51 protein-coding genes and 2 pseudogenes (1 of these 53 only partly in view) are annotated in these 56,361 nt (G+C 71.3%); 27 read left to right on the plus strand and 26 right to left on the minus strand.

Annotated features, from left to right (window positions below):
• Positions 1 to 22 precede the first annotated feature (22 nt).
• Genes O3W51_RS29705 through O3W51_RS29715 form a run of 3 tightly spaced genes read right to left on the minus strand, consistent with a single transcriptional unit; the run spans position 23 to position 2,300 of the window.
• Positions 23 to 457 (minus strand): RidA family protein, encoded by a 435-nt coding sequence (locus tag O3W51_RS29705; RefSeq protein WP_138352143.1) that lies wholly within the window; start codon positions 455 to 457, stop codon positions 23 to 25.
• On the minus strand, positions 454 to 1,215 hold the full coding sequence (locus O3W51_RS29710) for an IclR family transcriptional regulator (RefSeq protein ID WP_138352144.1): 762 nt from the start codon (positions 1,213 to 1,215) through the stop codon (positions 454 to 456). The genes O3W51_RS29705 and O3W51_RS29710 overlap by 4 nt, the downstream gene beginning before the upstream one ends.
• Positions 1,212 to 2,300, minus strand: a complete 1,089-nt coding sequence (locus O3W51_RS29715) for a sugar kinase (RefSeq protein ID WP_198357106.1) — start codon at positions 2,298 to 2,300, stop codon at positions 1,212 to 1,214. Before O3W51_RS29715 ends, O3W51_RS29710 begins: the two co-directional genes overlap by 4 nt.
• A 311-nt stretch (positions 2,301 to 2,611) precedes the next feature.
• Here O3W51_RS29715 and O3W51_RS29720 point away from each other — a divergent pair, with 311 nt between their 5' ends.
• On the plus strand, positions 2,612 to 3,889 hold the full coding sequence (locus O3W51_RS29720) for an amino acid deaminase (RefSeq protein ID WP_138352145.1): 1,278 nt from the start codon (positions 2,612 to 2,614) through the stop codon (positions 3,887 to 3,889).
• Between the two features lie 54 nt (positions 3,890 to 3,943).
• Entirely contained in the window at positions 3,944 to 5,563 is a 1,620-nt protein-coding gene (locus O3W51_RS29725; protein WP_198357035.1) for an N-acyl-D-amino-acid deacylase family protein, read from the plus strand.
• 9 nt (positions 5,564 to 5,572) lie between these two features.
• Here O3W51_RS29725 and O3W51_RS29730 read toward each other — a convergent pair whose 3' ends face one another.
• Together O3W51_RS29730 and O3W51_RS29735 are read right to left on the minus strand one after the other, a co-directional pair.
• Entirely contained in the window at positions 5,573 to 5,716 is a 144-nt protein-coding gene (locus O3W51_RS29730) for a hypothetical protein (RefSeq protein ID WP_198357036.1), read from the minus strand.
• A gap of 24 nt (positions 5,717 to 5,740) precedes the next feature.
• A complete protein-coding gene (locus O3W51_RS29735) occupies positions 5,741 to 5,875 on the minus strand; it encodes a hypothetical protein (RefSeq protein WP_269287763.1) in 135 nt (44 codons plus the stop codon).
• A gap of 89 nt (positions 5,876 to 5,964) precedes the next feature.
• Between O3W51_RS29735 and O3W51_RS29740 the strand changes: the two genes are divergently transcribed.
• Positions 5,965 to 7,179 (plus strand): pyridoxal phosphate-dependent aminotransferase, encoded by a 1,215-nt coding sequence (locus O3W51_RS29740; RefSeq protein ID WP_138352147.1) that lies wholly within the window; start codon positions 5,965 to 5,967, stop codon positions 7,177 to 7,179.
• A gap of 296 nt (positions 7,180 to 7,475) precedes the next feature.
• Here the strand turns inward: O3W51_RS29740 and O3W51_RS29745 are convergent, their stop codons facing one another.
• Positions 7,476 to 9,287: a phosphoenolpyruvate carboxykinase (GTP) gene (locus O3W51_RS29745; RefSeq protein ID WP_138352148.1), complete on the minus strand. Its 1,812-nt coding sequence runs from the start codon at positions 9,285 to 9,287 to the stop codon at positions 7,476 to 7,478.
• 273 nt (positions 9,288 to 9,560) lie between these two features.
• On the opposite strand from O3W51_RS29745, the gene trhA reads away from it, so the two are divergent.
• The 3 genes from trhA to O3W51_RS29760 all read left to right on the plus strand — a co-directional run bounded on the left by trhA (position 9,561) and on the right by O3W51_RS29760 (position 12,826).
• Positions 9,561 to 10,259, plus strand: coding sequence for a PAQR family membrane homeostasis protein TrhA (gene trhA / locus O3W51_RS29750; RefSeq protein ID WP_138352149.1), 699 nt, complete (start codon positions 9,561 to 9,563; stop codon positions 10,257 to 10,259).
• 282 nt (positions 10,260 to 10,541) lie between these two features.
• Entirely contained in the window at positions 10,542 to 12,170 is a 1,629-nt protein-coding gene (locus tag O3W51_RS29755; RefSeq protein WP_269287766.1) for a DHA2 family efflux MFS transporter permease subunit, read from the plus strand.
• Between the two features lie 5 nt (positions 12,171 to 12,175).
• Entirely contained in the window at positions 12,176 to 12,826 is a 651-nt protein-coding gene (locus O3W51_RS29760; RefSeq protein WP_232484662.1) for a TetR/AcrR family transcriptional regulator, read from the plus strand.
• A gap of 6 nt (positions 12,827 to 12,832) precedes the next feature.
• On the opposite strand, the gene O3W51_RS29765 is transcribed toward O3W51_RS29760, so the two are convergent.
• Both O3W51_RS29765 and O3W51_RS29770 read right to left on the minus strand, forming a co-directional pair.
• Complete coding sequence (locus O3W51_RS29765; RefSeq protein WP_138352152.1) at positions 12,833 to 14,869, minus strand: thioredoxin domain-containing protein; 2,037 nt, start codon at positions 14,867 to 14,869, stop codon at positions 12,833 to 12,835.
• 246 nt (positions 14,870 to 15,115) lie between these two features.
• Positions 15,116 to 15,544, minus strand: coding sequence for a hypothetical protein (locus O3W51_RS29770; protein ID WP_198357037.1), 429 nt, complete (start codon positions 15,542 to 15,544; stop codon positions 15,116 to 15,118).
• Between the two features lie 510 nt (positions 15,545 to 16,054).
• Between O3W51_RS29770 and O3W51_RS29775 the strand changes: the two genes are divergently transcribed.
• Positions 16,055 to 19,234 carry a tetratricopeptide repeat protein gene (locus O3W51_RS29775; RefSeq protein WP_417791499.1) on the plus strand — a complete coding sequence of 1,060 codons (3,180 nt, stop codon included), beginning with the start codon at positions 16,055 to 16,057 and terminating at the stop codon, positions 19,232 to 19,234.
• A gap of 99 nt (positions 19,235 to 19,333) precedes the next feature.
• Here the strand turns inward: O3W51_RS29775 and O3W51_RS29780 are convergent, their stop codons facing one another.
• Entirely contained in the window at positions 19,334 to 19,621 is a 288-nt protein-coding gene (locus O3W51_RS29780) for a hypothetical protein (RefSeq protein ID WP_203674270.1), read from the minus strand.
• Between the two features lie 6 nt (positions 19,622 to 19,627).
• Positions 19,628 to 20,500 carry a mycothiol conjugate amidase Mca gene (gene mca / locus O3W51_RS29785; RefSeq protein WP_138352156.1) on the minus strand — a complete coding sequence of 291 codons (873 nt, stop codon included), beginning with the start codon at positions 20,498 to 20,500 and terminating at the stop codon, positions 19,628 to 19,630.
• Positions 20,501 to 20,615: 115 nt separating this feature from the next.
• On the opposite strand from mca, the gene O3W51_RS29790 reads away from it, so the two are divergent.
• A complete protein-coding gene (locus O3W51_RS29790; RefSeq protein WP_269287767.1) occupies positions 20,616 to 21,026 on the plus strand; it encodes a DUF4307 domain-containing protein in 411 nt (136 codons plus the stop codon).
• Between the two features lie 132 nt (positions 21,027 to 21,158).
• Entirely contained in the window at positions 21,159 to 21,665 is a 507-nt protein-coding gene (gene greA / locus O3W51_RS29795; RefSeq protein WP_138352158.1) for a transcription elongation factor GreA, read from the plus strand.
• Between the two features lie 104 nt (positions 21,666 to 21,769).
• Here greA and O3W51_RS29800 read toward each other — a convergent pair whose 3' ends face one another.
• The 3 genes from O3W51_RS29800 to ilvA all read right to left on the minus strand — a co-directional run bounded on the left by O3W51_RS29800 (position 21,770) and on the right by ilvA (position 25,018).
• Positions 21,770 to 22,624, minus strand: coding sequence for an ABC transporter permease (locus O3W51_RS29800; RefSeq protein ID WP_138352159.1), 855 nt, complete (start codon positions 22,622 to 22,624; stop codon positions 21,770 to 21,772).
• Entirely contained in the window at positions 22,624 to 23,592 is a 969-nt protein-coding gene (locus tag O3W51_RS29805) for an ATP-binding cassette domain-containing protein (RefSeq protein ID WP_138352160.1), read from the minus strand. Before O3W51_RS29805 ends, O3W51_RS29800 begins: the two co-directional genes overlap by 1 nt.
• A 199-nt stretch (positions 23,593 to 23,791) precedes the next feature.
• Positions 23,792 to 25,018 carry a threonine ammonia-lyase gene (ilvA, locus tag O3W51_RS29810; RefSeq protein ID WP_138352161.1) on the minus strand — a complete coding sequence of 409 codons (1,227 nt, stop codon included), beginning with the start codon at positions 25,016 to 25,018 and terminating at the stop codon, positions 23,792 to 23,794.
• Between the two features lie 132 nt (positions 25,019 to 25,150).
• Between ilvA and O3W51_RS29815 the strand changes: the two genes are divergently transcribed.
• From O3W51_RS29815 to O3W51_RS29825, 3 genes and pseudogenes are all read left to right on the plus strand, one after another.
• The gene (locus tag O3W51_RS29815; protein WP_138352162.1) at positions 25,151 to 25,672 is read left to right on the plus strand and encodes a MarR family winged helix-turn-helix transcriptional regulator; all 522 of its coding nucleotides are present in this window, start codon (positions 25,151 to 25,153) and stop codon (positions 25,670 to 25,672) included.
• Between the two features lie 108 nt (positions 25,673 to 25,780).
• Positions 25,781 to 26,245 (plus strand): annotated as a pseudogene (locus O3W51_RS29820) (sigma factor-like helix-turn-helix DNA-binding protein); the annotation flags it as partial.
• A 176-nt stretch (positions 26,246 to 26,421) separates the two neighbouring features.
• Positions 26,422 to 26,667 (plus strand): hypothetical protein, encoded by a 246-nt coding sequence (locus O3W51_RS29825; protein WP_232484663.1) that lies wholly within the window; start codon positions 26,422 to 26,424, stop codon positions 26,665 to 26,667.
• An 81-nt stretch (positions 26,668 to 26,748) separates the two neighbouring features.
• On the opposite strand, the gene O3W51_RS29830 is transcribed toward O3W51_RS29825, so the two are convergent.
• A complete protein-coding gene (locus tag O3W51_RS29830) occupies positions 26,749 to 27,912 on the minus strand; it encodes a cystathionine gamma-synthase (RefSeq protein WP_138352165.1) in 1,164 nt (387 codons plus the stop codon).
• A gap of 111 nt (positions 27,913 to 28,023) precedes the next feature.
• Between O3W51_RS29830 and O3W51_RS29835 the strand changes: the two genes are divergently transcribed.
• From O3W51_RS29835 to O3W51_RS29865, 7 genes are all read left to right on the plus strand, one after another.
• Entirely contained in the window at positions 28,024 to 29,589 is a 1,566-nt protein-coding gene (locus O3W51_RS29835) for a M48 family metalloprotease (protein ID WP_138352166.1), read from the plus strand.
• Between the two features lie 4 nt (positions 29,590 to 29,593).
• Complete coding sequence (locus O3W51_RS29840; protein WP_138352167.1) at positions 29,594 to 30,652, plus strand: hypothetical protein; 1,059 nt, start codon at positions 29,594 to 29,596, stop codon at positions 30,650 to 30,652.
• A gap of 70 nt (positions 30,653 to 30,722) precedes the next feature.
• Entirely contained in the window at positions 30,723 to 31,418 is a 696-nt protein-coding gene (gene msrA, locus O3W51_RS29845) for a peptide-methionine (S)-S-oxide reductase MsrA (RefSeq protein ID WP_138352168.1), read from the plus strand.
• Positions 31,411 to 32,028 (plus strand): DUF3885 domain-containing protein, encoded by a 618-nt coding sequence (locus tag O3W51_RS29850; protein WP_232484664.1) that lies wholly within the window; start codon positions 31,411 to 31,413, stop codon positions 32,026 to 32,028. Before msrA ends, O3W51_RS29850 begins: the two co-directional genes overlap by 8 nt.
• Before the next feature lie 6 nt (positions 32,029 to 32,034).
• The gene (locus O3W51_RS29855; protein WP_138352169.1) at positions 32,035 to 32,424 is read left to right on the plus strand and encodes an Imm7 family immunity protein; all 390 of its coding nucleotides are present in this window, start codon (positions 32,035 to 32,037) and stop codon (positions 32,422 to 32,424) included.
• Between the two features lie 112 nt (positions 32,425 to 32,536).
• Positions 32,537 to 32,908 carry a hypothetical protein gene (locus O3W51_RS29860; protein ID WP_307811150.1) on the plus strand — a complete coding sequence of 124 codons (372 nt, stop codon included), beginning with the start codon at positions 32,537 to 32,539 and terminating at the stop codon, positions 32,906 to 32,908.
• Positions 32,909 to 32,940: 32 nt separating this feature from the next.
• Positions 32,941 to 34,146, plus strand: a complete 1,206-nt coding sequence (locus O3W51_RS29865) for a Shedu anti-phage system protein SduA domain-containing protein (protein ID WP_198357038.1) — start codon at positions 32,941 to 32,943, stop codon at positions 34,144 to 34,146.
• A 136-nt stretch (positions 34,147 to 34,282) separates the two neighbouring features.
• On the opposite strand, the gene O3W51_RS29870 is transcribed toward O3W51_RS29865, so the two are convergent.
• From O3W51_RS29870 to xylA, 3 genes are all read right to left on the minus strand, one after another.
• A complete protein-coding gene (locus tag O3W51_RS29870; RefSeq protein WP_198357039.1) occupies positions 34,283 to 34,969 on the minus strand; it encodes an ABC transporter ATP-binding protein in 687 nt (228 codons plus the stop codon).
• A 31-nt stretch (positions 34,970 to 35,000) separates the two neighbouring features.
• A complete protein-coding gene (locus O3W51_RS29875; RefSeq protein WP_198357040.1) occupies positions 35,001 to 36,434 on the minus strand; it encodes an ABC transporter permease in 1,434 nt (477 codons plus the stop codon).
• Between the two features lie 162 nt (positions 36,435 to 36,596).
• Positions 36,597 to 37,766: a xylose isomerase gene (gene xylA, locus O3W51_RS29880; protein ID WP_138352174.1), complete on the minus strand. Its 1,170-nt coding sequence runs from the start codon at positions 37,764 to 37,766 to the stop codon at positions 36,597 to 36,599.
• A 78-nt stretch (positions 37,767 to 37,844) separates the two neighbouring features.
• Here xylA and xylB point away from each other — a divergent pair, with 78 nt between their 5' ends.
• The gene (gene xylB / locus O3W51_RS29885) at positions 37,845 to 39,236 is read left to right on the plus strand and encodes a xylulokinase (protein ID WP_198357041.1); all 1,392 of its coding nucleotides are present in this window, start codon (positions 37,845 to 37,847) and stop codon (positions 39,234 to 39,236) included.
• A gap of 217 nt (positions 39,237 to 39,453) precedes the next feature.
• Positions 39,454 to 40,647 (plus strand): ROK family transcriptional regulator, encoded by a 1,194-nt coding sequence (locus O3W51_RS29890; RefSeq protein WP_138352176.1) that lies wholly within the window; start codon positions 39,454 to 39,456, stop codon positions 40,645 to 40,647.
• A gap of 229 nt (positions 40,648 to 40,876) precedes the next feature.
• On the opposite strand, the gene O3W51_RS29895 is transcribed toward O3W51_RS29890, so the two are convergent.
• Positions 40,877 to 42,151: a L,D-transpeptidase gene (locus tag O3W51_RS29895; protein WP_138352273.1), complete on the minus strand. Its 1,275-nt coding sequence runs from the start codon at positions 42,149 to 42,151 to the stop codon at positions 40,877 to 40,879.
• Between the two features lie 307 nt (positions 42,152 to 42,458).
• Positions 42,459 to 42,830 carry a hypothetical protein gene (locus tag O3W51_RS29900; protein ID WP_138352177.1) on the minus strand — a complete coding sequence of 124 codons (372 nt, stop codon included), beginning with the start codon at positions 42,828 to 42,830 and terminating at the stop codon, positions 42,459 to 42,461.
• Between the two features lie 101 nt (positions 42,831 to 42,931).
• Between O3W51_RS29900 and O3W51_RS29905 the strand changes: the two genes are divergently transcribed.
• Positions 42,932 to 43,228: a hypothetical protein gene (locus O3W51_RS29905; protein ID WP_232484665.1), complete on the plus strand. Its 297-nt coding sequence runs from the start codon at positions 42,932 to 42,934 to the stop codon at positions 43,226 to 43,228.
• 131 nt (positions 43,229 to 43,359) lie between these two features.
• On the opposite strand, the pseudogene hutH reads toward O3W51_RS29905, so the two are convergent.
• The 5 genes and pseudogenes from hutH to O3W51_RS29930 all read right to left on the minus strand — a co-directional run bounded on the left by hutH (position 43,360) and on the right by O3W51_RS29930 (position 49,405).
• Positions 43,360 to 44,912: pseudogene (hutH, locus tag O3W51_RS29910) on the minus strand (histidine ammonia-lyase).
• Positions 44,913 to 45,073: 161 nt separating this feature from the next.
• A complete protein-coding gene (locus tag O3W51_RS29915) occupies positions 45,074 to 46,228 on the minus strand; it encodes a GGDEF domain-containing protein (protein ID WP_138352180.1) in 1,155 nt (384 codons plus the stop codon).
• A 102-nt stretch (positions 46,229 to 46,330) separates the two neighbouring features.
• Complete coding sequence (locus O3W51_RS29920) at positions 46,331 to 47,134, minus strand: enoyl-CoA hydratase/isomerase family protein (protein ID WP_269287770.1); 804 nt, start codon at positions 47,132 to 47,134, stop codon at positions 46,331 to 46,333.
• Positions 47,135 to 47,182: 48 nt separating this feature from the next.
• Positions 47,183 to 48,352, minus strand: coding sequence for an adenylate/guanylate cyclase domain-containing protein (locus O3W51_RS29925; protein WP_269287771.1), 1,170 nt, complete (start codon positions 48,350 to 48,352; stop codon positions 47,183 to 47,185).
• A gap of 213 nt (positions 48,353 to 48,565) precedes the next feature.
• A complete protein-coding gene (locus O3W51_RS29930; protein WP_138352183.1) occupies positions 48,566 to 49,405 on the minus strand; it encodes a biotin--[acetyl-CoA-carboxylase] ligase in 840 nt (279 codons plus the stop codon).
• Positions 49,406 to 49,552: 147 nt separating this feature from the next.
• Here O3W51_RS29930 and O3W51_RS29935 point away from each other — a divergent pair, with 147 nt between their 5' ends.
• From O3W51_RS29935 to O3W51_RS29950, 4 genes are all read left to right on the plus strand, one after another.
• Positions 49,553 to 51,142, plus strand: a complete 1,590-nt coding sequence (locus tag O3W51_RS29935; RefSeq protein ID WP_138352184.1) for an acyl-CoA carboxylase subunit beta — start codon at positions 49,553 to 49,555, stop codon at positions 51,140 to 51,142.
• A gap of 14 nt (positions 51,143 to 51,156) precedes the next feature.
• On the plus strand, positions 51,157 to 51,360 hold the full coding sequence (locus tag O3W51_RS29940) for an acyl-CoA carboxylase subunit epsilon (protein ID WP_138352274.1): 204 nt from the start codon (positions 51,157 to 51,159) through the stop codon (positions 51,358 to 51,360).
• 114 nt (positions 51,361 to 51,474) lie between these two features.
• Positions 51,475 to 51,612: a morphogenic membrane protein MmpB gene (gene mmpB / locus O3W51_RS29945; RefSeq protein ID WP_187144992.1), complete on the plus strand. Its 138-nt coding sequence runs from the start codon at positions 51,475 to 51,477 to the stop codon at positions 51,610 to 51,612.
• Positions 51,613 to 51,672: 60 nt separating this feature from the next.
• Entirely contained in the window at positions 51,673 to 52,275 is a 603-nt protein-coding gene (locus tag O3W51_RS29950) for a nucleoside triphosphate pyrophosphatase (protein WP_138352185.1), read from the plus strand.
• A gap of 34 nt (positions 52,276 to 52,309) precedes the next feature.
• Here the strand turns inward: O3W51_RS29950 and O3W51_RS29955 are convergent, their stop codons facing one another.
• The gene (locus O3W51_RS29955; RefSeq protein WP_138352186.1) at positions 52,310 to 52,768 is read right to left on the minus strand and encodes a hypothetical protein; all 459 of its coding nucleotides are present in this window, start codon (positions 52,766 to 52,768) and stop codon (positions 52,310 to 52,312) included.
• A 374-nt stretch (positions 52,769 to 53,142) separates the two neighbouring features.
• On the opposite strand from O3W51_RS29955, the gene O3W51_RS29960 reads away from it, so the two are divergent.
• Positions 53,143 to 54,909: an acetyl/propionyl/methylcrotonyl-CoA carboxylase subunit alpha gene (locus tag O3W51_RS29960; RefSeq protein WP_164294915.1), complete on the plus strand. Its 1,767-nt coding sequence runs from the start codon at positions 53,143 to 53,145 to the stop codon at positions 54,907 to 54,909.
• 73 nt (positions 54,910 to 54,982) lie between these two features.
• Here O3W51_RS29960 and O3W51_RS29965 read toward each other — a convergent pair whose 3' ends face one another.
• Positions 54,983 to 56,361: the 3' portion of an MFS transporter gene (locus O3W51_RS29965; RefSeq protein ID WP_269287772.1), read on the minus strand. Its footprint extends 49 nt past the window's final position; the window shows 1,379 of its 1,428 coding nt (coding positions 50-1,428); its start codon lies beyond the right edge, outside the window; its stop codon occupies positions 54,983 to 54,985.

The following is a 56,361-nucleotide window of genomic DNA, read 5'->3' on the forward strand; positions in this document are numbered from 1 at the left end:
GTTCGGGGGTTCGGGGGGACCGTCAGCCGAGGACGGCCAGCGCGTCGATCTCGATCAGCAGGCCGGCGGGGAGGCCGACGTAGACGGTGGTGCGGGCCGACGGCGCTTCCTTGAGGCCGGCGAAGTACTCGTTGTAGATCTCGTTGAACTCGGCGAAGTGCGCGGTGTCGGTGAGGTAGACGCGCGTCATGATGACGTCCTCCCAGGAGGAGCCGCCCTCTTCGAGGATCGCCTTGACGTTGGCGAACGTCTGGAGGGTCTGTTCGCGGAGCGTCGGGCCGGCGGGGGTGGGGGCCTGGCCGTCAACGGCGGGCAGGAAGCCGACCTGGCCGGCGACCTGGAGCAGGTTCCCCTTGCGCACGCCGTGCGAGAACCGGGCGGGCGGGGTGGTGTGGGTCGCCGGGGTGATGGCGGTCTTCTGGAGGGGGGACCCGTGGGTCCGGGAGTTGTCGCTCATGGGGTGTCCTTCGAAACGGTGTTTCCTGAGTACTCCCGGCTGATGGCCTCCGCGGTACGGAGGATCAGCGGGCGCAGTTTGAGCAGTTCGTCGGCGGTGACGACGACGTTCGGCGCGGAGACGGACATCGCCGCGGCGATCCTGCCGTCCGCGCCCCGGATGGGGGCGCCGACGCAGTTGATGGATTCCTCGTGGCCGCCGAGGTCGGTGGCCCAGCCCTGGTCACGTACCCGCAGGAGCTCGGTGAGGAAGGCGGCCGCGTCGGGTGTCGACCTGGCCGTGTACTTGGGGTATTCGAGGCGCTCGGCGATGGAGCGGCGCTCGGCCTCGGGGAGGTCGGCCAGGAGCAGCTTGGCGACGGCTGCGACGGTGATCGCGACGGGCTTGCCGATCCGCGAGTACATCCGGACGGGGTAGCGGCTCTCGACCTTGTCGATGTAGACGACCTCGCCCTCCTCGTAGACCGCGAGGTGGATGGTGTGGCCGATCTTCTCGTTGAGCGTGAGGAGGTGCGGGTGGGCGATCTCCCGCACGTCCAGCGTCTCCATGGCCTGCTGGGCGAGGGCGAAGAGCCGGGCGCCGAGCCGGTACCGCTGGTCCTCCTGGCGGTAGACCATGCCGTGTTCGTGCAGGGTGCGCAGCAGCCGGAGCGCCGTGGACTTGTGGACGTCGAGGCGGGTGGCGACCTGTTCGAGGTTGGCGGGTCCCTCCGCGAGCAGCGGCAGGATGCGCAGGGCGCGGTCGACTGTTTGGCTCATCTGTCCTTCTCCGTCCGTCCGGCCCGATCCGTCTGTCCGGCCGGTTCCGACTGCCCGGCCCGATCGGACTGCCCGGCCGGCTCCGGCCGCCGGACAGGTTCCGACTGCCCCGCCGGTTCCGTCCCGCCGGCCCGATCCGTGCCGTCGGCCCGATCCGTCCATCCGGGGCCCAGCCGCAGTGTCCCCCACGCGTCCTCGCCGAGGGCGACAAGGGCGTCGGCGTGGGCGCGCGCGGGCGGGGTGCCGAGGTCGCCGGGGACGGTGAGGGCGGCGGCGGCCATGACGTGCCCGTGGCGCAGCCGGTCGGCGAGGGGCAGGCCGCGGAGGGTCGCGGAGAGGAACCCGGCGGCGAAGGCGTCGCCCGCGCCGACCGGTTCGACGACGTCGACGGCGAGGGCGGGGACGAAGGTCGCGGTGTCACCCGTGAAGGCGGTGGCGCCCGTGCTGCCCTGCTTGACGACGAGGACGGCGGGCTCCGGGAGCGCGGTGCGGATGGCGGCCGCGTCGGCCAGCCCCCAGGCGTCCTGCGCCTCGTCCTCGCCGACGAAGACGATGTCGCAGCCGCGGGCGAGTTCGGCGAGCAGCCAGGGGTCGTCGCCGGTGCCCCACAGGGCCGGGCGGAAGTTCACGTCGTACGAGACGAGGGGCCGGCCGGGCTCGCGGGTGACGAGGGAGCGCATCAGGGCACGGCACTCGGGCGACAGCGCGGCGGTGATGCCGGACAGGTGCAGGATGCGGCCGGACCAGGCGTCGCGGCGGTGCACGGTCTCCGGTGACATGGCGGCGGCCGCGGAACCGGCGCGGTAGTAGAGCACGGCGGTACGGTCCGCCAGCTGCTCCTTGAAGTAGATGCCGGTGGGGCGGTCGGCGTCGCGCTGGACGGCGGTGACGTCGACGCCGGTCGCGGCGACGGCGCGGATCAGATGGTCGCCGAAGCCGTCGCCACCGACCCGGCTGATCCAGCGGGCGCTGTGACCGGAGCGGGCGAGGGCGCAGGCGACGTTGGACTCGGCACCGCCGATCCCGCGGTGGAAGGCGGGGACTTCGGCGAGGCTGCCGGGCTGCGAGGGCACGAAGGTGACCATGGATTCGCCAAGGCACGCTACGTCGAACTGCGGGCCGCTCGGGACTGCGGTCACGGTCGCTCTCGCTCCTCATGGGGCTGTCGGGTGGGGCGGTCGGACGGTTGCTGTCCGGGCTGTCGGACAGTTGCTGTCCGGGCCGGCCGGCGGGTGCTGTTCGGTTCGGCGAGGACCGCTGTTCCGGCCCGGCCGGTGCTTCACACACCGTTGACCCGGTGCTTGCCGGGATGTTAGACAGCAGGAAGCAAGACATGCAATGCACGTTGCATATGTTGCAACGCGAAGGTCCGCGCAGAGATTCTCCAGGAGGTTCCATGGACGTCGCGAAGACGACCGAGCGGCTGCACGAGGAGCGGGTCGGCCACCGCTTCAAGGGTCTGCCGCCGGACGCCGCGGAGCGGACCCTCGGCGAGCTGGCGGCCGAGCGGCGCTCGCTCTTCGACGGCGGCTTCACCACCCCGGTGCTCACGCTGTCCGCCGAGTCCCTGGAACACAACCTCGCGCTGATGGAGAGCTACTCCGAGAAGTACGGCCTCGCCTTCGCCCCGCACGGCAAGACGTCCATGGCGCCGCAGCTCTTCGCCCGGCAACTCGCCTACGGTGCCTGGGGCATCACGGCCGCCGTCCCCACGCAGGTCCGGGTGTACCGCGCCTTCGGCGTCCAACGCATCTTCCTCGCCAACGAGTTGGTCGACGCCGTGGCGCTGCGCTGGCTCGCCGCCGAGCTCGCCGCCGACCCGGACTTCCGCTTCGCCTGCTATGTCGACTCCGTACGCGGCGTGGAACTGATGGACGCGGCACTGGCGGACGCCACCCGCCCCCTCGACGTCGTCGTGGAGCTGGGCGAGGAGGGCGGCCGGACCGGTGTACGCGGTGCCGCGGCCGCCACCGAGGTCGCCGAAGCGGTCGGCGCGGCCCGCCATCTGCGGCTCGTCGGGGTCGCCGGGTACGAGGGCGAGATCCCCGTCAAGACCCAGGAGACCGTACGGGACTGGCTGAACCGGCTCGTCGCCCTCACCCGGGACTTCGACGCCGCCGGACGCTTCGCGGACGCCGACGAGATCATCCTCAGCGCGGGCGGCAGCGGCTGGTTCGACACGGTCGCCGAGGTGTTCCAGCCGGTCGAGGCGACGGACTTCTCGAAGCCGCTGCTCAAGCTGCTGCGCTCCGGCGCCTACATCACCCATGACGACGGCCACTACCGCGAGATCACCCCGTTCCACGACCGCATCCCCCAGGAGGGCGCCCTCCAGCCGGCGTTCCGGCTCTGGGCGCAGGTCGTCTCCAAGCCGGAAGGCGCGCTCGCCTTCCTCAACGCCGGCAAGCGCGACGCCTCCTTCGACCTCGGGCTGCCGGAACCCCAGGTCGTCCGTGGCACCGACGGCGCGCTGCGGTCGGCCGCCGGGCTGACGGTGACGGCCCTCTCCGACCAGCACGCGTTCGTCGCCATCGCCCCCGGCGCCGGCCTGGAGATCGGCGAATGGGTCGGACTCGGCCTCTCCCACCCCTGCACGGCGTTCGACAAGTGGAAGCTGCTGCCGCTGGTCGAGGCGGACGGCACGGTCACGGACTACATCCGCACCTTCTTCTAGACCCTTGAACCCTTTCGCCCAGTCCAGCAGACCGAGCACAGGAAAGGCACCGGCATGGATCTCGTGTTCCGCGACGTGAGCGTCATCGACGGAAGCGGGGAGGCCGCCTACCGGGCCGACGTCGGCATCGACGCGGGCCGGATCTCCGTGATCCGGCCCGAGGACGCAGCGCGGTTCGGGGACATCCGGCTGACCGGAACCCGCGTCGTCGATGCCGGCGGCCTGGCCCTGGCCCCGGGATTCATCGACATGCACGCGCACAGCGACCTGGCCCTGCTGCGGGACCCCGACCACTCCGCGAAGGCGGCGCAGGGTGTGACGCTGGAGGTGCTGGGGCAGGACGGGCTGTCGTACGCGCCGGTCGACGACCGCACCCTCGCCGAGGTCCGCGCGCAGATCACTGGCTGGAACGGCGACGGCTCGGACATCGACTTCGACTGGCGCAGCGTCGGTGAGTACCTGGACCGGCTGGACCGGGGCATCGCGGTGAACGCCGCCTATCTCGTCCCGCAGGGCACCGTCCGGATGCTGGCGCTGGGCTGGGAGGACCGCCCGGCGACGGCGGCCGAGGTCACCACGATGAAGCGGCTGGTGGCGGAGGGGCTGGAACAGGGCGCCGTCGGGCTGTCGTCCGGGCTGACGTACACGCCCGGGATGTACGCGTCGGACGCCGAACTCACCGAACTGTGCCGGGTGGTGGCGGCGTACGACGGCTACTACTGCCCGCACCACCGCTCGTACGGGGCGGGCGCGCTCCAGGCGTACGAGGAGATGGTGGCACTGACCCGGGACGCCGGCTGCGCCCTGCACCTGGCGCACGCCACGATGAACTTCGGTGTGAACAAGGGAAAGGCGCCGGACCTGCTGGCGCTGCTGGACCGGGCCCTGGACGCCGGCTCCGACATCTCGCTCGACACCTACCCCTACCTCCCCGGCTGCACGACGCTCGCGGCGATGCTGCCGAGTTGGGCGACGGAGGGCGGCCCGGAGGCGACCCTCGCGCGGCTGCGGGACGACGTGACGGCGAAGAAGATCCGCCACGTCATGGAGGTCGACGGGGCGGACGGCTGCCATGGCGTGCCGATGGACTGGTCGACGATCGAGATCTCCGGGGTGAGCGATCCCGGACTCGCGGGCTGCGTCGGCAGGACCATCGCGCGCAGCGCGGCCGAACGCGGCGAGGAGCCGTTCGTGACGGCCCGGCGCCTGCTGATCAACGACCGGCTGGGATCGACGATCCTGCAGCACGTCGGCCACGAGGAGAACGTCCGGGCGATCATGCGGCACCGGGTCCACACCGGCGGCAGCGACGGCATCCTGATGGGCTACAAACCGCACCCTCGTGCGTACGGGACCTTCCCCGAATACCTGGGGAAGTACGTGCGCGAGCTCGGCATCCTGACCCTGGAGGAGTGCGTCGCCCACCTCACCTCCCGCCCCGCCGCCCGGCTGCGACTGCCCGACCGGGGCCTGGTCCGCGAGGGCTACCGCGCGGACCTGACGCTCTTCGACCCGGCGACGGTGGCCGCCGGCTCCACCTTCGACGCCCCCCGCGTCCTCCCGACGGGCATCCCGCACGTCCTCATCGACGGCCGCTTCGTCATCGAGGACGGGCGGCGCACGGATGTGCTGGCGGGCCGCTCGGTGCGGCGGGAGCCGGCGCGGGCGCGGTGACGGGCGCTTTCAGCGGGATCGGCCGGTCCGTTCCCGGCTGAGCCGGTGCAGGAGGACGCGGACGTCCTCGAAGTCGGCCGTGATCGCCAGGGCGCCCAGCGCCGACGCCCGCGAGCGCCCCGCGAGAGTGACCCGTCCGGTGAAGAAGACCACCGGCCCGGTGTACCTCCCGTCGGCTCAAACGAGCAGTCCGGCCAGTTGTTCCGCGACCCGTCTCTCACCGAGCAGATCGCGTCCGGTGGCGGACACCGGCTCGTCGTTGAGGAGGGAGTACGGCAGCGATGAGGAGTGCGGAGAGTAGGGCGACGCCACCGTGTCAGTGTGGCAGCGCGGGCTCCGGCCGTCCCGACGTGGCGAAAAACACCGGGCGGGCAGCCGTACGCGCCCGTAAGGTGACGGGCATGCAGCAGGTGATCCAGTCCACGAAGCTCGCGAATGTCTGTTACGAGATCCGGGGCCCGGTCCTCGAAGAGGCGATGCGGCTCGAGGCGGCGGGCCACCGCATCCTCAAGCTCAACACCGGCAATCCGGCGCCCTTCGGTTTCGAGTGCCCGCCCGAAATCCTTGAGGACATGCTGCGCACCCTGGGCGACGCGCACGGCTACGGCGACGCGAAGGGCCTGCTCTCGGCGCGCCGGGCGGTGATGCAGCACTACCAGACGAAGGGCATCCCGCTGGATGTCGACGACGTCTACCTCGGCAACGGCGTCTCCGAGCTCATCCAGATGTCGATGCAGGCGCTGCTCGACGACGGCGACGAAGTGCTGGTCCCGGCGCCCGACTATCCGCTGTGGACGGCTTCGGTCTCGCTGGCCGGCGGCACCGCGGTGCACTACCGCTGCGACGAGCAGGCCGACTGGATGCCGGACCTCGCCGACATCGAGCGCAAGGTCACCGACCGCACCAAGGCCCTCGTCATCATCAACCCGAACAACCCGACGGGTGCGGTGTACGACGACGAGATGCTGCGCGGCCTCACGGACATCGCCCGCCGCCACAAGCTGATCGTCTGCTCCGACGAGATCTACGACAAGATCCTGTACGACGGCGCCACCCACACCCCGACCTCGGCCATCGCCCCCGACCTGCTGACGCTGACGTTCAACGGGCTGTCGAAGGCGTACCGGGTGGCGGGGTACCGCAGCGGCTGGATGGCGGTGTGCGGTCCCAAGTCGCACGCCTCCAGCTACATCGAGGGTCTGACGATCCTGGCCAACATGCGGCTGTGCGCCAACATGCCGGCCCAGCACGCGATCGCCACCGCGCTCGGCGGCCACCAGTCGATCAACAGCCTCGTCCTGCCCGGCGGCCGGCTGCTCGCGCAGCGCGACGCCGCGCATGCCGCGCTCACCCAGATCCCGGGCGTCACCTGCGTCAAGCCGAAGGGGGCGCTCTACCTCTTCCCCCGGCTGGACCCGAACGTCTACAAGATCAAGGACGACCGGCAGATGGTCCTCGATCTGCTGCGCGCCGAGAAGATCATGGTCGTGCACGGCACCGGCTTCAACTGGCACGAGCCGGACCACTTCCGCATCGTGACCCTGCCGTACGCCGACGACCTGACGGAGGCGTGCGCGCGCATCGCCCGCTTCCTGGACGGCTACAGCCAGCCGTAACGCTCGCGCCGGCGGAGGTTGTGCCGGCCGCGGCCGGCACAACCTCCGGCTGCTCGCCTGCCCCGCCGGAAAACACCCGAGGGCCCGGTCACGACGTGAGTCGTGACCGGGCCCTCGGCGTGAGGGTTGGCATCGGTCCGTCCGGCAGACGGTCTTGGTCGGGGTGCCTACCGGTCGGGCGCGCCGCGCCACCGGGCAGCCTCCCGCATCGCACATGCGGGAGGGCCGCCCGAGTTCAGGTTTTCCGAGCCCGGCGGGACCCCCGTGAGAGGGGATCCGCGCCGGAGGCGGGGGGGTCAGCCGAGGCGGGCGACCAGTGCGCGGTACTCGTCCCACAGTTCCTTCGGCGTGTGGTCGCCGAAGGTCTCGAGGTGGGCGGGGATCAGGCCGGCCTCGTCGCGCCACACGTCGAGGTCGACGGAGAGCAGCAGGTCCAGGTCCTCCTGCGAGATGTCGAGCCCCTCGGTGTCGAGCGCGCCCGCGGCCGGGAGGATGCCGATGGGCGTCTCGACGCCCTCGCCCTCACCGTTGAGGCGCTCGACGATCCACTTCAGGACCCGGCTGTTCTCGCCGAAGCCCGGCCACACGAAGCGGCCGCCGGCGTCCTTGCGGAACCAGTTGACGTAGTAGATCTTCGGCAGCTTGGCGGCGTCGGCCTGCTGGCCGATCTTGATCCAGTGGCCGAAGTAGTCGCCCATGTTGTAGCCGCAGAACGGCAGCATCGCGAACGGGTCGCGGCGCAGCTCGCCGACCTTGCCCTCGGCGGCGGCGGTCTTCTCCGAGGCGATGTTGGAGCCGATGAAGACGCCGTGCTGCCAGTCGAAGGACTCCGTGACGAGCGGCACCGCGCTGGCGCGGCGGCCGCCGAAGAGGATCGCGGAGATCGGCACGCCCTTGGGGTCCTCCCACTCGGGCGCGATGGTCGGGCACTGCGAGGCCGGGACGGCGAACCGGGCGTTGGGGTGCGCGGCCGGGGTGCCGGACTCCGGCGTCCAGTCGTTGCCCTTCCAGTCGATGAGGTGGGCCGGCGGCTCGTCCGTCATGCCCTCCCACCAGACGTCGCCGTCGTCGGTCAGGGCGACGTTGGTGAAGACCGTGTTGGCGTACATGGTCTTCATGGCGTTGGCGTTGGTGTCGTCGCCGGTGCCGGGCGCGACGCCGAAGAAGCCGGCCTCGGGGTTGATCGCGTAGAGCTGGCCGTCCTCGCCGAAGCGCATCCAGGCGATGTCGTCACCGACGGTCTCGACGGTCCAGCCCGGGATGGTCGGCTGCAGCATCGCGAGGTTGGTCTTGCCGCAGGCGGAGGGGAACGCGGCCGCGATGTACTTGGCCTCGCCGGTCGGCGGGGTCAGCTTGAGGATCAGCATGTGCTCGGCGAGCCAGCCCTCGTCGCGGGCCATGACGGAGGCGATGCGCAGCGCGTAGCACTTCTTGCCGAGCAGGGCGTTGCCGCCGTAGCCGGAGCCATAGGACCAGATCTCGCGAGTCTCGGGGAAGTGCGAGATGTACTTGGTGGTGCTGCACGGCCACGGCACGTCGGCCTGGCCCTCGGCGAGCGGCGCGCCGACGGAGTGCACGGCCTTGACGAAGAAGCCGTCCTCGCCGAGGTCGTCCAGGACGGCCTTGCCCATGCGGGTCATGGTGCGCATGGCGACGGCGACGTACGCGGAGTCGGTGATCTCGACGCCGTTGGCGGAGAGCGGGGAGCCGACCGGGCCCATGCAGAACGGGACGACGTACATGGTGCGGCCGCGCATGGAGCCGCGGAACAGGCCCTGCTCGCCCGAGAAGATCTCGTGCATCTCCGCGGGGGCTTTCCAGCGGTTGGTGGGGCCGGCGTCCTGCTCACGCTCGGAGCAGATGAACGTACGGTCCTCGACCCGGGCCACGTCGGTGGGGTCGGAGGCGGCGTAGTAGGAGTTCGGGCGCTTGTTGGGGTCGAGCTGCTTGAAGGTGCCGTTCGCCACGAGGTCGTCACAGAGGCGCTGGTACTCGGCCTCCGAGCCGTCGCACCACACGATCTCGTCCGGCTGGGTGATTTCGGCGATCTCGCCGACCCAGGCGATCAGGTCCTTGTGATTGGTGGGAGCCGCAATTTCGCGCGCCACGATCGCTCCGTCCCGCCGAATTTGCACAGATTCGGCGTCAGATTTGAGGGTTTTGCGGACTCTAGTCCTGCTGTCCGCATGGTGGAACTACCTCGGCCCCTTGGGGGCTGCGACCCGGACGCCACGTGGCCGCTCATCCGGTGCCGACCTCACTCATATGAGTGTCGGGGGAGAAAACCCGATCTGTCCAGGGCGCGAAGGGTGAGCATCGCCACTTCCACCTGCCATACCTACGGTGCCGTAACCTACGGCCCCGTAGGTAGCATTGACGCTATGGACCTCGTCGAGGAGACTTCCGCTGTGTCTCAAGCCGTAGAAGAGCTCGACCCGCCCGTACCGCTGAAGCCCCTCCTCAGAGGGTGGATTCATGCCGCAATGTTCCCCGCGGTACTGATCGCGGGAGTGGTGCTGACCGCTTTCGCGGAGAGCACTCGGGGTCGCATCGCGTGCGCCGTGTTCACCGTCACCGCCTGCGCGTTGTTCGGCGTGAGCGGCCTCTACCACCGAGGCAACTGGGGCCCGCGAGGCGAGGCGATCCTGCGTCGCCTGGACCACTCCAACATCTTCCTGATCATCGCGGGCAGCTACACGCCCCTCGCGATCCTGCTGCTCCCGTCGAGCAAGGCGACCCCGCTGCTGTGGTTCGTCTGGGCGGGCGCGCTGGCCGGCATCGCCTTCCGCGTCTTCTGGGTCGGCGCGCCGCGCTGGCTCTACACCCCCTGCTACATCGCGCTCGGCTGGGCGGCGGTCTTCTTCCTCCCGGACTTCCTGCGCACCGGCGGTATCGCGGTGCTGGTCCTGGTGGTCGTCGGCGGTCTGCTGTACAGCGCGGGCGGCGTCATCTACGGCCTCAAGCGGCCCAATCCGTCACCTCGCTGGTTCGGCTTCCACGAGGTGTTCCACTCCCTGACGCTGGCGGCCTTCGTCATCCACTACGTCGGGATCTCGCTGGTCGCGTACCAGCACGCATAACCGGGGCGGGGTCCTGGACTCCGGCTCATGCCCCGCTCAAGGCACCGCCCAACGGCCCGCCCCAGACTCACGTCAGGCGCCCGCGACCGATCCGGTCGCGGGCGCCTTTGCGTACCCGGTTCTGCGCACCCGGTCCTGTGTACGGCTCTGCATACCCGGTCCTGCGTACGGCTCTGCGTACCCGGTGCACGGTGGCGCGCACATCTGAATATTGACAGGCCCCATCTTTTGCGAGTTACTGTCACTTGATAGCAACTCTTAAAGATTTGACGGAGGAGTGTCATGACCGCACAGCTCGACCCCAGGCGCTGGTGGGCGCTCGGCGCCATGGTCGCGAGCATGCTCGTGCTCGGCTTCGACATGACGATCCTGAACGTGGCGCTGCCGACGATGGCCGGCCAGCTCGGCGCCACCACCGGCGAGCAGCAGTGGCTGGCGGACGCCTATGTCGTCGTCTTCGCCGCCCTGATGCTCCCCGCCGGGCTGCTCGGCGACCGCTTCGGCCGCCGCCGGATGCTGGTGACGGGCCTCGGGATCTTCCTCGTCGGCTCGCTCGTCGGCTCGCTGGCCACCAGCGTCGAACCGGTCATCGCCGCCCGTGCGGTCATGGGCATCGGCGGCGCGCTGGTGATGCCGCTCGCCCTCGCCGTCCTGCCGTCGCTCTTCGCGCCCCAGGAGCGCACCAAGGCGGTCGGCATCGTGACCGCCGCCTCCGCGCTCGGGATGCCGCTCGGCCCGATCATCGGCGGCTTCCTGCTCAACCACTTCTGGTGGGGCTCGGTCTTCCTGATCAACGTCCCGATGGCCGCCCTCGGGATCATCGCCTGTGTCTTCCTGCTGCCCGAGACCCGCGACCCGGCGTCGCCCAGGGTCGACGCGGTCTCCACCGCGCTCACCGCGGCCGGTCTCGGCGCACTGATCTACGGGATCATCGAGGCGCCCGCCCGCGGCTGGTCCGACCCGGTCGTGGTGGGGATGCTCGCCGGGGCCGCCGTGCTGATCGCGACCCTCGTCCTGCGCGAACGCCGGATGGTCCGGCCCATGCTGGACATGACGCTGCTCGGCCACCGCCCGTTCCTGCTCAACATGCTCGCCGCGACCCTGGGCATGTTCATCTTCTCCGGGCTGATGTTCGTCCTCCCGCCGTATCTGACGGCGGTGCTCGGCAACGACGCCTTCGGCACCGGCCTGCGGCTGCTGCCGATGATGGGCGGCGTGATGTTCGCCGCCAAGGGCAGCGCGCCCCTCATCCAGCGGTTCGGCGCCCGCGCGGTGATCAGCGGCGGCCTGGTGGTGCTCGCCTTCGCGGCGTTCCTCGGCAGCCGCACCACCGTCGAAACCGGCTACGGCTTCACCGCCCTGTGGCTGTCCATCGTGGGATTCGGCTTCGGCTTCGCGGTGGTCCCCGCCATGACGGCGGCGCTCAGCGCACTGCCCGCGGACCGGGCGGGCAGCGGCTCGGGACTGCTGAGCACCGTACGGCAGGTGGGCGCCGCGATCGGGATCGCGCTGCTCGGCTCGCTGCTGGTCGGCGCCTACGCCGACCGGCTGCCCGCGGGGGCGCCGCACGCCGCCGCCGACTCCGTGGTCGCGGCCCACGTGGTGGCCGGCAGGCTCGGCGACACCCGCCTCGCGGCCGCGGCGGACGCCGCGTACGTGCACGGCATGACGACGGTCCTGCTGGTCTGCGGCCTCACCGCCCTCGTGGCGGCGCTGCTCACCGCGACACTGCTCCCCAGGACCGGTGCCGACGCCACCACCGGGTCCGGAACCGGAACGGACGGCGAGGCGCTTTCCGAGACGGGCGCCGAGACGGGTGCCGAGTCGAGTGCCGGGGCGGGCGCCAAGGCCGGAAACACATCCGGGGCCGTACCGCCGGTGGCCGCGCTGCCCGCCGATGCCGGACAATGACGGGCATGTCCGCACGTACGACGGCCGCCCCGACCACCGCCCCCTCCGGCGCTCCCGCCGGCACGCCGAAGATCGGCCTGCGGGAGCGGAAGAAGATCCAGACCCGCCAGGCGATCCGCAGGGCCGCGTACCGGCTCTTCGACGAGCAGGGCTACGACGCCACGCCCGTCGACCGGATCGCCGAAGCCGCCGACGTCTCCCCCAGCACCGTCTTCCGGTACTTCCCCACCAAGGAGGACATCGTCCTCACGGACGAGTACGACCCGCTGATCGAGGCCGCGATCCGGGCCCGGCCGGCCGACGAGTCCCCGCTCCGGGCGATCCGGCACGCCTTCCTGGAATCGCTGCGCGCCATCTGCGAGGACCCGCAGGAACGGGCGGACCTCAGCGCGCGGGCCCGGCTGCTGCGGGACGTGCCGGCCGTCCGCGCCCGCTCCATGGAGAGCATGTCGGCGACCGGCCGGATCCTCGCCGGCGTCCTCGCCGAGCGCACCGGCCGCCCGGTGGACGACCTGGAACTGCGGATCTTCACCGGGGCGGTGCTCGGCGCCTTCCAGGAGGCCACCATGCACTGGGGCGAGCACGACCAGCAGGGCGAACTCCTGGACGTCGTCGAACGCACCCTGGACGTGCTGGAGCGCGGCCTCACCCTCTAGGCGGTCTCACGCTCCGGGCGTGTTTCCCACCGACGCGGCCAGTGCGGCCGGATCGGTGGTCGGGGCGGCGCACACGAAGTGCCGGCAGACGTAGGCGGCCGGGCGGTCCCCGACGAGCGGGCGCTCGTGCAGCAGGGGGAACTCGTCGCTGCCGGGCGCGCCGGGCGCCACCACGGCGCCGGGGGCGGTGGCCAGCAGTGCCGTCCGGTGCAGGGCGGCGGTGGCCGGATCGTCGGGCGCTCCGACCACGGCGATCTCGCGGGGGCCGTCCAGGGCCGCCTCGGCGACGGCGAGCCCCCAGCCGATGAAGCGCGGCGCCCGCGGCGCCAGCGCCCCCACGACGCCCAGGGCGCGCTCCGCGGCCTCGCGGTGGGCGCTCGACCCGGTGTGGGCGGCATACGACAGCAGCGCCCCGGCGGCGGCCGTCCAGCCGGACGGGGTGGCGTTGTCGGTGGGGTCCTGGGGACGGCGGATGAGCGCCTCGGCGTCGTCGGCGGTGTCGTAGAGCGTTCCGTCGGGGGCGGTGAAGTGGTGCAGCACCGAGTCGAGGAACAGCCCGGCGAAGTCCAGCCAGACGCCCTCGGCGGTGACCGCGGCGAGCGCGAGGAAGCCCTCGGCGACATCCGCGTAGTCCTCCAGCACCCCGGAGTTGTCACCGGCGACGCCGTCGCGTGACGTGCGGGCGAGGCGGCCGGAGTTGTCCATGTGGACCCGCACCAGCACGTCGGCCGCGTCCAGGGCGGCCCTGACCAGGTCCGGGCGGTCGAAGTAGGCGCCGGTCTCGGCGAGCGCCGCGATGGCCAGGCCGTTCCAAGCGGCGACGACCTTGTCGTCACGGCCGGGCCGCGGCCGCTCCTCGCGCGCCGCCAGCAGCCGCTCGCGGACCGACGCGACACGGTCCGCGTCGCCGGGCGCACCGTCCGCCGCCAGTTGCAGTACGGAGGCGCCCTCCTCGAAGGTGCCCTCCGGCGTCACGCCGAAGTGCGCGGCGGCGAACGCCGCGTCCTGCTCGCCGAGCGCCTCGCGCAGCTCCGCGGGCGTCCAGGCGTAGAACGCCCCCTCGGCGTGCGTCCCGTCCGCGCGATCACTGTCGGCATCGAGGGCGGACGCGAACCCGCCTTCGTGCGTGCGCAGTTCGCGCACCATGAAGTCGGCGGTCTCCAGCGCGACGCGGCGCGCGAGCTCCGAGCCGGTGGAGCGCCACAGGTGCGCGTAGACGCGGCACAGCAGCGCGTTGTCGTAGAGCATCTTCTCGAAGTGCGGCACGGTCCAGGTGCGGTCGACCGCGTACCGGGCGAAGCCGCCGCCCAGTTGGTCGTAGATGCCGCCGCGGGCCATCGCCTCGCAGCTGTCGGCCGCCATCCGCAGGGCGTCCTCGGAGCCGGTGCGGGCGTGGTGGCGGAGCAGGAACTCCACGGCCATGGACGGCGGGAACTTCGGCGCCCCGCCGAAGCCGCCGTTGTCGGCGTCGTACTCCCGGACCAGACCGGCCAGCGCGGCGTCCAGCTCCTTCGCGCCGGGTGTCACCGACGCCCCGTAGGCGCTCTGCCGCTCGCCGAGGTCCTTGACGATCCGCGCGGCGACCTCGTCCACCTCGTCCCGGCGGTCCCGCCAGGCCGCGTGCACGCCTTCCAGCACCTGCTGGAACGAGGCCATGCCGTGGCGCGGCTCGGGCGGGAAGTAAGTGCCGAAGTAGAACGGCTCGGCGTCGGGGGTCAAAAACACCGTCATGGGCCAGCCGCCCTGCCCGGTCGCCGCCTGCACCGCCTCCATGTAGACGGCGTCGACGTCCGGCCGCTCCTCGCGGTCCACCTTCACCGGCACGAAGTGCTCGTTGAGGTACGCCGCGACCGTCTCGTCCTCGAACGACTCGTGCGCCATCACATGGCACCAGTGACAACTGCTGTAACCGACGCTGAGCAGCAGCGGTACCCCGCGCTCACGGGCCTCGGCGAACGCCTCCGCGCCCCACGGCCACCAGTCCACGGGGTTGTCGGCGTGCTGCAGGAGGTAGGGCGATGTCGCGGTGCCGAGTCGGTTCACGGCACCCACTCTGCCACGCGGGGCCACCGGTGGCGCGGCACGAAATCCCGGACCGTCCGACGCCTGGCGCGCCGGCCCTCACGCCAGGCCCTGTTGATCCGGAGCCCGTGAACAATACTTACGCAACCATGACGGATTCCTGCCCGGCTCCGTGCTCCTGACCACTCGCGGAATCCCTGCTTCCGCCGGCGGCGCACCCAACTGTGTGAGTGAAGAAACCTCAGTTCAGGCCGGGTTGAGGCGATGTCAGGGCCATAGGGCCACGGGAGGGCCGGTGCGCACGGCATCAGGCTCTGTGGCCACCGGCCCGTGCAGCGGTGCGCCCAGTCCGGCGCAGGCCGGCAGCGGGCAGGCCGACAGCGCCAGGAGCTGGCGGACCGCGCCCGGCAGCGGCCAGTTCTTGCGGGTCGCGTACCAGGCGAGCAGCGCCGACGCGAGCGCGGCGAAGACGAAGAGCGGCACGGCGGGACCGGCCGACCGGCGCGCCCCGAGCCACCCGGCGGCGACGACGGTCACCAGCAGGCCTGCCCCCAGCACCGCCTGCGCGCGCAGCCGGGCGCTCCACACACCGCCGTGCTCACGTGCCGCGGTGACCTGTTCGTCCAGGTCGGTGACGGTCAGCTCGCCCCACTCGCCGTCCCGGTGGTCGCGCAGGTAGAGCGTGGCGCCGTCCACGATGCCCGCGCCGGCCGGCGAGTCGCCGGGGGCCGGCGGGGAGCCCCCGGACTCGGCCAGCGACCACCGCCGACGCTCACAGAAGGCTGGTCAGCCATGGCGGGGTCCGCCCCTCTCGCTCGACACCTGCGCAGTCAAACACCGCCGCGGCCCCGGCCGGACGGTCGCGAACCCAAGTGAGCAGCGGTTGAGCAGGTTCTGAGCTGGGGAGAGACACCCGGCGCAGCACGGCTGCCGCCCGGCCCGGGTCACCGCTGACGGCTCGCCAACTCCCGCGCCCGCACACGGGAACAGGGTTGTCGGCCCGCCACCCGAGGTAAGGAGAGGTGGAGCGGCTGAGTGGATCGGCCGGGTATCCACCTCCTGCCCGGCTCCGCCCCGCGAGACCCACCGGAGGACGCCGGTGACGGGTGAGTGACCGCGAAGGGGAGCACCTTGAAAGAAGCGCCAGAGCCGGCGAAACCGTCCGGGAGGGACCGGGCGGAGGTCGAGAGCCGGCTGAAGCTGGCCGTGGTCGAGGAGGCACGCGGCAGTACGCCGGCGGACGCGGAGCGGCTGCTGCAGCGGGCGCTGGCCTCGCTGGACGAGATCATGGCGCAGGCCGCCGGGGAGTACGCGCTGTATCTGCGCGCCACCGGTGACGGGCCCGCCGGGCAGCCGGGGTTCGCCGGGCGGTTCCCGCGCGGGACGGTGACCACCGCCGCGATCACCGCGGGCGCGGTCGGGGTGACGGCGTTCGCGGTGGACGTCATCGGCCAGAACCTGTCGGCCGGGGCGTCCCTCACCACCGGGCTGGCCGCCGGGGCGGTCGGAGCGGTGGCCGTCGGACTCAGAGGCACGGCCACGCCCCTTCCCGACTCCCCCGCGGCGGCCGACGACCCGGCCCCGTACCGGCTGCGCTGGCTGGACGCGGTGGAGCAGCGCGGCATCCGGCCCTTCCTCGAACAGCACCGGAGCCGGGCGACGGCGGAGTCCGCCTCCTCCCGGGCCGCCTCCCCCGCCACGGCCAACGGCCGGCACCAGGTTCCGGCGCCGCGCCGCACCGACCGCAGCGCCGCAGCCAGGACCCGGGCCGTGCTGGAGCAGTCGTTCGGCCAACTGCCCTCCGCGGACGGCCCGTTCGCCGGGCGCCGCAAGCAGGTCGCGCAGATCGCGCAGTGGGTGCACCAGGCCCGGGTGTCCACGGAGAGCAAGCCGACCGTCGTCGTCCTGCACGGACCGGCCGGCGCCGGGGCGACCACCCTCGCGGTGCGCGCCGCCCGCCAGCTGCGCGACCAGTTCCGCGGCTCGTGCGTGGTGGACCTGCGCGGCGGGGCCCTGGACGAACGCCCGCTGCCGACCCGGGACGCGCTGCTGCACCTGCTCAACCGGCTCGGCGCGCCCCGCGAGCAGCTGCTGTTCCGGGAGCGCCCCAACCACGAGCAGCATCTGCGGCGGCTCGCCGACCAGTACCAGAAGCATCTGACGGGCACGCCGGTGACGATCGTGCTCGACGACGCCTCCGACGCCGAACAGGTGCGGATGCTGGTCCCCGAGCGGTCCGAGGCGCTGGTGCTGGTCACCGCCCGCGAGCCGCTCTCCCTGGACCTGCCCAACGCGTGGGTGCACAGCCTGCCCGTCGGCCCGCTCGGCGCCGCCGACACCCATGAGCTGCTGGGCGAGCTGGCCAGGACCGCGAAGGCGCCCGAGCCCACCTCGGTGGAGTCCGAGCGGCTGCGCGGCCTGTGCGACGGTCTGCCGATCGCGCTGCGGATAGCCGGCGCGGCGCTGCAGGAGCACGGCACGGCCGCCGGACTCGCCGCCGACCTGGAGGCCTACGGCCCGCAGGAGGCCGTCGAGCGGATCCTCGCGCTGCGCTACCACGACCAGCCCGAGCCGTCCCGGCGGCTGCTGCGCCGGCTCGCGCTCGCCGGGCGGGCCAGCTTCGGCGCGGCGGCCGCCGCCGCACTGCTGGCCACCGACGAGCAGGAGGCCGGCCGCCGGCTGGAGGAGCTGGCGCGGGCCGGACTGATCGAGCACATCCGCGGCAGCCGCTACCGGCCGCACGACCTCGTACGCCGCTTCGCGCACGCGCGGCTGCTCGACGAGGAGGACCCGGCCGAGCGCGCCGCCGCCCATGAGCGGCTGATCCGCAGCTACGCCGAGCTGGCCAACGCCGTGATCCGCCTCGTCGAGGGCAAGACGTCCACCCGGGCCGGGCGCTTCGGCGCACACGGCTTCGCCTCGCTCGAAATGGCGCTGCGCTGGCTCGACGACGAGTCGAGCTTCATCACCGCCGCGCTGCGGCACGCCGAGGGCGTGGACCGCACCGTCGTCCAGGCCCTGCTCGGCGCGCTGTGCGACTACTGCCTGCTGCGCGGCGACCTGTACCGGCTCGGGGAGATCAGCGAGCTGGCGCAGGCGTCCAAGGCCGCCCCGGACGAGGAGCAGAACATCCTGGTGCGGTCGGTGCAGTGGCGCACCGGCATCGCGGCCCGGCAGCTCGGCGAACTCGACAAGGCGCGTTCCACCCTCAGCTCCGTCGTCGACCTGTACTTCGAGGCGCAGCACCCGGCGGGCGCCGCCCGCGCGCTCGGCAGCCTCGGCATCACCCTGCACCACCAGGGCAGCCTGCGGGAGGCGGAGAGCAAGCTCCGCGAGGCCCTGGAGCTGCAGGCCGCACCGGAGCTCGGCGAGGACCGGGCGTGGACGCAGCACGCGCTGGCGGCCGTGCTGCGCGACATGGGCCAGCTCGGCAAGGCCCTGCCGCTGCTCCTGGAATCCCTCGAACTGCACCGGCAGAACGAGAGCGTCAGCGGGCAGGCCTGGGCCCACCTCCAGCTCGGGCAGGTCCATCTGCGGCTCGGCGCGGTCGACGAGGGCGAGGCCGAGCTGCGCAGCGCCGGCCAGTGCTACGCGCTGACCCGCGACCCGCGCGGCGCCGCGTGGACCCGCACCCAGCTCGCCCGCGCCACCCTCCAGCGCGGCAACGCCCAGGAGGCCGCCCGCGAACTGGACGAGGCACTCGTCCGCCACCGGGCCTGCGAGGACGCCCGCGGCGAGGCCTGGACGCTGTACTACCTGGGGCACGCGCTGGAGGAGTCCGGCAACGGCGACCAGGCGCTGCGCACCCTGGAGCGGGCCCGTTCCATGTTCAGCCGGATACGGGACGTGTACGGGCTGGCCTGCGCCCGCCACCACTCGGCCCGGGTCACCCGCGACCAGCGGGCCGTCCGCACCGGCAACCTCCGCAACAGCGGCTTCGCCCGCCAGCTGCTCCAGGACGCCCGGCAGGACTTCCGGCGGATCGGCGTCGAGCACGGCGAGGCCTGGTCCTGCCTGGAGCTCGCCGTGATCGACGCCGGGAACAACCGTTTCGTCGAGGCCCTCACGCTGCTGGACGAGGCCCGCGAGCTCTTCCACGGCCTCGGCGACCGGCGCGGCCAGGACTGGGCGGTGTTCCTCCGCTGCACCGTCCAGCCCCTGCTGTCCGACGACGGCGCCGGGCAGGCCGCCGACACGCTGCGCGCCCTGCTGGCCGCGCACTACCCGGGCCGGGACCCGGATCTGGAGGAGTACGCCGAGGCCTACACCGTCCTGCTGGAGCGCGGTACGGCCACCCACGGCGGCAGCTGGGAGGCGTGGCGGCTGGGCATGATGCCGCGGCGCTCCGCGCGCATGGTCATGGACCTGCTGCCGGCGGCGCCCTGAGGGCCGCAGGCAGGAGCGCCCGCCGGGCCGGTGTGCGGCCGGCCCGGCCGGCGCCCGGGCGCGTGACGAAGCCTGGTGGTCCTGGGACGCCTGGGCGCGTTACGAAGCCGGGTTGTCCTGGGAGGCCCGGGCGGCGGCCTGCGCCTCCCGGTGTGCCCGCAGACCCCGTGACGGCTTCGGGGCCGCCGCAGCGGGGTCCGGGGCCTCCTCGAAGTCGATCTTCTTGAACTGCTTGCCCATGTTCTTCATCAGCGCCCACAGCGACAGCGCGATCGCCGCGAAGATCACAAAGCCGATGAGACCGGGCGTCACCTTGTTGTTGTCCAGCTCCTGAGCGGCGAGCGGGACGTACTGGGTCAGTGCGTGGGAGGCAATCACGGTACCCATTGTGCGCTAGGCGGTGCGGATGCCCGCGAAGAGGTCGTCCTCGGGCAGTGAGGTGTCCACGAGCGACTTGGCGAGCTCGTAGTCCTCGGTCGGCCAGACCTCCTGCTGGATCTCCATGGGAACGTGGAACCAGGCGCCGTCCGGGTCGATCTGGGTGGCGTGCGCGAGCAGCGCCTTGTCACGGATCTCGAAGAAGTCGGCGCAGGGCACATGGGTGCTGATCTGCCGCTCGGGGCGGTCGAACTGCTTCCAGCGCTCCAGCCACTCCGCGTACGGCGACTCCAGGCCGCGGGAGAGCAGCGCCTCGTGCATGGCGACGGTGCGTGCCTTGTTGAAGCCCTGGTTGTAGTAGAGCTTCTGCGGCGTCCACGGCTCGCCGGCCTCGGGGTAGCGCTCCGGGTCGCCCGCCGCCTCGAAGGCGATCATGGAGATCTTGTGGGTCATGATGTGGTCGGGGTGCGGGTAGCCGCCGTTCTCGTCGTAGGTGGTGATCACCTGCGGCTTGAACTCACGGATCAGCTTCACCAGGGCGCCGGCTGCCTCCTCGACGTCCTGCACGGCGAAACAGCCGTCGGGCAGCGGGGGCAGCGGGTCGCCCTCGGGAAGGCCGGAGTCGACGAAGCCGAGCCAGGACTGCTTGACGCCCAGGATCTCGCGGGCCTCGTCCATCTCCTTGGCGCGGACCTCGTGGATGTGCTCCTCGATATAAGGGTCACCCTGGAGCTTGGGGTTGAGCACCGAGCCGCGTTCTCCGCCGGTGCAGGTGGCGACCAGTACGTCCACCCCCTCGGACACGTACTTGGCCATGGTGGCCGCGCCCTTGCTCGACTCGTCGTCAGGGTGGGCGTGGACGGCCATCAGTCGCAGCTGCTCAGTCAAGGCTGGATCCTCTAGTCATCGGTAGTAGCCCCCTCGTTCCATGTAAAGGGCGCCTCCTATAGTGACCGAAGCGAGGGGGCAATTAATTCCATGGCCCCCACCGGAAGGAACGATCATGGCTGCGGTGCGCGAGGGGCTGCCCGAAGGGCGCTACGGACGCGGCGCCGATGCGCGGGCCGACCGGCGACTGAAGATCATCGGCCTGGTGCTGGGCGTGCTGGCACTGGGCGGGGTCGGCTGGTTCGGCTGGCACTCGGTCGCGGGCACGGACGTGAGCGGCGAGGTCATCAAGTCCCGGGCCGTCTCGGACCAGGCCGTGGAAATCCATCTGGAGGTCCGTAAGGACGCCGGAACGGTCGCCGTGTGCACGCTGCGCTCGGTGGACAAGGACCACACTGAGGTGGGACGCATGGACGTGACCATGCGCGACCGCAAGAAGCAGGTCGATACCGTGGTCACCATGCGGACCACCCACCGCGGGGAGACCGCTGAGCTGCTCGGCTGCAAGCCGGCGGACCAGGGCTGACCTGCCACGACGACACACTGACGATTTCCCGCTCCCGTGTGGGTGCCGGAATTGTTAAGCTCCAGGTTTCGCCCGGCCACGCGATGGCAAGGCACTCGACGCAGTCCCACGCAGTACCTACGAGGAGCACCAGTGACCCAGACCAGCCAGACCAGCGAGAGCGTCACCTGGCTGACCCAGGAGGCGTACGACCAGCTGAAGGCCGAGCTGGAGTACCTGTCGGGTCCGGCACGCGCTCTGATCATCGCCAAGATCGAGGAAGCCCGCCAGGAGGGCGACCTAAAGGAGAACGCCGGCTACCACGCGGCGCGCGAGGATCAGGGCAAGCAGGAGCTGCGGGTCCGCCAGCTGACCCAGCTGCTGGAGCGTGCCAAGGTCGGCGAGGCGCCGGCCGACACCGGCGTGGTCGCGCCCGGCATGGTCGTGACGATCGCCTTCGACGGCGACCCGGACGACACCATGACCTTCCTGGTGGGCTCGCGTGAGTACGTGAGCGACACCCTGGAGACGTACTCGCCGCAGTCCCCGCTGGGCAAGGGCGTGAGCGGCAAGAAGGCCGGCGAGGACGCCGTCTACGAGCTGCCGAACGGCAAGAAGTCCTCCGTGAAGATCCTCTCGGTCAAGCCGCACCGCGGCTGACCTTCCGGGACACACCTTCCGGGACACCGCAGAACGGGCTCCCCGCCGTGGGTACGGCGGGGAGCCCGTTCTGCGTTACGGGTCAGGTCAGGCGGTCGTCCGGGTCAGGCGGTCGCGGAGCGGTACTTGCGCACCGCCAGGGTGCGGAACACCACGAGGATCAGGACGGACCAGAGCAGCGACGCCCACACGGCGTGCTGCATCGGCCAGGCGCTGGACTGCGAGACACCCGGGTTGCCGAACAGCTGCCGGCAGGCCTGCACCGTGGCGCTGAACGGGTTCCATTCGGCGATGTGGCGCAGCCAGGGCGTCATGTTGGTGGTGTCCGCGAACGCGTTGGAAATGAACGTCACGGGGAACAGCCAGATCAGACCGCCGGAGGTGGCCGCCTCCGGGGTGCGGACCGACAGGCCGATCAGCGCGCCGATCCAGGAGAAGGCGTAGCCCAGCAGGAGCAGCAGCCCGAAGGCGCCGAGCATCTTGGGGATGCCCTCGTGGACGCGCCATCCGACGATCAGGGCGACGACGGCCAGCACGACGACGGTCAGCATCGTCTGCACCAGGTCGGCGAGGGTGCGTCCGGTGAGGACCGCGCCGCGCGACATGGGCAGTGACCGGAAGCGGTCGATGAGGCCCTTGTTCATGTCGTCGGCGATGCCCGCGCCGGCGCCCGCCGTGGCGAAGGTGACGGTCTGGGCGAAGATGCCCGCCATCAGGAATTCCTTGTACGTGTTGGGGTCGGTGCTGCCGCCGACCTTCATGGAGCCGCCGAACACGTAGGTGAACAGCACCACGAACATGATCGGCTGGATCAGCCCGAAAATGATCATCTCCGGGATGCGGGTCATCCGGATCAGATTGCGCTTGGCGATGACCAGCGAGTCCCGGACGGACTGCATGACCCCGCCGCCGGACCGCGGGGCGAGCGTGGTCGTGGGCTTCGCGTCGATGACGGCCATCACTTGGCCTCCTCTTCCGGTGCGGCGACCTCGGCCTCGTGGCCGGTCAGCGAGAGGAACACATCGTCCAGGGTCGGGCGGCGCAGCCCGATGTCGTCGATCTCGATGCCCCGGGCGTCGAGATCGCGGATGACCTCGGCGAGCAGCTTGGCACCGCCGTCGACCGGGACGGTGATCCGGCGGGTGTGATCCTCGGTCTTGGTGTCGCCCTTGCCGAAGCCGCGCAGGACGCCCTCCGCCTCGGCGAGCCGCTCCCGCTCGTGGACGACGACCTCGACGCGTTCGCCGCCGGTCTGCGCCTTGAGCTGGTCGGAGGTGCCGCGGGCGATGACCTTGCCGTGGTCGATGACGCAGATGTCGTGCGCGAGCTGGTCGGCCTCTTCGAGGTACTGGGTGGTGAGCAGCAGGGTCGTGCCGCCGGCCACCAGGTCCTGGATGACCTCCCACATGACCTGCCGGTTGCGCGGGTCCAGGCCCGTCGTGGGCTCGTCCATGAACATCACGGGCGGCTTGACGACGAGCGCGGCGGCGAGGTCCAGCCGGCGGCGCATGCCGCCGGAGTACGTCTTGGTGGGCCGGTCGGCCGCGTCCGCGAGGTTGAAGCGGTCCAGCAGTTCGGCCGCGCGGAGCTTCGCGTCACGGCTCTTCATCTGGTAGAGCTGGCCGACCATCTGGAGGTTCTCACGGCCGGTCAGATACTCGTCGACCGCCGCGAACTGGCCGGACAGGCCGATGTGGCGGCGGACTTCGTTGGGGTGCTTGAGCACGTCGATACCGGCCACGACGGCGTTGCCGCTGTCCGGTTGCAGCAGGGTGGTGAGAACCCGTACGGCGGTGGTCTTGCCGGCGCCGTTCGGGCCCAGCAGTCCCAGAACCGTGCCTTCCGGGACGTCGAAATCCACTCCGTCCAATGCCCGTACGTCACCGAAGGTCTTGACCAGACCTTCGGCGTAGATCGCGCCTGGCATGTGACTACTCCCAATCCGGGGATAGGTCTCTGGTGTCGGTGTTCGCGAGGTTCGCGGGCGGCCGCGACCCGTTTCGGCCGGCGTCCGGGCCCGCACACACAGAGTCCAAACGCGACACATCGCGAGCATGGCGCATGCGATATATCGCGTCAAGACCAGGGCTCCCGAAATCTTCGGGCACCTCGGCCCGGAGCGGACGTCAGATGACCATGTAGCCGGCCCCCAGCAGAGCGGCCTCGACCGCCTCGCAGTGCTCCGGCCCCTTGGTCTCCAGGTGCAGTTCGACCTCCGCCTCCGTGAGTCCCAGCCGCGGGTCGGTCCGCACGTGGCTCACGTCCAGGACGTTAGCGTCCGCCTCTGACAACACCGCCAGTAGCGTCGCCAGCGCACCGGGACGGTCCGTCACCCGCAGCCGCAGGGACAGATAGCGGCCCGCCGCGGCCATCCCGTGCCGGAGGATCCGCTGCATCAGCAACGGGTCCACGTTCCCCCCGGACAGCACCGCCACCACCGGGCCCTCGAAGGAGTCCGGATCGGACAGCAGCGCCGCCACCGGGCTCGCCCCGGCCGGTTCCACGACCATCTTCGCCCGCTCCAGGCACAGCAGCAGCGCGCTGGAAAGAGCGTCCTCGGAAACGGTACGGACTTCGTCGACCAGTTCGCGAATGATTTTGAACGGGATGTCGCCGGGCCGGCCGACCATGATCCCGTCGGCCATCGTCGCCACCGCGCCCAGCGCCACCGGCTCGCCGGCCGCCAGCGAGGGCGGATACGCCGCCGCGCCCGCCGCCTGCACGCCGATCACCTTCACATCCGGACGCAGCGCCTTCACCGCCAGCGCGACACCCGCGGCGAACCCGCCGCCACCGATGCCGACCACGATCGTCCGCACCTCGGGGCACTGCTCCAGGATCTCCAGGCCCACCGTGCCCTGGCCCGCGATGATGTCCGGGTGGTCGAAGGGGTGGATGAAGACCGCGCCGGTCTCCTCCGCGTACGCCTTGGCGGCGCGCAGCGTCTCGTCCACCACCTGTCCGTGCATCCGCACCTCGGCCCCGTAGTCGCGGGTCGCCGCGATCTTCGGCAGCGGTGCGCCCACCGGCATGAAGACCGTGGACCGCACACCGAGCAGTGACGCGGCCAGCGCGACGCCCTGCGCATGGTTGCCGGCGCTCGCGGCGACGACCCCGGCGGATCGTTCCTCCTGCGTCAGGCCGGCGATCCGCACATACGCGCCGCGCACCTTGAACGAGCCGGTGCGCTGCAGGTTCTCGCACTTCAGATGCACCGGGGAGCCGACCAGACCGGTGAGGTACCGGCTGCCCTCCATCGGGGTCACCCTGGCCACCCCGGACAGCATCTTGTGGGCCCCGCGCACGTCGTCGAGCGTGATCGGGTGGGGTACTGCGGGCGCCGCTCTGTCCATGCGCCCAGTGTCCCAGTTCCGGTCCCGTGTCACCGCCGGAGCACGGTTTGTGCGGGATGGGTCTCATGGTGACCCTCTCCGCGTACTCTTCTCCCAACCTCCGCAGGACCGACAGAACGCGAGCTTCCGGCCATGCCCAATCCATCGGAGTCGCCCTCCTCTCCCCCCCTCGACGAGGAGGGGCCCACCGAACTCTTCGAGCGGCTCCAGCACCAGGTCGCTCTCTTCGCCCGGCGCGCGGAGCAGACCCGCCTCGGCGGTGTGGGCAAGGCCCGCAACTCCATGGACCGGGCCGCTTACCTGCTGCTCAACCGGCTCGACCGCGAAGGCCCGATGGGCGTGAAGGCGCTCGCGGAGGGCATGGGCATCGACTCCTCCACCGTCACCCGCCAGGTCGCGCCGCTCGTCGACACCGGCCTCGTCAAGCGCACCTCGCACCCCGAGGACGGCCGCGCCGTCGTGCTCGCCCTCTCGCCGCGCGGCCTCGGCCGGCTCGAAGAGGTCCGCAGCTCCCGGAAGCAGCTGATGGCCCAGGTCACCGAGGGCTGGAGCGAGAACGAGCGGGAGATGTTCTGCGATCTGCTCGGGCGTTTCAACCTGGCGCTGTCCGAGTGGCACGCGACGACGGTGCAGTCGGGACCGGCCGACGAGTAGGTCCCGACGCCCGGGCCGGCGCTCGAGCCGGTCCTGCCCGGCCGCCGCGCGCACCCCGCACCCGCAGAGCTCTTGACCTGAACCGCCTGCTTGACGTCCACTGGCGGCGTGGGCACGCGCCGGGCGGCAGCGGAGTACCAACGGGACGTCGAGTTTCAGGCGTTCACCGCAGGAGCGGCAGGACGGCTTCTGCACGCCGCCACCCTGCTCACCGGTGACCCGGCCGCGGCCGAGAAACTGCTGGGAACCGTCCTGGCGCACACGTACGCGAACTGGTTCCGGATGCGTTCCGAGGACCCGTACGACCAGGCCCGCACCGAGCTCGTACGGCGCTTCGCGTACCGGCCCTGGTGGCGCCGGCCGCACGGCGGGGCGCTGGACCGGCTCACCGCCCAGGAGCGGCTGGTGGTCGTTCTGCGGCTGTTCGAGGGCGTCGCCGAGGAACAGGCCGCCGCGCAGCTGGGACTGCCTGTGGAGCGCGTACGGGCCATCTGCAACCGTGCCACGGCCACCCTGCGCAGCCGCCCGGCGCCGGCTCCCGCCCGGTCGGTGACCGAGGCCCGTGCGGCGGCGGAGAAGGCCAGGAAACAGGCCGCGTCGGAGAACTCGCGCGAGAACCCGCCGGGGGGTCCGCCCGGGGGATCGGCGGGGGGTCCGCCCGGGGGATCGGCGGGGGGATCGGCGTCCTCGTCGGACACTCCGGCCGAGAGCTCTTCCGCGGCCGACGAGATCCAGGGAGCGGCGTCGTGATGCCCCCGGACCGCAAGGAGGAGGAGGTCCGCCGGGTCCTCGACACCCCGCACCCCTACGTCCCCGCCGACCTGGCGGAACGGGCCGCCGAGCGCGGCCGCCGCATCCTGCGGCGGCGCCGCTTCGTGCACCAGCTGCTGTGGCTGCTGCTCGTCGCGGCGATCGTGACGGGCGTGGTGTTCGCGGTGCTGGAGTGGCCCGACCCGCAGCCGCTCGACACCACGCCGCCGGTGGACACCTGGTAGCGGCTCGGCCGGCCACCAGGTGCCCTCACGACGGCTCGGGCACCAGGTGCCCACAGCGACGGATCAGCCGGTTCGGACGGATCAGCCGAGCGCCTGGGTCAGGTCCGCCAGCAGGTCGTCGACCGACTCGATGCCCACCGAGAGCCGTACGAGGTCCGCCGGGACCTCCAGCGCGGAGCCCACCACCGAGGCGTGCGTCATCCGGCCCGGGTGCTCGATCAGCGACTCGACGCCGCCCAGCGACTCACCCAGCGTGAACAGGCCCGCGCGGTTGCACACCGCGACGGCCGCCTCCTCGCCACCGTTCACCTGGAACGAGATCATGCCGCCGAACGCCTTCATCTGCTTCGCGGCGATCTCGTGCCCCGGGTGCTCGGCCAGCCCCGGGTACAGGACCCGCGACACCTTCGGGTGCGACTGGAGCATCTCGGCGATCCGGGTGGCGTTGGCGCTGTGCCGGTCCATGCGCACCGCCAGCGTCTTGATGCCGCGCATGACCAGCCAGGCGTCGAACGGCCCGGCGATCGCGCCCATCGCGTTCTGGTGGTAGGCCAGCTCGTCGCCGAGCGCCGCGTCACCGGTGATCAGCGCGCCGCCGACGACGTCGGAGTGCCCGCCCATGTACTTCGTCGTCGAGTGCAGGACGATATCCGCGCCGAGCGCGAGCGGCTGCTGCAGGTACGGGCTCGCGAACGTGTTGTCCACCACCAGCCGCACGCCGGTGCCGGCGCCGCGGGCGATCTCCGCCAGCGCCGCGATGTCCGTGATGCCGAGCAGCGGGTTCGACGGGGTCTCGACCCAGATCGCCTTGGTGTTCGGCCGCAGCTGCGCCCGCACGGCCGCCGGGTCGGACGTGTCGGCCACCGACCACTGGACGCCCCAGCGCTCGACGACCTTGGCGAACAGGCGGAACGTGCCGCCGTACGCGTCGTTCGGGATCACCACGTGGTCGCCGGGCGACAGGATGGTGCGCAGCAGGCAGTCCTCCGCCGCCAGCCCGGACGCGAAGGCCAGCCCGCGCCGGCCGCCTTCCAGTGCCGCGAGGTTCTCCTCCAGCGCGGTTCTGGTCGGGTTGGCGGAGCGGCTGTATTCGTAGCCGCCGCGCAGCCCGCCCACTCCGTCCTGCTTGTACGTCGACACCTGGTAGATCGGCGTCACCACGGCGCCGGTCTGGGCGTCCGCCGCCTGACCGGCGTGGATCGCGAGGGTTTCGAAATTCTGGTGCTGCTGGTCGTGGTCGCTCATTCCGCCGAGCGTAGTCGCCCGGGCCCGGTAACCGCCTGGTCCGGGTGCTGCCCCACGCCGTATGATCCCGCTTCGAGTTCGAACTCTTGTCCTGTGGGGGGACCTTCTTCAATGGGCGCAACCTTGCGCGCGCTGCGCGCTCTCGTGCTGCTCGCGGGCTTCTACGTCCTCAGTACCGGCCTGCTGGCCGTGCTGGCCGGAGTGTTCGGCGTGATCGTCTACGAGTCCTTCCAGGGGCACCTCGCCCTGCTCTTCCTCGGCAAGCTGCTCGTGGTGCCGCTGCTGCTGACCTTCCCGATCATTCGCGGAGTGTTCATGTTCCGCGGCGGCAAGGGCGACGAGGGCCCCCCGGGGCTGACCGTGGACGACACGCAGCAGCCGGAGCTGTGGGCCGAGGTGCGTGACCTCGCGCGGCAGGCCGGCACCCGCCCGCCCCGTGACATCACCCTCACCGGCCAGGTCAACGCGGGTGTCTCGGAGCGCGCCCATCTGCTGGGCCTGTTGCCCGGACGGCGCCGGCTGTTCCTCGGCGTACCGCTCATGACCGGGCTCGGCGTCCCCCACCTGCGCGCCGTCCTCGCCCATGAACTCGGCCACTACAGCAACCGCGACACCCGCCTCGCCGGCATCACCATGCGCGGCCGGGACAGCGTCGTCCGTACCATCGAGTCCTTCCACGTACAGGCCGCGGCGAACGACAGCGCCTCGCACGCGGTGCTGGCCAGGATCTACACCGGCTACGCCAAGCTCTACATGCGCGCCTCCCAGTCCGTCGGCCGCCGCCAGGAGCTCGCCGCCGACCGCGCCGCCGCACGCATCGTGGGCCGCGACGCGGCGGCCGGCGCACTGCGCGAGATCCCGGTCCTGGACGCCGCCTTCGACTTCTACGTCAGCCGCTACGCGACCCTCGGCTGGGACGTGGAACTGCTCCCGCCCACCGGCGAGTTCTACGGCGGGCTGCGGCATCTGCTGGCCGACCCGGACCGCCGCACCGAGCTGGCGGGACTGCGGGCGGAACTCCCCGAGCCGGAGCACTCCCCCTACGACTCGCACCCGCCCATCGCCGAACGCGTCCGCCTGCTCGAAGCGCTCCCCGACGACGGTGTGCGCGACGATCCCGACGCACCGTCCGCCCTCACCCTGCTGCGCGACCCGGACGGGGTACTGGCCGCCCTGGAGACCGCGACGCTCGCGGCCGGCGCGGCAAGGATGCGGCACGTCAGCTGGGAAGCCCTCGCGAGCCAGGCCGGGCTCGCCACCTTCCGGGCTGGCGCGCGGCCGCTCCAGCAGGCCGCGGCGGGGGCCGGTCACGCCGCGGAGCGCGGCCTCGCGAGCCTCGACGAGATCCTGGACGCCATCGACGCCGGCCGGCTGTGGGCCATCGCCGACCGGCTCCCCAAATCCCCCGAAGCCGCCGCCGTCACCGGCCGCGCGGCCCGCGAATTCGCGCGGCCCGCGCTGCGCTCGGGCCTGTCCATGCTGACCTGCGTCACCCTCGCCGACGCCGGCAAGGCCGACTGGACGCTCTCCTGGTCCACCCCCGCCCGCCTCACCCTCCCCGACGGTTACGACGAGGCCCTCCCCGAGGCCCTCGACGCCGCCGTCACCGACGACCCCGACACCGGGCCGCTGCGCGAGCTCCTGGCCGGCGCACTTCCCCTCATCCAGGAGCCCTGAGTCCATGGCAGTAGCCTTGCTTGTCTTCCTCGTGCTCGGGCTGAGCCCCAGGCTCCGCCGGCAGTACCACCGGTTCATGACCAGAAGGGCGGTCAGCCGGCCGCCCGAGCCCGGCCTGGTGCCGAAGGATCAGCAGGACACGACCCGCCCGGGCCCCGACCCGGTGCTGGACGTCGCCCTGGCCGCGGGGCGGGCCGGCGACTGGCAGCCCGCCGCCCAGCTGCTCGCCGACACCGGCGACGACTGGGATCTCCGCGCCTACCGGGCCGAGCGGCTGGGCAAGCTCGCCGCCTGGGACAACACCTCGTTGAAGGCCTGGCAGGCAGAACGGCCGGACGACCCCACCGCGGCACTCGTCGAGGCGCACGGACTGGTCGACCTGGCCTGGAAGAGGCGCGGGGGCCACTACGCGCGGTACACCAGCGCGCAGGAGTTCCAGGGGTTCTTCGACCTGCTGACCCGAGCACGGGCCGCGGCCTTCCGCGCCGTGCAGCTGGCGCCCGAGGACCCCTGCGCGAGAATGCCGGAACTCTGGGTCGGGATCGGTTTCGGATACTCCCACCACGATTTCCACCTGATGTGGACGGAGGTCGACAAGCGTGCCCCGCACCACTTCCTCGCCCACAGCTCGGTGCTGCAGTACCTGTGCGCGAAGTGGTGCGGTTCGGGAGAGCTGGCGAACCGCTTCGCCGCCGACGCCGCGGCCGGCGCTCCCCTCGGCAGCCTGCTCCAGGCTCTGCCGCTGATCAGCTGGTACGAGCACGGCGGCTTGCAGGGTGTGAAGCGCGCCGGATACCGGGCGCCCTACCTGCTCGCCCGGGTCGACGCCCTGCTGGCCGACGTGGCCGCCGCCCGCGCGGACCACCCCCAGCTGCCCGAGGCCCGGCACCTCCTCGCGTTCTTCCTGTATCAGCAGGGGCGCTTCCAGGAGTCCGCCGAGCAGTTCCGGCTGGTCGACGGCTGGATCGACGCCCTCCCCTGGCGCTACCAGGTGGATCCCGCGGAGTTCTTCGTCGCCACCCGGAACAAGGCGATCCGGAAGGCACTCCAGCGGGCGAAATGAACCCGCACGGAATCCCGCGGGCCGTCCATACGTTCTCTCAGAGCGAGCCGACCCCGGAGGAGTAACCCCCATGTTCCTGAACCGCCACAAGAACCACCTGCCCTCCGCCGACGAGGCCCTCAAGGGCCGCCCGGAGCCGGAATTCGACGTGCCCGCGCGGCACACCGTGCTGGGCAAGCAGCTGACCGGCCCGTACCCCGCCGATCTGGCGGTCGTGGACTTCGGGATGGGCTGTTTCTGGGGCGCCGAGCGCAAGTTCTGGCAGACCCCGGGCGTCTGGACCACCCTCGTCGGCTACCAGGGCGGCCACACCCCGAACCCCACCTACGACGAGGTCTGCAGCGGTCTCACCGCCCACACCGAGGCCGTCCGCGTCGTCTACGACCCCGCGCTGGTGTCCTTCGCCGAGCTGCTGAAGGTCTTCTGGGAGTCCCACAACCCCACCCAGGGCAACCGCCAGGGCAACGACTCCGGCACCCAGTACCGCTCCGCGGTCTACACCCACTCCCCGGACCAGCTCACCGGCGCCCAGGCCTCCCGCGACGCCTACCAGCAGATCCTCACCAAGGCCGGCTACGGCGACATCACCACCGAAATCCTCCCGGCCGGCCCCTTCTACCCCGCCGAGCCCTACCACCAGCAGTACCTCGACAAGAACCCCGACGGCTACTGCGGCATCGGCGGCACCGGCGTCAACCTGGACTCCCCCTCGGAGACGAACTGGGGCCGCTCCTGCCCGACCGGAATCGCCCCGGCAGATGGCTGACCCACTCCCGCCCGGCGCGGATGTCGGTTTCGACAGCGAAGCCCTGTCCGCGCTGTGGCGGGAAAGACGGCCGCTGGGCCCGCCGGTCGCGCACCGACTACGAAGCGTCTACAACGACCGGTGGGTGCGCTTCCACAGCCTCCCCGGGGGGAAGCGCTACCCGGAGAACGAGCACGAGTACACCACCGTCCTGGACCGGTACAACACGGTCCTGGACGGGTTGTTCGTCGGCAGAGACGTGTACGTGGTGACCACGGCCTGGTCGGTTCCTCCCGCCGAAGCGGAGCACCCCGCAACCCGCCGCGACGCGGACCACGGCGCCTCCCGCTGGACCACGCTCACGGACGCGGAGGACCCCGATCTCGATTCCGACGTCCACACCCACCTCTACGTCAGCCGACGACCATGGCAGAGCGGCTGCATCGACACGCTGCTCCGGCACGTGGCGGATGACGAACTGGCCGGCGTGCTCGTAACCGATACGGATCTCCGCCGGATCCACCACCCCTACGACGGCGGGGCCGACGTCATCCTGGCAACGCCCCAGGAGCGGGACGCCCTACGCGACGAGCACAGGAACTGGCTGTCCAGCCATCCCTCAGGCTGCTGAGACGACGTGTTCGAGTACCACGGCTGGATCACGCTCGTAGGGAGTCCCGACCCCGAGGACGAGACTCCCTGCGACGCGTTCCTCGGCCAGGTGCGGACACTCCTCGATCGCATGGACAGTCCCTACCTGGCCGACCTGCGCGCGATGAACGGTCGCTGGATGCTGCACATCGCCGGCCACCCCAACCGTTCCGGACTGCACGGCCCGGAGATCATCGACCTGTTCACGGAAGTCGGCCGCATCGCGCCCGGCTCCTACGGTCTGCTCCACACGTACGACGACGAAGACCCGCAGAACCCCAACGCCTTCCGAGTCCACCGCCTCGCCCGCGGCGCCCTCACCGAGCGACCGGACCCGTTCCTGTCCCCCGTCCGGCCCACCATCGAAGATCCGTGACCACGATCACGGCTGCGCTTGTCCCGCACCACCGCCAACGACCCTCGCGATCCGGACGACCAGCGGTACCTTGACCGCAACGTTGACGGGTACTGCGGGCCGGGAGGCACGGGTGTTTCCATCCCCATCGGAGTCGTCACGACCGACAGACGACCCTCCGTGCTCCGATCCGATCTTCGGCGGCCGCTGGATCCATGAGGCCAATCTGCGGCCGTTCTGCGAGTCGGTTGCGGAGTTCTCGGGCTACCGCTTCGACGACTCGGACTGGGGGGCTATCGAGGGCGCCCTCCCAGGCACGGACGTGGAGAGGCCCGGGGGCTGGTACGACTACCCGTTGGCGGGCCGAATACCGCTGACCCTGCTGGTCGCGGCCGACCCTGGTTCCTCCGTCGTCTTCGTGCGACTCGAAGGGGAAGCCGACGACCGCACGAAAGCACAGATCGACGCGGCACTCCACATCTTCAGCAGGTACAACGCAAGCTGATTCTGTCAGTGCCAGGCACCAGAATCGTGACTATGGATGTGAGATCTGACTTCGCGTTGAAGTTGCAACTGGAGCGCGTGGCCGAGCAAGCCATCGATCCTGACGTCAAGGACGCGCTTGCATCGGTCTTCAAGCATATGAGCAGCGGAAAGGTCCCCTGCAGAGGAGGCCAAGCACTCGTCACCGTACTGAAGAACGTGCGCTCGGCAGCGGCAGCGGCAGACGAGTGGCACATCGTGCGACTGATACAAGACTCTCTGGACTACGCGGAAGGTCGGATCCTCCGACCGGACTTCGAAGAGCGATACCGCCTCTTTCAACGGTCGACACAACCGCTGAGCTCGCACCAGGACTTCCTGGCACGAACGATAGCCGCGAGTCTTGCCTTCTTCGCTCAGCTCGGCGATCAGTACCTCAGCGAGTATCCCGACGCGAGCCCGAGCGAGGTGCTTACTCACGTAGGGTCCGTCGCCCGGGACGCCCGTTACATGCAACAGTCGCAGGAGCAACCCAGCCGGTATCGAATAGTCCGTGGCTCTGCCGAGGTGGCCGCGTGGATGGAGCAAGTCCTACGCGAAAGAGTCGATTTGGAAGATCCGGAGAAATCTGCCCGCCACATCGTGATGTCTCCTGGCTCCTTGGCAATTTTGGCAGCGGACGAGGAGGGGCAACTGCTACTCCGGGCCGCCGAGATTCAAAAGCGTCGGAAGGATCTCAAGGCGTTGCGCAAGGTGGTGGAGGATCCGGAGGCGAGTGAGCTCGACTTGCAACGCGCGCTGGACGGTCAGCACTGGATCTTCGGTGGCCAGTTCGCGAGCCAAGCGGTCCAGCGCCGATTGGTACCAGGCGACGAGGTGGATATCCCCCTCATACGCGGGGATGGCGCACTACATATCGTCGAGTTGAAGCGTTCCATGAGCCTGCGCGGCCGCCTGGTCAAGGAACACCGAGGGTGCTGGGTACCGACGGCCGAAGTACACGACGCAGTGAGCCAAGCGGTCAACTACCTTGTCGGCTTGGATGAACACCGACTCCGCATTCGAGATGAACTGGGCATCGAGACTCGGCGAGCAAGCGCACTCGTGTTGATTGGACACCCTGCCGCGCAACCCGTTGTTGCCGAAGACGCGATCAACGAGGCCTTCCGCACCCTCAACACACACATCAGTCGCGTTGAGGTCATGACCTATAAGGAACTGGTCGACAACGCAGAGCGTGCATTGGACGGCTGGCAATGAAGGTACGCGCCACTGAACATGCACCTGCTCCCATGGCTGCGCTTCGCGAACCTGCTCGTGTACGCCGCGGAGGTCTCCTTGCCGACCGCCGTGTCGGGGCCGGGCCCTCGTCGGGTGGCCCGGCCCCGACAGCCGGCTAGGTCGCCAGGACCCGCTCCGTCACCGTGACGCGGCCCTTGCGGATGGTTGCCAGGCGGGGGGCGCGTTTGGCGATGGCGGAGTCGTGGGTGACGAGGATGAAGGTCAGGCCGCGTTCTCTCCACAGGCCTTCGAGGAGGCCCATGATGTCGTCGCGGGTGGCCTCGTCGAGGTTGCCGGTGGGCTCGTCGGCGAGGAGGACCTTGGGCTTCTTGACGAGGGCGCGGGCGATGGCGACGCGCTGCTGCTGACCGCCGGAGAGCTCGGAGGGGAGGTGGCTCAGACGTTCGTCGAGGCCGACGGACTCCAGGGCCTCGACGGCGAGGCGGCGGCGTTCCGCGGGCTTGACGCCCATGGGGACGAGGGCCGTCTCGACGTTCTCCTGGGCGGTGAGCGTCGGCATGAGGTTGAAGCTCTGGAAGATGAAGCCGATGTTCTCGGCGCGCATCCTGGTGAGCTTGGCCTCGCCGAGCCGGGCGAGGTCGACGCCGTCGAACTCCACCGAGCCCTCGGTCGGGCGGTCGAGGGCGCCGAGCATCTGCAGCAGGGTGGACTTGCCGCCGCCGGTGGGGCCCTGGATGACGAGCTGGTCGCCGTCCTCGATGGTGAGATCGACACCCCGCAGGGCCTCGACGGTGTCCTTGCCGCGTCGGTAGTGCTTGGTGACGCCGGTCAGCTGGTACATGGTCAACTCCCTTGAGACTGAAGGTGGGTGGCTATTCGACGCGGCGCAGGGCGTCCGCCGGGCGGAGCCTGGAGGCGCGCCAGCCGCCGAAGGTGCCCGCGATGAGGCCGCCGGCGACGGCGAGGCCGACCGACAGGCCGATGGTGCCGAGGCTGACGGGAGCGGTCAGCGCGATGTCCAGCGCCTTCGTCGCGGCCTGCCGCCCGGGCCCGCCGCCGAAGCCACCACCACCACCGCCACCGGAGGCGACCGACGCGGTCAGCGTCGGGCTGATGGCGGTGATGAGGTACGCGCCGCCGAGGCCGAGCGCGATACCGAGGACGCCGCCGATGAGGCCGTTGACCAGGGCCTCGCCCATCACCTGACCGGTGACCCGGCGGCTCTTCCAGCCCAGCGCCTTGAGCGTGCCGAACTCCCGCACGCGCCTGCTGACGGCGGAGGAGGTGAGCAGTCCCGCGACCAGGAACGCGGCGATCAACACGGCGATGGAGAGCCACTTGCCGAGGTTCGTCGCCAGGTCGGAAGCGGTGGCGAGCGAACCGGAGACCGTGGAGGCGAGATCGGCGGAGGTGGTGACCGTCGTGCCCGGGACGTTGTTCTGGATGGCGGACTTGACGCCGTCGATCTGCTGCGAGTCCGTGGCCTTCACATAGACCGTGGTGACCTTGTCCTTGGCGCCGGCCAGCGTCTGGGCCTGCGTCAGCGGGATGTAGACGTTGGCGGCGGAGTCGCCGCTGTCGGCGGTCGCGATGCCGATGACCTTGTACTTGACGGCCTTGATGGTGAGCGTGCCACCGACCGCGAGCTTGTTCTCCTTGGCGTAGGAGCTGTCGAGGACGGCCACGGCGGTGTTGGACTGCGCGCTCGTGAAGGACGTACCCGAGGTGATCTTCGAGGAGGTCAGCGGCCCGAGCGCCGGCTTGGCGACGTCCACGCCGTAGACCGAGTAGTTGTTGACGTCGAACTGCGCGCCACCGCCCTGCACCTCACTCGGCGGCTGCGCGCCGCCACCACCGCGCCCGCCGCCGGTGGTCTGGCCCTGCTTGACCTGCCCCCAGTCGAACTGCCCGCTCACCTTCAGCACCCGCAGGCTCAGCCCGCCGACGGCGTCGTCCACCCCCTTCTGCCCGGCGACCTGGGACACGACCGTGCTGGGCAGCGACTCGAAGCCCTGCACCATCACCTGGTCGCTGCTCTGCTCCTTGGAGTCCGTGGTGGCACCGAAGTTGAACTTCGGACGCCCGGTGGCCCCGGTACTGCCCTGCGCGGCGGCGGCCTTGGTGACCGTCATATCGGTCCCGAGGCCGTACAGGGACTGCAGGACCTTGCCCTGCGCCACCTGCATCCCCGCCGAGGCCGAGTTGACGGTGATGACCAGCCCGATACCGAGGGCCAGCCCCAGCGCGATGACCAGCGCGGCCTTTCTGCGACGTCGCAGCTCGCGCCTGAGATACGTAAAGAACATGCGATTCCTCGCCGTTGCCACCCCGGCCAGGATGCGGGGGGATGAATGGGGACGGCGGAAGTACGAGTGGATCGGAGGTCCCTCGTACTCCCGCTGCGCCGTCACGGTAGGAACCAGCGGTGATGAACGGGTGAGGCCGGACTGAGAGCCGGATGAGAAAGGTCAGCGGGCGCCGAGCAGGTGGTCCATCGCCAGCTGGTCGAGCTGCTCGAACGCCATGCCCTTCACCGCCGCCGCCTCGACGTCGAAGTCCTCGAACGACGCCCGGTCGCCCAGCAGATCACTGAGCGTCTCGCCCTCCCCCAGCGTCGGCCGGGCCAGCTCGTCCAGCCGGGACGCCCTGAGCGCCTCCTGCACGACCGGATCGGCACGGAACGCGGCGGCGCGCTCCTTCAGCAGCAGGTAGTTGCGCATGCACCCGGCGGCCGAGGCCCAGACGCCGTCGGAGTCCTCGGTACGCGGCGGCTTGAAGTCGAAGTGCCGGGGCCCCTCGTAACCGGCGGTCTCCAGCAGATCGACGAGCCAGAACGCGTCCCGCAGATTGCCCGCGCCGAAGCGCAGGTCCTGGTCGTACTTGATGCCGGTCTGGCCGTTGAGGTCGATGTGGAAGAGCTTGCCGTGCCACAGCGCCTGCGCGATGCCGTGCGTGAAGTTGAGCCCGGCCATCTGCTCGTGCCCGGTCTCGGGGTTCACCCCGACCAGCTCCGGGTGCTCCAGCTCGTTGATGAACGCGAGCGCGTGCCCCACGGTCGGCAGCAGGATGTCGCCGCGCGGCTCGTTCGGCTTGGGCTCCACGGCGAACCGCAGGTCGTACCCCTGCCCCAGCACATACTCGCCGAGCAGGTCGAACGCCTCCTTCATCCGGTCCAGCGCGACCCGCACGTCCTTGGCCGCCCCGGACTCCGCCCCTTCCCGGCCGCCCCACGCCACATAGACCTGCGCACCGAGCTCGACGGCCAGATCGATGTTCCGGACCGTCTTGCGCAGCGCGTACCGCCGTACGTCACGGTCGTTGGACGTGAAGGCGCCGTCCTTGAAGACCGGGTGCGTGAAGAGATTGGTGGTGGCCATGGGCACCACCAGGCCGGTCGCGTCGAGGGCCTGCCGGAACCGCTTGATGTGCGTCTCGCGCTCGACCTCCGTGGCGCCGAACGGGATGAGGTCGTCGTCGTGGAACGTCACGCCGTACGCGCCCAGCTCGGCGAGCCGGGTGACGGACTCGACCGGGTCGAGGGCGGGGCGGCTGGCGTCACCGAACGGGTCGCGGCCCTGCCAGCCGACCGTCCAGAGGCCGAAAGTGAACTTGTGCTCGGGGGTGGGGGTGAGACTCATGGCGCCGGCTCCTATTCGTAAGACCGTTGAACAAATTAGTATGCGAGGACCGCGATGGGAAGAGAAGGGGGTCGCTCAATGGAACCGACGGTCGTGATCGGGGTGGACAGCTCCACCCAGTCGACGAAGGCGCTGGCGGTCCGGGTGGACACCGGCGAAGTGCTGGCGCGGGCCAGATCGCCCCACACGGTCAGCGAGGGCGGAAGGCGCGAAACGGACCCGGAGGTCTGGTGGCAAGCCCTCAGAACAACCCTCGAAGCCCTGTCCCCACACCCGGCCTCGGCCATCTCCATCGGAGGCCAACAACATGGCTTGGTCACCCTCGACGCATCGGGTAAGGCCCTGCGCCCGGCCCTCCTCTGGAACGACGTGCGATCAGCCCCCCAGGCAGAGGCACTCGTCGCACGCTTCGGAGCCAAACACTGGGCCGAGCGCTTCGGCTCCGTACCCGGAGCCAGCTTCACCGTCGCGAAATGGGCCTGGCTGCGCGAGAACGAACCGGCCGTCGCCGCCGCGACGGCCGGAGTGCGCCTGCCGCACGACTTCCTCACCGAACGGCTGACGGGCCAGGCGGTCACGGATCGCGGCGACGTATCGGGAACCGGCTGGTGGGCCTCGGACACCGAGACCTACGACAACGCCGTCCTCACCACCGTCGGCCTCGACGAAGCCCTCCTCCCCCGCGTACTGGCCCCAGGAGAACCAGCAGGGACCACGCTCCCCGGCCTCCCCCTCCCACCCGGCATCCCGGTCGCCTCCGGCACCGGCGACAACGCGGCGGCCGCCCTGGGCCTCGGCCTGACCCCCGGCCGCGCCGCCCTCAGCCTGGGCACCTCGGGAACCGTCTACACCCCCTCGACCAACCGCCCCACCGACCCCACGGGAACGGTCGCCGGCTTCGCGGGGGCACACGGCGGCTGGCTCCCGCTCGCCTGCACCCTGAACTGCACCCAGGCGGTGGACAAGATCGCCGGCCTCCTCAGCCTCACCAGAGAAGCCGTGGAACCCAACAGAACGATCACCCTCCTCCCCTTCCTCGACGGAGAGCGCACCCCCAACCTCCCCCTCGCCTCGGGCACCCTCACCGGCCTGCGCCACGACACCACCCCCGGCCAGATCCTCCAGGCCGCCTACGACGGCGCCACCTACACCCTCCTCACCGCCCTGGACCTGGTCCTGGCCGTCGACGACCGGCCCTCCGACGAGCCCCTCCTCCTGATCGGCGGCGGCGCCCGCGGCACCGCCTGGCGGCAGACCGTCCGCCGGCTGTCCGGACGAGCGGTCCAGATCCCCGACGCGGACGACCTCGTCGCCCTGGGCGCCGCCGCGCAGGCGGCCGCCCTCCTCACCGGGGAAACACCCACCGACATCGCCGCCCGCTGGGGCACGTCGGCGGGCCCGGTCTACGATCCGATCGAACGGGACGAAACCACGCTGGAATCCCTGAGAGCGGCGCTGACCACCACCTGACGAACGACACGCAGGAGGCCAGGGCCCCCACCCCCCCGGGTGGCTCGAACCGGAGGGGGACGGGTCCGCAGGGGTGGGGTTTCGAAATGCTGCCGAGCTATTTGTGGGCCCCTGGGGGCACCCCGGCCGAAGGTTGGGGGATCGTGAACAGTCGATTTCGAAGCCCCGCCCCGGAGGGCCCGGCCCCCGCCCCCACAGACCACAGAACGGACCGACCGTGGCAACCGGCACCAACCCCCAAGCCGCCCTGCGCCGCCGCAACCTGTCCGCCGTCGTGCACGCCGTCGCCGCCGGCGACAACCTCTCCCGGGCAGCCGTCGCCGCCGAGGTCGGCCTCACCCGGGCCACCGTCTCGACGCTCGTCGACGAACTCATCGCGGCGGGCCTCGTCACCGAGCTGGGCGCGCAGCGCCCCGGCACCGTGGGCCGCCCCGGCACCGCCCTCGCCCTCAGCCCGCGCGGCCCCGCCGGGATCGGCGCCGAAGTGGGCGTGGACCACCTCGCGGCCTGCGTCGTGGACCTGCGCGGCACCGTACGGGCCCGAGCGACCGTGGAGGCCCGCAACCGCGGCCGGGCCGCCGCGCAGACGCTCGGCGAGCTGGACGGACTCGTCCGGCAGGTGACGGAGGAAGCGGTGGCGCTCGGGCTGCGCCCGGCGGGGCTGACCGTCGCGGTCCCCGGCCTGGTGGGGAGGGACCAGCACACGGTGCTGCGGGCACCGAACCTCGGCTGGAAGAACGAACGCACCGAACTGACCGTGGAGAACGAGGCGAACCTAGGGGCACTGGCAGAACTGTGGCTGGCCGGCAGGGAGAAGGCGCTCCCCGCCACCGACACCCCACAAGGCGCTGCCCAAGCCCCCCTCACCGACTTCATCCACGTCTCGGCAGAGATCGGCATCGGCGCCGCCCTCGTCATCAACGGCAGCCTCTTCCGCGGAGCGCGCGGCTTCGCCGGCGAGCTCGGGCACGTCCCCGTCTACCCCGACGGTCCGCGCTGCTCCTGCGGCGCCCGCGGCTGCCTGGAGCAGTACGCGGGCGAGGAGGCGGTGCTGCGCGCGGCCGGTATCGCCCCGGAGCTGCCGGGGCGGCTCAAGGCGCTGCGGACGGCGGCCTCGGACGACGACGCGCCCGCGCTGGCGGCCCTGGAGGCCGCCGGCCGGGCGCTCGGGATCGCGCTGAGCGGCGCCGTGAACCTGCTCGACCCGCAGGCGGTGGTCCTCGGCGGCCCGCTCTCCGAGCTGGCCCCGTGGCTGCTGCCGGGGGTGCGGCGGGAGCTGGGGCGACGGGTCACGGGCGGCGGCGCGCTGGTGGTCGAGTCACGGCTGGGCCGGGACGGGGTGCTGCTGGGCGCGGCGTACAGCGCGGTGCGGGCGGTCCTGGACGACCCGTCCGAATGGACCGCCCGCTAGGGCGTGTTGCGAAAGGAGCGCCGTTCGCCCGGAGGGCGTGGCCCACGGCGTCCGGTGCGTGCGCTCGCAAGGCGGAGGGTCGTCCTCGTACTGGACGTACGTGGACGAGCCCGACAACGCGGCGAGGGCGCGTGCCAGACGCCGTGGGCCAGGCGGGACTTTCGCAACACGGCCTAGAGAGGGACCTTCGGGCCCCCGGCTCGAGCCGGCCGCAGGCAAACCCGCAGGATCAGGACGTGGCACCCAGCGCGGACCCGGCGGTCCAAGCGCTCCACGTCATGTTCCACCCGTTGAGCCCGTTGTCCGGCTTGATCGTCTTGTCGGGCGAGTTCTTCATCACGACCACGTCGCCGATCAGCGACTGGTCGAAGAACCAGGCACCCAGCGTGTCCGGGTCGTTGGCGCCCTTGGCGTCGCTCAGGCCGATGCAGCCGTGGCTGGTGTTGGCCGAGCCGAAGATCGACTTGTTGCCCCAGTAGTTGCCGTGGATGAACGTGCCCGAGGAGCTCAGCCGCATGGCGTGCGGCACGTCGGCGATGTCGTACTCACCCTTGAAGCCGACCGAGTCACCGTTCATCCGCGTCTGCTTGTACTTCTCGGAGATCACCATCTGACCGTTGTAGGTCGGGTGGTCGGCGGAGCCGGCCGAGATCGGGATGGTCTTGATGGTTTTGCCGTCGCGGACGACCGTCATCGTCTTGGTGGTGGCGTCGACCGTCGAGACCTGGGACCGGCCGACGGTGAAGTTGACGTCCTTGTTCTGGACGCCGTAGACGCCGTTGGAGCCCTCGACGCCGTCGAGCTTCAGCTTGACGCTGACGTTCGAGCCGGCCTTCCAGTACTCCTGCGGACGGAAGTCCAGCCGGGTGGAGTCGAACCAGTGGCCCACGACCGTCTGGCCGCTGCTGGACGCCACCTTGATGGCCGACTCGACGGCCTTCTTGTTGGTGACGGCCTTGTCGAACTTGATCGACACCGGCATGCCGACGCCGACCGTGGAGCCGTCCTCCGGCGTGAAGTAGCCGATGAAGCTGTTGCTCGCGGAGACCGTGCCGAAGGTGGAGGTCTCGGTGACGACGCGGCCCTTCGCGTCCTGCGCGGTGGCCGCGACCTTGTACTTCTTGCCGCGGTCGAGGGAGGCGTCCGGCTTCCAGCTGGTGCCGTCGGTGGCTATCGCGCCCTTGACGGCCTTTCCGCTCACGACCTCGGTCATGGCGACCGCGGTGAGTTTGCCGTCGGTCACGGCGATCTTGGTGCCGCTGCTGATGCTCGCGTTGCTGGTCCCCGTCTTCGGGGTGATGGCGATCTTGGCGTCCGAGGAGACGTCGGCGGCGGCCGCGTCGACGTCCGCCTGTGTCTTGCCCTTGTCCGTCGCGGCGGCGCCCTTGTCCGAGCCGCTGCCGCCGCACGCGGTCAGCGCGACCGCGCCGCCGAGCACGACCGCGACGGCCGCCAGGCCGGTGCGGCGCCTGCGCCGCGAGCGCGCGCGCTGGTCGGGCGTCATGCCGTTGACGGGGCCGGTTGCGGTGCCGGGGTCGGGCGACTTCACACAAATCTCCAATGCCTGCGGGCGCACGTTCCCTGCTCGCGTTCCCGCGAGTCCTGCCCGCGTCCCTGCGAGCGACGGATCCGGACGAGATGGATCCGGAAACGAGCCTCATCCATAACCAGAGGAACATGCGGGGCCGGAAGTCCGTTCCCTTTGTCCGGAAAGTGTGTCGAGGCACACGTGCGGAACCCCGGGCCGCGAAACGGCCCGGGGTCGGGGAAAAATGCAGGTCAGACCAGGATCAGGCGGAGCCGGACCGGGATCAGGCCGGCGTGGTGGCCTCCTCGACGTCCTCCTCTGCGGCATCGTCGTCGTCGTACATGTCCCACTCTTCGGAGTCGGGGTCGTACTCGGTGTGCGCGCAGGACCACGAGGCCTGCACGAGTTCGATCCCGGGGACCGTCGTGACCAGGTCGAACGGGTCGATCAGATAGGCCAGCGCCTCGGACTCGTCCTGCTTCACAGCCGCCTCGGCGTGCGTCCGCTCCTCGGCGGGCATCTCCGCGTCGGCGGCGATGTGCTCCAGTGCGGCGGCGGTCACTTCCTGCTGTCCGGTGACCTCGAGAACGAGCTCGACCTGGAGTCGGACATAGCGCGGGCCGCTGTCGCCACGGGGAATCTCAGTAGTGCTCATGCGACGGAGCGTAAACGCCGGAGCGCCAGCTTCCCACCAGGCACACCAGGTCACTAACATCGGCGTCTACGGTCAAGTCGCCGCACCCAATGGGGGATCCGTTGACCTCGCCTCTGGCCTCTCCACGCCCGTTCGTCGCCGCCGCCGCGGCTTCCGTATTGGCAGCGCTGTATTTCGTGCCGTCCGCCACCGCCAGCCCGGATCATGCCCCCGCTTCGCAGGTCAAGGCACCCGTGACGGCATCAGGACCGACGACGTCGACGACCGGGACGCTCCATCTCGCGGCCACCGGAACGGTGCACACCACGCCGTATCTGATCGGCGGGGCCGCGTTCCTCGTCGGCGGTGCGGGGCTGGTGCTGAACGCAGGGCGGCGCTCCCGCGCGCAGGCGCTCTGAAGCACCGAGGGGCGCACACCCGCGGGTGTGCGCCCCTCATCATCGTCACGCTCAGCAGCGGCTCAGCAATCGCTCAGCAGTCGCCGCTCAGCAGTCGCGCGGCGCGCGGCGCCGGCCCCGCTGATCCGGCGTCAGGCCAGCGGCCCCGTCACCGATTCGGCCGCCGCGTTGAGGTTTCCGGCCCGGACGAACGCGTACGCGGCCTCCAGGTCGGGCGACAGGAAACGGTCCGGGCCGACTCCGTCGATGCCCGCCTCACGGACCGCCGCCACATCGCCCGAGTGGCCGGGGCGGGCCGCAGACCGCCCGCGGTGAGCTTCTCGCGCATCTCGATGGCGCGGGTCGCGGCGAACAGCTCGACGGCGATGATCCGCGCCAGGTTGTCGACGGTCGTCCGCAGCTTGCGGGCCGCGGACCAGCCCATGGAGACGTGGTCCTCCTGCATCGCGGACGACGGGATGGAGTCCACGGAGGCCGGCACGGCCAGCCGCTTCATCTCGCTGACCAGCGCGGCCTGCGTGTACTGAGCGATCATCAGGCCCGAGTCCACGCCCGGGTCGTCGGCGAGGAACGCCGGCAGCCCGTGCGAGCGCGACTTGTCGAGCAGCCGGTCGGTGCGCCGCTCGGCGATGCTGCCGAGGTCGGCGGCGGCGATCGCCAGGAAGTCCAGGACGTACGCCACGGGCGCGCCGTGGAAGTTGCCGTTGGACTCCACGCGGCCGTCGGGCAGCACCACGGGGTTGTCGACGGCGGAGATCAGCTCGCGGTCGGCCACCAGCCGGGCGTGCGCCAGGGTGTCCCGGCCGGCGCCCGCGACCTGCGGGGCGCAGCGGATCGAGTAGGCGTCCTGGACGCGCGGGGCGTCGTCCTGGTGGTGCCCGGTGAAGCCGGAGCCCTCCAGCACGCGGCGCATGTTCTCGGCGCTCGCGGCCTGGCCCGGGTGCGGGCGGATGGCGTGCAGCTCGGGCGCGAGGACGCGCTCGGTGCCGAGCAGTGCCTCCAGCGAGAGCGCGGCGGTGATGTCGGCGGCGGTGAACAGCTGCGCGAGGTCCGCGCAGGCCATCACCAGCATGCCGAGCATGCCGTCGGTGCCGTTGATGAGGGCCAGGCCCTCCTTCTCGCGCAGCTCCACCGGCTCGATGCCGGCCTCGGCGAGCAGCTCGCCGGCCGGACGAATCGTTCCGTCGGGGCCTTCGGCCACGCCTTCGCCCATCAGCACCTGCGCGCAGTGCGCGAGCGGTGCGAGGTCACCGGAACAGCCGAGCGAGCCGTACTCGTGCACGACGGGGGTGATTCCGGCGTTCAGGATCGCCGCCATCGTCTCGGCGACGACCGGACGCACGCCGGTGCGGCCGGACGCGAGCGTCTTCAGCCGCAGGAACATCAGGCCGCGCACGACCTCCCGCTCGACGCTCGGGCCCATGCCGGCGGCGTGCGAACGCACCAGGGAGCGCTGCAGCTGTGCGCGCAGCTCCGGGCTGATGTGGCGGACGGCCAGCGCGCCGAAGCCCGTGGACACGCCGTAGACCGGCTCCGGCTTGGCCGCCAGCGCCTCGATGACCTGCCGCGACGCGGCGATCCCGGTCAGTGCCTGCTGCGACAGTTCGACCTTCGCGCCGCCGCGAGCCACGGCCAGGACGTCGTCCGCGCTCGCGCCGTCGGCGCCGATGACCACGTTATGCATATTCATATTCACGCACCCTAGAGAGTGAATCGCCGCCTGTCACTCCTTACCTTCGCAGGCGATCTTCGATGGCCCGCCCCGGTGATCTTCGCGGGCCCTACCCGACAACCGCTCGGGGCCGGGCACAGCAAGGCAACCGGGCCCGCCGGCAGGCCCGCCCGTCAGGACCCGTGGCGCCCGCGAATCCGCCGGCGTTCGCCCTCGGGCGCGGGCGGCTGGTCCGCGAGGCGTACGACGGGGTCGTCCGGGCCCCCGCGCCCCGCGACGACCGGAGTGGTCGAGCGCAGCGCCTTGGCCCGGTACTGGGCGGCGTCGGCGAGGCGGAAGAGCCGCCGGGCGGTCCGTACCGGCCCGATCGGGTCGCCCGTCGAGGCGACCCCGCACGCGACGCCTTCGCCCACCTCCAGCTCGGTGGCCCGTCGGCACAGCTCGTCCGCCGCGCCCACCACCTCGTCCGGGCTCTGGCCGACCGCGACGAGGCAGAACTCGTCGCCGCCGAGCCGGGCCGCCAGGCTGCCCGGCAGCAGCGCGCCGCACAGCGACAGGACGGAGCCGAAACGTTCGAGCAGCTGGTCCCCGACCGCGTGTCCGAGCCGGTCGTTCACCTTCTTCAGACCGTTCAGATCGCACACCACCAGGCTCACCACGGTCCCCGACACCCGGTGCAGCTCCAGCGCCTCGTCCAGCCGGACGTCGACGGCGCGCCGGTTCCCGAGCCCGGTCAGCGGGTCGCTGAAGGCCAGCCGCTGGACCTCGGCGAGCCGTTCGGTCTGCGAGATCCCGGCCGCGATCACGGCGGCCAGCACCGTCGCGAAGTCCGCGTCCGCCCGGTCGAAGACCGGCTCGCCCGCGCCCCGGGCCACGTACAGCTCGCCCCAGGCGCGCCCGTGCAGCACGATCGGCGCCACGACGCAGCAGCCGCGCCCGCGCCGCCGCAGGGCGGCGACCCGCTGGTGGCAGTACGCGCCCGGCCCCTGCGGGCCCTCCTCGGCCGTCTCGACCCAGGCGTGCGGTTCCCCGCCGCCGGCCCATTTCCCGTGCAGGAACTCGACGATCTCCGGGAAGTCGTTCACGGGATAGGTCTCGTCCCGCGGCTCCGGGTCCTCGCCGGGCGCCAGGTCGCCGTCGTTGACGAGCACCTTGAGCTGGCCCGATCCCCGTTCCCACGACGACAGCGCCGCGAAGGACCCGCCCATCGCGAGCCGCGCCCTGGTGGCGGCCGCCCGCACCGCCTCGCGCGGGTCCTGGGCGGCCGCCATCGCCTGCGCCAACTCCACGACCGCTCGCAGCCGTCGATCGGCCGTCCCGTCACCCATCCCACCAGGTTAAGAACAAATGTCGCACTTGGGGCTGTTTGACTACTCCCTGGGCGAATTTACTGTTCCCCCGTCAGCCGCCCGCCGCCACCCGGGCCGGCGTCACTCCCCCGGCCAGTCCGGCGTCCGCTTCTCGTTGAACGCCGCCACGCCCTCGGCCCGGTCCCCCGAGAAGGCCACCGTCCGCCACGCCGCGTCCTCGACGTCGAGACCGGCCCGCAGATCCAGTCCGTGCCCGAGCCGCAGCGCCCGCTTCGCGGCCCGCAGGCCCACCGGCGAGTTCGCGGCCATGCGCTCCGCGAGCGCCAGCGCGTCCGCGCGCGCCACGCCCGCGGCCGCCAGGACGTCGCCGAGGCCCCGCGCACCGGCCTCCACCGCCGCCACCCGCCGCGCCGAGCACCTCAGCGCGGCGGCCCGTGCCGCGCCCACCCGGCGCGGCAGCAGCTGGGTGCCGCCACCGCCGGGGATCACGCCCACCGAGACCTCCGGCAGCCCCACCACCGCGGTGGCGTCCGCCACGATCACGTCGCAGGACAGCGCCAGCTCGAAGCCGCCACCGAGCGCGAAGCCGTGCACCGCGGCGATCGACGGCATCGGAAGTTCCAGCACCGAGGTGTACGCGGCACGGGTGTGCGGCCGCTGCCGGCCGAGGTCGGCGTCCGTGAAGGAGTTGCGCTCCTTCAGGTCCGCGCCGACGCAGAACGCGCGCTCGTGCGTGGACGTCAGCACCACGACGCTGACCGTCCGGTCGGCGGCGAGCGCGGCACAGGCCGCCGCCACGTTCCCGGCCATCTCCGTCGAGATGGCGTTCATCGCCTTGGGGCGATCCAGCACCAACTCCGCGACGCGCGCGCCGTGCCGCCGCACCGCGACCCATTCCCCGAACCGCACTTCAGACTCCGTCATGCCCCGGATCATGCCAGCCGCGCCCGCCGCGCGGCAGGGGAGGTGGGGTCAGCTACGGCGTGTCAGCAGCCACGGCTCGACAACGCCGAGCCCACGCACCGGACGGCGCCACATCGGCTGCAGGGCGAAGCGGTACTTGTCGTCCTCGGACGCGTCGACCTCGGAGACGGGGGCGTCGCCCGCCGCGCCGAGCGCCTGCGCGAAGTCACCGTCGACGAGGACGGCGTCCCGTGGCGCTATCGACGTCAGCCGGCTCGCGAGGTTCACGGTGGTGCCGAAGACATCGCCCATCCGGGTGGTCACGGTCCCGAAGGCCATCCCGACGCGCAGTGCGGGCATGGACTCGTCGCCGGTCATCGTCTCGATGAGCCGCAGCCCGATCTCGGCGGCGGTGCCGGGGTCGTCGGCGACGTACAGCACCTCGTCGCCGAGCGTCTTGATCAGGCGCCCGCCGTGTGCGGCGACCTGGTCGGCGCAGGTGGTCTCGAAGGCCTCGACGAGCTCGCCGAGTTCCTCCTCCTCCAGCCGCCGGGTGAGCCGGGTGAAGCCGACGAGGTCGGCGAAGCCCACGGCCAGCCGGCGGTCGACGGCCTCCTCGTCGTCGGACTGGACGACGCGGCTGGTGGCGGCGGCCAGCTGGCGCCGCCAGACGTAGATGAGGAACTCCTCCAGCTCGGGCAGGAGCAGTTCGACGAGCGGGTAGGCGACCTCGGCCCGCGTCATGCCGGGCTCGGGCGGCTCGGTGAGCCCTTCGAGGAAGGAGTCGGTCTGCCAGTCGGCGAGGCGGGCGGTGGTCTGGCCGGTGGAGCGGGCCACCTGAATGGCCATCGACTCGCTCAGCAGCCCGGCCTCGACGAGCCCGGCGAGCCGGCGCAGCGCCAGCACGTCGGCCTCGGTGAGGGCCTTCGCCTGGCCGATGTCGGCGAAGCCCATGGCGCGCCAGAAGCGGGAGGCGAGATCCATGGAGACGCCGGCGGTGCGGGCCGCCTGGAAGGGCGTGTACTGGCGGCCGGCGCCGAGGATGAGGTGTTCGAGGCGCAGTGCGAGCGGATGCTCGGCGGGATCGGTGGAATCCGTGCCGGCACCGGGATCGGCGGGCGTCCCGGGGTCGGCGGAGCCGGCCGGATCGGCCGGCTGATCGGAGTCGATGCCGTCCGGGTCCGGGCCGGTGCCCGGATCCGTCGCGTACGGGGGAAGGTCCGCGTCGTCCACGCTCACCCTCCGCCCCCTGTCAGATCCCTGCGCAATGCCCGTCCGAGCCCTTCCGATCATCAAGCCGACGCGCCGCCTCAACGATACGGCAGGTGTGCCGTAGCTCACGTCACCTGCCCGTGCCTACGTCAACGGGCCTCCTCCGCGCCCCCGCGGACGGGAGATCCGCAAGGGAGGACCGGGATCCGGACGGGCTGCCTCCACCGCCCGGCCCCGGTCCTACGCGCGGCGGATGTGGACGACGTCCCCCGCGCCCACCGCCTGCTCCCCGTCCGCGGTGGCGAGCACCAGCCGGCCGTCGTCGTCCACGCCGACCGCGGTGCCGACCAGCTCACGCCCGCCGGGCAGCTCGGCGCGGACCTCACGGCCGAGCGTGGCGCAGCCGGCCGCGTACGTCTGCTGGAGACGGGAGGCGGCCGGGTCGCCGCCGGCCGCCCGCCACTCGCCGTACCAGTCGGCGAGGGAGCGCAGCACGGCACGCAGCAGCGGGTCGCGGTCGGTGCCCTTGGCGCCGGCGAGGGCGAGGGAGCCCGCGGCGGGGACGGGCAGTTCGTCGGTGCGCAGCGACACGTTGATCCCGATACCGATGATCACGGCGTCGGTGCCGGCGCGCTCGGCGAGGATGCCGCCGGTCTTGCGCTCCTCGCCGTCGATGGTGACCAGCAGGTCGTTGGGCCATTTGAGTGCCGTGTCGACGCCGGCGGTCCGGGACAGCGCCGTGGCGGTCGCGACTCCGGCGAGCAGCGGCAGCCAGCCCCAGCGCTCCACCGGTACGTCGGCGGGCCGCAGTAGCACCGAGAGGAACAGGCCGGAGCGGGGCGGCGCCGACCACTGGCGGTCCAGCCGGCCGCGGCCCGCGGTCTGCTCCTCCGCGACGAGTACGGCGCCTTCGGGGGCACCGGCGTTGGCGCGTTGTGCGAGGTCACTGTTGGTGGAACCGGTGGCCTCGACGACGTCGAGGGACGTCCAGGGGCTGTCCGGCGCGATGACCGCCCGGCGCAGCGCGGCTTCGCCGAGAGGGGGGCGCTCCAGGTCGGACCAGCGGTTGGGAGTCGTCATCCGCCCAGATTAGGAGAAGACCTGTGAGCGGAGTGTGTCCAACGCCGCACTGCTCGGGAACCAGTCGCGCCGTTACGCTACGAAACAGCGTTACTCGCCAGTCAAGTAGGACCCGACAGGACCCACGAGAGCAGGAGAGCCGCCTCCATGGCCGAGCCGGAGCACGACATCCACACCACCGCGGGCAAGCTCGCGGATCTGCGCCGCCGTATGGAGGAGGCGACGCACGCCGGCTCCGCGCGCGCGGTGGAGAAGCAACACGCCAAGGGCAAGCTGACCGCCCGGGAGCGGATCGAACTGCTCCTCGACGAGGACTCGTTCGTCGAGCTGGACGAGCTCGCCCGGCACCGGTCGACCAACTTCGACCTGGAGAAGAACCGCCCCTACGGCGACGGCGTCGTCACGGGCTACGGCACGGTCGAGGGCCGCCCGGTGGCGGTCTTCTCCCAGGACTTCACCGTCTTCGGCGGCGCCCTGGGCGAGGTCTACGGCGAGAAGATCGTCAAGGTCATGGACTGGGCGATGAAGACCGGCTGCCCGGTCATCGGCATCAACGACTCCGGCGGCGCCCGCATCCAGGAGGGTGTGGCCTCGCTCGGCATGTACGGCGAGATCTTCCGCCGCAACACCCACGCCTCCGGTGTGATCCCGCAGATCTCGCTGATCGTGGGCCCCTGCGCGGGCGGCGCGGTGTACTCGCCGGCCATCACGGACTTCGTGGTGATGGTCGACCAGACCTCGCACATGTTCATCACGGGACCCGACGTCATCAAGACCGTGACCGGCGAGGACGTCGCCATGGAGGAGCTGGGCGGCGCCCGCACCCACAACACGACGTCCGGGAACGCGCACCACATGGCGGGTGACGAGAAGGACGCCATCGAGTACGTGAAGGCGCTGCTGTCGTACCTGCCGTCCAACAACCTGGCGGAGGCCCCGGCCTACCCGGTCGAGGCGGACCTGGCGACCAGCGCCGAGGACCTGGAGCTGGACGCGCTGATCCCGGACTCCGCGAACCAGCCGTACGACATGCACAAGGTCATCGAGCACGTGCTGGACGACGGCGAGTTCCTGGAGACGCAGGCGCTGTTCGCGCCGAACATCGTCGCGGGCCTCGGCCGGATCGAGGGCCGGCCGGTCGGCATCATCGCCAACCAGCCGATGCAGTTCGCGGGCTGTCTGGACATCGACGCGTCGGAAAAGGCCGCCCGCTTCGTCCGTACCTGCGACAGTTTCAACATCCCGGTCATCACCTTCGTGGACGTACCCGGCTTCCTGCCCGGCACCGACCAGGAGTGGAACGGCATCATCCGGCGCGGCGCCAAGCTGATCTACGCCTACGCGGAGGCGACGGTCCCGCTGATCACCGTCATCACCCGTAAGGCGTACGGCGGCGCCTACGACGTGATGGGCTCCAAGCACCTGGGCGCCGACCTGAACCTGGCGTGGCCGACCGCGCAGATCGCGGTCATGGGCGCGCAGGGCGCGGTGAACATCCTGCACCGCCGCACGCTGGCCGAGGCGAAGACGCCGGAGGCGGTCGAGGAGCTGCGCCAGCAGCTGATCACCGATTACGAGGACACGCTGCTGAACCCGTACGTGGCCGCCGAGCGCGGTTACATCGACGCGGTGATCATGCCGTCCGAGACCCGCTCGCACCTCGTCAAGGCGCTGCGGACGCTGCGCAACAAGCGCGAGAGCCTGCCGCCGAAGAAGCACGGCAACATCCCCCTGTAAGGAGCCGTCCCGTGGTGATCAAGGTAGAGCGGGGAAATCCGACCCCGGAGGAGCTGGCCGCCGTCGTGGCACTGGTCCAGGCGCGGGCCGCCGCGACGTCGGGCAGCGCCGACGGCCCGCACCCGACGGAGCAGTGGGCCGACCCGGCCCACAACGTGCCCCGCCCTGTCCCCGGCCCGGGTCCCGGCGCGTGGCGCACGTCCTTCTGGCCGCGCTGAACGAGCCGGCCCGGCCGCATCAGCGGAGCAAGCCGAACAAATAGTCATCTCCCGGCCCGCGCTTGAGTACCCGTACTCAGGCGCGGGCCTTTTCCCGGGCGCAACCTGGAAGACATGTTGTGGTCGGACCGCGACCGGCGCGACGAACCGCCGGAGGACATGCGGCAGGTGCAGGCGATGCTGCGGCGCGCGATGCTCGTGATCGCGCTGACCATTCCCCTGCTGATGCTGCTGGTCGGCTGGCACAGCTGACCGTCCGGCAGTGTCCCGCCCCGGCACCGCAGCGGCCGCGGCCCGAATTACGATGGCCCGATGAGCACCCGTCGCCCTCTCGTCCTGGCCTCTGCATCCCCCGCCCGGCTCAACCTGCTGCGGCAGGCCGGACTCGATCCCCGGGTCGTGGTCAGCGGGGTCGACGAGGACGCGCTGACCGCCGCGAACCCGGCGGAGCTGGCGCGGGTGCTGGCCGAGGCGAAGGCCGCGGCGGTAGCGGCCGGCCTGACCGGCGGCGAGCTGGTGATCGGCTGCGACTCCGTACTGGACCTGGACGGCGAGGCGCTGGGCAAGCCGGCGGACGCCGCGGAGGCGACCGCCCGGTGGGTGTCGATGCGCGGCCGCTCCGGCGTACTGCGGACGGGTCACTGCGTCATCGACACCGCGAACGGCAAGCAGGTCTCGGCGACCGCGTCGACCACGGTGCGCTTCGGCTCGCCGGACGACGCCGAGATCGCCGCCTACGTCGCCAGCGGCGAGCCGCTGTACGTCGCGGGCGCGTTCACCCTGGACGGCCGCTCGGCCCCGTTCGTCGACGGGATCGACGGGGACCCGGGCAACGTCATCGGCCTGTCCCTGCCGACGCTGCGGCGGCTGCTGGGCGACCTGGACGTGCGGATCACCGACCTCTGGACGGCGTAGCCGCCGGTTTCCGCCCGCCCCTGCCCGTAACGTCCTAGGCTGCGGCCGGGGCGGTCGGCGGCGGGACCTCGTTGCCGTTGCTCCCGGCGGCGGGTGCGCTGTCCTCGGTGTCGGGGTACAGCAGCAGAGTGCCGACAAGGAGCGCCAGGACGACCATCATGAAGACGAAGGCGGCCCAGCCGACGAGGCCGACCACCAGCGCACCCAGCAGGCCGTGAACGACCGCGCACACGATGAGCAGGATCTGCCCGAACCGGCCGGGCGGGCGGCCACGCAGCGCTACCCGCGCCGGGATGAGGGCACAGCCGATGAGGAAGAGCCCGAACAGAGCACCACCGACCCAGGTGCCGATGGCCATGCCGTCGGAGTCGAGTCCCGCGACGGACATGTTCTGGTTGCGCACGGCGAGGCCGAGCACCACATGGATGAACGCGATGACGAACGCCTCAAGGACGAGCACTACAGCCGTGGTCGCGGCCAGACCTCTGCGCACCTTTCCCCCTTCAACCTGCAACCGTTACCCCGGGTATCACGCATCGCGAACGCTACTAACGGGTACGCCGCGCGGCAAGGTCCATGACCCCACCACCCTTTCGGGGTGGCGGACCAGCAAAGATTCCACCCCCTATTCGTGGAGAACCCACAAAGGATCCGGCATCCTGCCCTTGGTCACTCAGAGAGACATGGGCCACACCAAGGCCCTTGGGGCACCCGGACGAATGGGGTCGTACCGTGGATTTAGCAGGCACTCGGGCGCTCGACCGGCGCTCGAATCACCCTCCGTGTGGGCAAGCTCACCTGTAGGGGTGACTCGGCATGAAGTGTCGTCAGTAACTAAACTCGGCTTGTTTCAAGGAGGGAGCCATCGTGCGCAAGGTGCTCATCGCCAACCGCGGTGAAATTGCAGTCCGCGTCGCCCGCGCCTGCCGGGATGCCGGGATCGCCAGCGTAGCCATCTACGCAGACCCGGATCGGGACGCGCTGCATGTCCGCGCGGCCGACGAGGCCTACGCGTTGGGCGGTGACACGCCGGCGTCCAGCTATCTGGACTACGCCAAGGTGCTGGCCGCCGCAGCCGAATCAGGGGCGGACGCGATCCACCCCGGATACGGATTCCTGTCCGAGAACGCCGAGTTCGCCCAGGCGGTGCTGGACGCCGGGCTGACCTGGATCGGCCCGCCGCCGCAGGCGATCCGCGATCTCGGTGACAAGGTGGCGGCGCGTCATATCGCGCTGCGTGCCGGTGCCCCGCTCGTCGCGGGCACCCCGGACCCGGTCTCGGGTCCTGACGAGGTCGTCGCGTTCGCCCAGCAGCACGGCCTGCCGGTCGCCATCAAGGCCGCCTTCGGCGGTGGTGGGCGCGGTCTGAAGGTCGCGCGCACCATCGAGGAGATCCCGGAGCTGTTCGACTCAGCGGTCCGCGAGGCGGTCGCCGCCTTCGGTCGCGGCGAGTGCTTCGTCGAGCGCTACCTGGACCGCCCGCGGCACGTCGAGACGCAGTGCCTGGCCGACAGCCACGGCAACGTCGTGGTCGTCTCCACCCGTGACTGCTCGCTGCAGCGCCGCCACCAGAAGCTGGTGGAGGAGGCTCCGGCGCCGTTCCTGACCGATGAGCAGAACGCCGAGCTGTACCGGGCGTCCAAGGCCATCCTCAAGGAGGCCGGCTACATCGGCGCGGGCACCGTGGAGTTCCTGGTGGCCGTGGACGGCACGATCTCCTTCCTGGAGGTCAACACCCGTCTGCAGGTCGAGCACCCGGTCACCGAGGAGGTCTCCGGTATCGACCTGGTCCGGGAGATGTTCCGGATCGCGGACGGCGAGGAGCTCGGCTACGGCGACCCGGTACTGCGGGGTCACTCGATCGAGTTCCGTATCAACGGCGAGGACCCGGGCCGCGGCTTCCTGCCCGCCCCCGGCACCGTCACCACCTTCCAGCCCCCGTCGGGCCCCGGTGTGCGGCTGGACGCGGGCGTCGAGTCCGGCTCGGTCATCGGCCCGGCCTGGGACTCGCTGCTCGCCAAGCTGATCGTGACCGGCGCGACGCGGCAGCAGGCGCTGCAGCGTGCGGCCCGTGCGCTGGCGGAGTTCCGCGTCGAGGGCATGGCCACGGCCATCCCGTTCCACCGCGCGGTCGTGGCCGACCCGGCGTTCGCCCCCGAGCTGGGCGGATCCACCGAGCCGTTCACCGTCCACACCCGGTGGATCGAGACGGAGTTCCAGAACACCATCACGGCGTTCGCGCCGGTCGGTGGCGAGGACGACGAGGCCCCGGCCCGCGAGACGGTGGTCGTCGAGGTCGGCGGCAAGCGCCTGGAGGTCTCCCTCCCGGCGTCGCTCGGTGTCGCGTCCATGCCGGTGGGCCTGAACAAGAAGGCGCCGCGCCGCGCCACCACCAAGAAGGCCGGTTCGGCCGCTTCCGGTGACTCCCTGGCATCCCCGATGCAGGGCACCATCGTCAAGGTCGCGGTCGAGGAGGGCCAGGAGGTCAACGAGGGCGACCTCGTCGTCGTCCTGGAGGCCATGAAGATGGAGCAGCCGCTCAACGCGCACCGCTCCGGCACCATCAAGGGCCTGACGGCCGAGGTCGGCTCCTCGGTCACCTCGGGCGCGCTGATCTGCGAGATCAAGGACTGATCTCCGGTCGGGTGAACTGACGATGCCGGGCGGGCCCGATCGGGCCCGCCCGGCATTTCGCTGTCCCGCACCCTCAGCGTTTCGAGGGCGCCCGTACGGCCAGGACGAGCAACAGCGCCAGGCCGGTGAAGACGGCGGCCGCCGCGAAGGCCGCGGTGGCGCCCGCCGTGAAGACCTCCCCCGCGCCCCCGCCGGCGTGCCGGGCCGCGGTGCCGAAGACGGTGACGAGGATCGACAGGCCCAGGCTGCCGCCGATCTGTTGCATCGTCTGCAGCAGTCCGGACGCCGAACCGGCGTCACGCGGCTGGACGCCCGTCAGGATGAGGGTGTTGAGCGGCATCATCGTGAAGCCGACACCCACCCCGATGAGGGCCAGCGGCCCGAGCAGCGCGCCAACGTAGCCGGTGCCCGCGTCGAGCTGCGAGAGCCACAGCGTCCCGCTGAGCGAGAGCAGGGCGCCGGCCGACGCGACGCGCTTGGCGCCGAAGCGGGCCAGTGCGCGCGGGGCGGTGCGGGCGGCCACGAAGAGCGGGGCCGCCAGCGGGAGGAAGGCGAAGCCGGTGCGCAGCGGGCTGTACCCCAGTACGCCCTGCAGGAACTGGGTGGAGAAGTAGAAGACCCCGAACATGCCCGCCGGAATGAGCAGCATGCAGCCGTAGGCGAGGGCCCGGTTGCGGTCCGCGAACAGCCGCAGCACGACCAGCGGGCGCTCGGCCCGTACCTCGTTGAGCAGGAACGCGGCGAGCAGCGCGGCCGCCGCGGCGAAGGTGGTCAGCGCCCGGGTGTCGCTCCAGCCCTGGTCGGCGACGCGGATGAACGCGTAGACGAGCGAGGCCATGCCGAGGGTGCCGGTGAGCGCCCCGGCGACGTCGAACCGGCCGCCGGGGTGGCGGGCCGTCTCGGCGACATAGCGCGGGGCCAGCGCGGCGATGGCGAGCCCGACGGGGATGTTGATGAAGAACACCCAGCGCCAGGAGCCCCATTCGGTGAGCATCCCGCCGACGATCAGGCCGACGGCGGAGCCGGCGCCCGAGATCGCGGAGAACACGCTCAGCGCACGGTTGCGCTCGGTGCCCTCGGTGAAGGTGGTGGTCAGCAGGGCAAGCGTGCTGGGCGCGGCCAGTGCGGCGGCGGCGCCCGGGGCGCCGCGGGAGACGAGCAGCAGCGTCGCGTCGGTGGCGAATCCCCCGGCCACCGAGGCGGCGGTGAAGGCCAGCACCCCGATGATCAGGGCGCGGCGGCGGCCGATGAGGTCGCCGATCCGGCTGCCGAGCAGCAGCAGGCCGCCGAACGTGAGGATGTAGACGTTCAGGATCCAGGACATGCCGGTGGAGGAGAAGCCCAGGTCGGCGCCTATGCCCGGCAGGGCGACGTTCACCACGGTCGCATCCAGCAGCAGCATCAGCTGGGTGCCGACGATGGCGGAGAGAGCGAGTAACGGGTGGTGCCGCC

It is taken from the genome of Streptomyces sp. H39-C1, assembly GCF_027158125.1.
Classification (GTDB): Bacteria; Actinomycetota; Actinomycetes; order Streptomycetales; family Streptomycetaceae; genus Actinacidiphila; species Actinacidiphila fildesensis.

Bases quoted from the DNA above. Each gene is read 5' to 3' on its own strand.
- O3W51_RS29850 (WP_232484664.1), top strand. From the start codon at position 31,411: ATGGCTGACCCACTCCCGCCCGGCGCGGATGTCGGTTTCGACAGCGAA.
- xylB (WP_198357041.1), top strand. From the start codon at position 37,845: ATGGAACCGACGGTCGTGATCGGGGTGGACAGCTCCACCCAGTCGACG.
- O3W51_RS29710 (WP_138352144.1), bottom strand. From the start codon at position 1,215: ATGAGCCAAACAGTCGACCGCGCCCTGCGCATCCTGCCGCTGCTCGCG.
- O3W51_RS29900 (WP_138352177.1), bottom strand. From the start codon at position 42,830: ATGAGCACTACTGAGATTCCCCGTGGCGACAGCGGCCCGCGCTATGTC.
- O3W51_RS29870 (WP_198357039.1), bottom strand. From the start codon at position 34,969: ATGTACCAGCTGACCGGCGTCACCAAGCACTACCGACGCGGCAAGGAC.
- O3W51_RS29835 (WP_138352166.1), top strand. From the start codon at position 28,024: ATGGGCGCAACCTTGCGCGCGCTGCGCGCTCTCGTGCTGCTCGCGGGC.
- O3W51_RS29895 (WP_138352273.1), bottom strand. From the start codon at position 42,151: ATGACGCCCGACCAGCGCGCGCGCTCGCGGCGCAGGCGCCGCACCGGC.
- O3W51_RS29865 (WP_198357038.1), top strand. From the start codon at position 32,941: ATGGATGTGAGATCTGACTTCGCGTTGAAGTTGCAACTGGAGCGCGTG.
- O3W51_RS29915 (WP_138352180.1), bottom strand. From the start codon at position 46,228: ATGGGTGACGGGACGGCCGATCGACGGCTGCGAGCGGTCGTGGAGTTG.
- O3W51_RS29780 (WP_203674270.1), bottom strand. From the start codon at position 19,621: ATGGGTACCGTGATTGCCTCCCACGCACTGACCCAGTACGTCCCGCTC.
- O3W51_RS29830 (WP_138352165.1), bottom strand. From the start codon at position 27,912: ATGAGCGACCACGACCAGCAGCACCAGAATTTCGAAACCCTCGCGATC.
- ilvA (WP_138352161.1), bottom strand. From the start codon at position 25,018: ATGGACAGAGCGGCGCCCGCAGTACCCCACCCGATCACGCTCGACGAC.
- O3W51_RS29815 (WP_138352162.1), top strand. From the start codon at position 25,151: ATGCCCAATCCATCGGAGTCGCCCTCCTCTCCCCCCCTCGACGAGGAG.
- O3W51_RS29805 (WP_138352160.1), bottom strand. From the start codon at position 23,592: ATGCCAGGCGCGATCTACGCCGAAGGTCTGGTCAAGACCTTCGGTGAC.
- O3W51_RS29935 (WP_138352184.1), top strand. From the start codon at position 49,553: ATGGCCGAGCCGGAGCACGACATCCACACCACCGCGGGCAAGCTCGCG.
- O3W51_RS29950 (WP_138352185.1), top strand. From the start codon at position 51,673: ATGAGCACCCGTCGCCCTCTCGTCCTGGCCTCTGCATCCCCCGCCCGG.
- O3W51_RS29755 (WP_269287766.1), top strand. From the start codon at position 10,542: ATGACCGCACAGCTCGACCCCAGGCGCTGGTGGGCGCTCGGCGCCATG.
- O3W51_RS29930 (WP_138352183.1), bottom strand. From the start codon at position 49,405: ATGACGACTCCCAACCGCTGGTCCGACCTGGAGCGCCCCCCTCTCGGC.
- O3W51_RS29920 (WP_269287770.1), bottom strand. From the start codon at position 47,134: ATGACGGAGTCTGAAGTGCGGTTCGGGGAATGGGTCGCGGTGCGGCGG.
- O3W51_RS29705 (WP_138352143.1), bottom strand. From the start codon at position 457: ATGAGCGACAACTCCCGGACCCACGGGTCCCCCCTCCAGAAGACCGCC.
- O3W51_RS29790 (WP_269287767.1), top strand. From the start codon at position 20,616: ATGGCTGCGGTGCGCGAGGGGCTGCCCGAAGGGCGCTACGGACGCGGC.
- O3W51_RS29825 (WP_232484663.1), top strand. From the start codon at position 26,422: ATGCCCCCGGACCGCAAGGAGGAGGAGGTCCGCCGGGTCCTCGACACC.
- O3W51_RS29715 (WP_198357106.1), bottom strand. From the start codon at position 2,300: ATGGTCACCTTCGTGCCCTCGCAGCCCGGCAGCCTCGCCGAAGTCCCC.
- xylA (WP_138352174.1), bottom strand. From the start codon at position 37,766: ATGAGTCTCACCCCCACCCCCGAGCACAAGTTCACTTTCGGCCTCTGG.
- mmpB (WP_187144992.1), top strand. From the start codon at position 51,475: ATGTTGTGGTCGGACCGCGACCGGCGCGACGAACCGCCGGAGGACATG.
- O3W51_RS29800 (WP_138352159.1), bottom strand. From the start codon at position 22,624: ATGGCCGTCATCGACGCGAAGCCCACGACCACGCTCGCCCCGCGGTCC.
- O3W51_RS29840 (WP_138352167.1), top strand. From the start codon at position 29,594: ATGGCAGTAGCCTTGCTTGTCTTCCTCGTGCTCGGGCTGAGCCCCAGG.
- O3W51_RS29725 (WP_198357035.1), top strand. From the start codon at position 3,944: ATGGATCTCGTGTTCCGCGACGTGAGCGTCATCGACGGAAGCGGGGAG.
- msrA (WP_138352168.1), top strand. From the start codon at position 30,723: ATGTTCCTGAACCGCCACAAGAACCACCTGCCCTCCGCCGACGAGGCC.
- O3W51_RS29760 (WP_232484662.1), top strand. From the start codon at position 12,176: ATGTCCGCACGTACGACGGCCGCCCCGACCACCGCCCCCTCCGGCGCT.
- O3W51_RS29720 (WP_138352145.1), top strand. From the start codon at position 2,612: ATGGACGTCGCGAAGACGACCGAGCGGCTGCACGAGGAGCGGGTCGGC.
- trhA (WP_138352149.1), top strand. From the start codon at position 9,561: ATGGACCTCGTCGAGGAGACTTCCGCTGTGTCTCAAGCCGTAGAAGAG.
- O3W51_RS29740 (WP_138352147.1), top strand. From the start codon at position 5,965: ATGCAGCAGGTGATCCAGTCCACGAAGCTCGCGAATGTCTGTTACGAG.
- O3W51_RS29875 (WP_198357040.1), bottom strand. From the start codon at position 36,434: ATGTTCTTTACGTATCTCAGGCGCGAGCTGCGACGTCGCAGAAAGGCC.